The 54,356-nt window shown below is 66.9% G+C and carries 60 protein-coding genes (2 of these 60 running past the window's edge); 32 read left to right on the forward strand and 28 right to left on the reverse strand.

Annotated features, from left to right (window positions below):
* From IL252_RS12900 to IL252_RS12910, 3 genes are all read left to right on the forward strand, one after another.
* Positions 1-254 carry the 3' portion of a DUF5812 family protein gene (locus IL252_RS12900; protein ID WP_170093459.1) on the forward strand. Its footprint begins 202 nt before the window's first position, so 254 of the gene's 456 nt are visible here — the last part of the coding sequence; its start codon lies beyond the left edge, outside the window; it ends in the stop codon at positions 252-254.
* A 136-nt stretch (positions 255-390) separates the two neighbouring features.
* On the forward strand, positions 391-1,299 hold the full coding sequence (gene secF / locus IL252_RS12905) for a protein translocase subunit SecF (protein ID WP_208628313.1): 909 nt from the start codon (positions 391-393) through the stop codon (positions 1,297-1,299).
* Positions 1,296-2,936, forward strand: coding sequence for a preprotein translocase subunit SecD (locus IL252_RS12910; protein ID WP_208628314.1), 1,641 nt, complete (start codon positions 1,296-1,298; stop codon positions 2,934-2,936). Before secF ends, IL252_RS12910 begins: the two co-directional genes overlap by 4 nt.
* 67 nt (positions 2,937-3,003) lie before the next feature.
* Here IL252_RS12910 and rnhB read toward each other — a convergent pair whose 3' ends face one another.
* Together rnhB and IL252_RS12920 are read right to left on the reverse strand one after the other, a co-directional pair.
* Positions 3,004-3,636: a ribonuclease HII gene (gene rnhB, locus IL252_RS12915; RefSeq protein ID WP_208628315.1), complete on the reverse strand. Its 633-nt coding sequence runs from the start codon at positions 3,634-3,636 to the stop codon at positions 3,004-3,006.
* A 42-nt stretch (positions 3,637-3,678) separates the two neighbouring features.
* Complete coding sequence (locus tag IL252_RS12920; protein ID WP_015762291.1) at positions 3,679-4,290, reverse strand: translation initiation factor IF-2 subunit beta; 612 nt, start codon at positions 4,288-4,290, stop codon at positions 3,679-3,681.
* A 239-nt stretch (positions 4,291-4,529) separates the two neighbouring features.
* On the opposite strand from IL252_RS12920, the gene IL252_RS12925 reads away from it, so the two are divergent.
* Positions 4,530-5,453, forward strand: a complete 924-nt coding sequence (locus IL252_RS12925; RefSeq protein ID WP_208628316.1) for a DUF4397 domain-containing protein — start codon at positions 4,530-4,532, stop codon at positions 5,451-5,453.
* A gap of 192 nt (positions 5,454-5,645) precedes the next feature.
* On the opposite strand, the gene IL252_RS12930 is transcribed toward IL252_RS12925, so the two are convergent.
* The 3 genes from IL252_RS12930 to IL252_RS12940 form a co-directional block, all read right to left on the reverse strand.
* Positions 5,646-5,840, reverse strand: a complete 195-nt coding sequence (locus tag IL252_RS12930; protein ID WP_015762293.1) for a cold-shock protein — start codon at positions 5,838-5,840, stop codon at positions 5,646-5,648.
* 204 nt (positions 5,841-6,044) lie between these two features.
* Positions 6,045-7,115: an SDR family oxidoreductase gene (locus tag IL252_RS12935; protein ID WP_208628317.1), complete on the reverse strand. Its 1,071-nt coding sequence runs from the start codon at positions 7,113-7,115 to the stop codon at positions 6,045-6,047.
* The gene (locus IL252_RS12940) at positions 7,115-8,695 is read right to left on the reverse strand and encodes a succinic semialdehyde dehydrogenase (protein WP_208628318.1); all 1,581 of its coding nucleotides are present in this window, start codon (positions 8,693-8,695) and stop codon (positions 7,115-7,117) included. The genes IL252_RS12935 and IL252_RS12940 overlap by 1 nt, the downstream gene beginning before the upstream one ends.
* A gap of 511 nt (positions 8,696-9,206) precedes the next feature.
* Here IL252_RS12940 and IL252_RS12945 point away from each other — a divergent pair.
* The 4 genes from IL252_RS12945 to udk all read left to right on the forward strand — a co-directional run bounded on the left by IL252_RS12945 (position 9,207) and on the right by udk (position 12,075).
* A complete protein-coding gene (locus IL252_RS12945) occupies positions 9,207-9,686 on the forward strand; it encodes a hypothetical protein (RefSeq protein ID WP_208628319.1) in 480 nt (159 codons plus the stop codon).
* Positions 9,687-9,871: 185 nt separating this feature from the next.
* Positions 9,872-10,879, forward strand: a complete 1,008-nt coding sequence (locus IL252_RS12950; protein ID WP_208628320.1) for a deoxyhypusine synthase — start codon at positions 9,872-9,874, stop codon at positions 10,877-10,879.
* Between the two features lie 50 nt (positions 10,880-10,929).
* The gene (locus tag IL252_RS12955; RefSeq protein WP_208628321.1) at positions 10,930-11,280 is read left to right on the forward strand and encodes a hypothetical protein; all 351 of its coding nucleotides are present in this window, start codon (positions 10,930-10,932) and stop codon (positions 11,278-11,280) included.
* A gap of 156 nt (positions 11,281-11,436) precedes the next feature.
* Positions 11,437-12,075, forward strand: coding sequence for a uridine kinase (gene udk / locus IL252_RS12960; RefSeq protein WP_208628322.1), 639 nt, complete (start codon positions 11,437-11,439; stop codon positions 12,073-12,075).
* A gap of 3 nt (positions 12,076-12,078) precedes the next feature.
* On the opposite strand, the gene IL252_RS12965 is transcribed toward udk, so the two are convergent.
* Positions 12,079-13,611, reverse strand: a complete 1,533-nt coding sequence (locus IL252_RS12965; protein WP_208628323.1) for a hypothetical protein — start codon at positions 13,609-13,611, stop codon at positions 12,079-12,081.
* A gap of 185 nt (positions 13,612-13,796) precedes the next feature.
* On the opposite strand from IL252_RS12965, the gene IL252_RS12970 reads away from it, so the two are divergent.
* Both IL252_RS12970 and IL252_RS12975 read left to right on the forward strand, forming a co-directional pair.
* Positions 13,797-14,294, forward strand: coding sequence for a GNAT family N-acetyltransferase (locus IL252_RS12970; RefSeq protein WP_208628324.1), 498 nt, complete (start codon positions 13,797-13,799; stop codon positions 14,292-14,294).
* A 109-nt stretch (positions 14,295-14,403) separates the two neighbouring features.
* Positions 14,404-15,591: a redox-regulated ATPase YchF gene (locus IL252_RS12975; RefSeq protein WP_208628325.1), complete on the forward strand. Its 1,188-nt coding sequence runs from the start codon at positions 14,404-14,406 to the stop codon at positions 15,589-15,591.
* Positions 15,592-15,619: 28 nt separating this feature from the next.
* Here the strand turns inward: IL252_RS12975 and IL252_RS12980 are convergent, their stop codons facing one another.
* From IL252_RS12980 to cysK, 3 genes are all read right to left on the reverse strand, one after another.
* Positions 15,620-15,868, reverse strand: a complete 249-nt coding sequence (locus IL252_RS12980; RefSeq protein WP_244257135.1) for a HalOD1 output domain-containing protein — start codon at positions 15,866-15,868, stop codon at positions 15,620-15,622.
* 106 nt (positions 15,869-15,974) lie between these two features.
* A complete protein-coding gene (locus IL252_RS12985) occupies positions 15,975-16,691 on the reverse strand; it encodes a bacterio-opsin activator domain-containing protein (RefSeq protein ID WP_208628327.1) in 717 nt (238 codons plus the stop codon).
* Positions 16,692-16,774: 83 nt separating this feature from the next.
* Positions 16,775-17,707 carry a cysteine synthase A gene (gene cysK / locus IL252_RS12990; protein ID WP_153552473.1) on the reverse strand — a complete coding sequence of 311 codons (933 nt, stop codon included), beginning with the start codon at positions 17,705-17,707 and terminating at the stop codon, positions 16,775-16,777.
* A gap of 136 nt (positions 17,708-17,843) precedes the next feature.
* Here cysK and IL252_RS12995 point away from each other — a divergent pair, with 136 nt between their 5' ends.
* Positions 17,844-17,972: a hypothetical protein gene (locus IL252_RS12995; RefSeq protein WP_018257158.1), complete on the forward strand. Its 129-nt coding sequence runs from the start codon at positions 17,844-17,846 to the stop codon at positions 17,970-17,972.
* 109 nt (positions 17,973-18,081) lie between these two features.
* Here the strand turns inward: IL252_RS12995 and IL252_RS13000 are convergent, their stop codons facing one another.
* On the reverse strand, positions 18,082-18,786 hold the full coding sequence (locus IL252_RS13000) for an SOS response-associated peptidase (protein ID WP_208628328.1): 705 nt from the start codon (positions 18,784-18,786) through the stop codon (positions 18,082-18,084).
* Between the two features lie 136 nt (positions 18,787-18,922).
* Positions 18,923-19,195: a hypothetical protein gene (locus tag IL252_RS13005; protein WP_208628329.1), complete on the reverse strand. Its 273-nt coding sequence runs from the start codon at positions 19,193-19,195 to the stop codon at positions 18,923-18,925.
* A 136-nt stretch (positions 19,196-19,331) separates the two neighbouring features.
* Between IL252_RS13005 and IL252_RS13010 the strand changes: the two genes are divergently transcribed.
* A complete protein-coding gene (locus IL252_RS13010; protein ID WP_170093475.1) occupies positions 19,332-19,736 on the forward strand; it encodes a hypothetical protein in 405 nt (134 codons plus the stop codon).
* 37 nt (positions 19,737-19,773) lie between these two features.
* Positions 19,774-21,000, forward strand: a complete 1,227-nt coding sequence (locus IL252_RS13015; RefSeq protein ID WP_208628330.1) for a TIGR00300 family protein — start codon at positions 19,774-19,776, stop codon at positions 20,998-21,000.
* A gap of 105 nt (positions 21,001-21,105) precedes the next feature.
* Here IL252_RS13015 and IL252_RS13020 read toward each other — a convergent pair whose 3' ends face one another.
* The 3 genes from IL252_RS13020 to IL252_RS13030 all read right to left on the reverse strand — a co-directional run bounded on the left by IL252_RS13020 (position 21,106) and on the right by IL252_RS13030 (position 22,767).
* Positions 21,106-21,525, reverse strand: a complete 420-nt coding sequence (locus IL252_RS13020) for a universal stress protein (protein ID WP_170093477.1) — start codon at positions 21,523-21,525, stop codon at positions 21,106-21,108.
* Positions 21,526-21,642: 117 nt separating this feature from the next.
* Positions 21,643-22,428, reverse strand: coding sequence for a hypothetical protein (locus tag IL252_RS13025; protein ID WP_208628331.1), 786 nt, complete (start codon positions 22,426-22,428; stop codon positions 21,643-21,645).
* 66 nt (positions 22,429-22,494) lie between these two features.
* On the reverse strand, positions 22,495-22,767 hold the full coding sequence (locus tag IL252_RS13030; protein ID WP_208628332.1) for a hypothetical protein: 273 nt from the start codon (positions 22,765-22,767) through the stop codon (positions 22,495-22,497).
* Between the two features lie 94 nt (positions 22,768-22,861).
* Here IL252_RS13030 and IL252_RS13035 point away from each other — a divergent pair, with 94 nt between their 5' ends.
* Positions 22,862-23,275 carry a VOC family protein gene (locus IL252_RS13035; RefSeq protein ID WP_208628333.1) on the forward strand — a complete coding sequence of 138 codons (414 nt, stop codon included), beginning with the start codon at positions 22,862-22,864 and terminating at the stop codon, positions 23,273-23,275.
* On the opposite strand, the gene IL252_RS13040 is transcribed toward IL252_RS13035, so the two are convergent.
* Together IL252_RS13040 and ilvD are read right to left on the reverse strand one after the other, a co-directional pair.
* Positions 23,272-23,934, reverse strand: a complete 663-nt coding sequence (locus IL252_RS13040; protein WP_170093481.1) for a hypothetical protein — start codon at positions 23,932-23,934, stop codon at positions 23,272-23,274. The two genes, IL252_RS13035 and IL252_RS13040, sit on opposite strands and share 4 nt — an antisense overlap.
* Positions 23,935-24,270: 336 nt before the next feature.
* On the reverse strand, positions 24,271-26,004 hold the full coding sequence (gene ilvD, locus IL252_RS13045) for a dihydroxy-acid dehydratase (RefSeq protein ID WP_208628334.1): 1,734 nt from the start codon (positions 26,002-26,004) through the stop codon (positions 24,271-24,273).
* A 117-nt stretch (positions 26,005-26,121) separates the two neighbouring features.
* Here ilvD and IL252_RS13050 point away from each other — a divergent pair, with 117 nt between their 5' ends.
* The 4 genes from IL252_RS13050 to IL252_RS13065 all read left to right on the forward strand — a co-directional run bounded on the left by IL252_RS13050 (position 26,122) and on the right by IL252_RS13065 (position 29,650).
* Positions 26,122-27,102, forward strand: a complete 981-nt coding sequence (locus tag IL252_RS13050) for a beta-ribofuranosylaminobenzene 5'-phosphate synthase family protein (protein WP_208628335.1) — start codon at positions 26,122-26,124, stop codon at positions 27,100-27,102.
* Positions 27,103-27,171: 69 nt separating this feature from the next.
* Complete coding sequence (locus IL252_RS13055) at positions 27,172-28,011, forward strand: HTR-like protein (protein WP_208628336.1); 840 nt, start codon at positions 27,172-27,174, stop codon at positions 28,009-28,011.
* An 89-nt stretch (positions 28,012-28,100) separates the two neighbouring features.
* Positions 28,101-29,099, forward strand: coding sequence for a ribbon-helix-helix protein, CopG family (locus IL252_RS13060; protein WP_208628337.1), 999 nt, complete (start codon positions 28,101-28,103; stop codon positions 29,097-29,099).
* Positions 29,096-29,650 (forward strand): hypothetical protein, encoded by a 555-nt coding sequence (locus IL252_RS13065; RefSeq protein WP_208628338.1) that lies wholly within the window; start codon positions 29,096-29,098, stop codon positions 29,648-29,650. The genes IL252_RS13060 and IL252_RS13065 overlap by 4 nt, the downstream gene beginning before the upstream one ends.
* Positions 29,651-29,714: 64 nt before the next feature.
* Here IL252_RS13065 and IL252_RS13070 read toward each other — a convergent pair whose 3' ends face one another.
* Positions 29,715-30,635: a thiamine-phosphate synthase family protein gene (locus IL252_RS13070; RefSeq protein WP_208628339.1), complete on the reverse strand. Its 921-nt coding sequence runs from the start codon at positions 30,633-30,635 to the stop codon at positions 29,715-29,717.
* A 101-nt stretch (positions 30,636-30,736) separates the two neighbouring features.
* Between IL252_RS13070 and tenA the strand changes: the two genes are divergently transcribed.
* From tenA to IL252_RS13095, 6 genes are all read left to right on the forward strand, one after another.
* Complete coding sequence (tenA, locus tag IL252_RS13075) at positions 30,737-31,402, forward strand: thiaminase II (protein ID WP_208628340.1); 666 nt, start codon at positions 30,737-30,739, stop codon at positions 31,400-31,402.
* A complete protein-coding gene (locus IL252_RS13080) occupies positions 31,399-32,139 on the forward strand; it encodes a TenA family protein (protein WP_208628341.1) in 741 nt (246 codons plus the stop codon). Before tenA ends, IL252_RS13080 begins: the two co-directional genes overlap by 4 nt.
* Complete coding sequence (locus tag IL252_RS13085; RefSeq protein WP_208628342.1) at positions 32,133-33,665, forward strand: sodium:proline symporter; 1,533 nt, start codon at positions 32,133-32,135, stop codon at positions 33,663-33,665. The genes IL252_RS13080 and IL252_RS13085 overlap by 7 nt, the downstream gene beginning before the upstream one ends.
* The gene (locus IL252_RS17750; RefSeq protein ID WP_279634287.1) at positions 33,665-33,790 is read left to right on the forward strand and encodes a hypothetical protein; all 126 of its coding nucleotides are present in this window, start codon (positions 33,665-33,667) and stop codon (positions 33,788-33,790) included. The genes IL252_RS13085 and IL252_RS17750 overlap by 1 nt, the downstream gene beginning before the upstream one ends.
* Before the next feature lie 176 nt (positions 33,791-33,966).
* A complete protein-coding gene (locus IL252_RS13090; protein WP_208628343.1) occupies positions 33,967-35,289 on the forward strand; it encodes an NRAMP family divalent metal transporter in 1,323 nt (440 codons plus the stop codon).
* Complete coding sequence (locus IL252_RS13095; protein WP_208628344.1) at positions 35,289-35,840, forward strand: hypothetical protein; 552 nt, start codon at positions 35,289-35,291, stop codon at positions 35,838-35,840. The genes IL252_RS13090 and IL252_RS13095 overlap by 1 nt, the downstream gene beginning before the upstream one ends.
* 42 nt (positions 35,841-35,882) lie before the next feature.
* Here the strand turns inward: IL252_RS13095 and IL252_RS13100 are convergent, their stop codons facing one another.
* Complete coding sequence (locus tag IL252_RS13100; protein ID WP_208628345.1) at positions 35,883-36,611, reverse strand: hypothetical protein; 729 nt, start codon at positions 36,609-36,611, stop codon at positions 35,883-35,885.
* Between the two features lie 92 nt (positions 36,612-36,703).
* Between IL252_RS13100 and IL252_RS13105 the strand changes: the two genes are divergently transcribed.
* From IL252_RS13105 to IL252_RS13115, 3 genes are all read left to right on the forward strand, one after another.
* Positions 36,704-37,027, forward strand: coding sequence for a transcription factor S (locus IL252_RS13105; RefSeq protein ID WP_170093494.1), 324 nt, complete (start codon positions 36,704-36,706; stop codon positions 37,025-37,027).
* A gap of 149 nt (positions 37,028-37,176) precedes the next feature.
* On the forward strand, positions 37,177-38,829 hold the full coding sequence (locus IL252_RS13110) for a histidine kinase N-terminal 7TM domain-containing protein (protein ID WP_208628346.1): 1,653 nt from the start codon (positions 37,177-37,179) through the stop codon (positions 38,827-38,829).
* Positions 38,830-38,868: 39 nt separating this feature from the next.
* Complete coding sequence (locus IL252_RS13115; RefSeq protein ID WP_208628347.1) at positions 38,869-39,402, forward strand: YkgJ family cysteine cluster protein; 534 nt, start codon at positions 38,869-38,871, stop codon at positions 39,400-39,402.
* 69 nt (positions 39,403-39,471) lie between these two features.
* Here the strand turns inward: IL252_RS13115 and IL252_RS13120 are convergent, their stop codons facing one another.
* The gene (locus IL252_RS13120) at positions 39,472-40,056 is read right to left on the reverse strand and encodes a hypothetical protein (protein ID WP_208628348.1); all 585 of its coding nucleotides are present in this window, start codon (positions 40,054-40,056) and stop codon (positions 39,472-39,474) included.
* Between the two features lie 245 nt (positions 40,057-40,301).
* Here IL252_RS13120 and IL252_RS13125 point away from each other — a divergent pair, with 245 nt between their 5' ends.
* Complete coding sequence (locus IL252_RS13125) at positions 40,302-41,012, forward strand: SdpI family protein (RefSeq protein ID WP_208628349.1); 711 nt, start codon at positions 40,302-40,304, stop codon at positions 41,010-41,012.
* Between the two features lie 143 nt (positions 41,013-41,155).
* Here IL252_RS13125 and IL252_RS13130 read toward each other — a convergent pair whose 3' ends face one another.
* Positions 41,156-41,296, reverse strand: coding sequence for a hypothetical protein (locus IL252_RS13130; protein WP_208628350.1), 141 nt, complete (start codon positions 41,294-41,296; stop codon positions 41,156-41,158).
* 184 nt (positions 41,297-41,480) lie between these two features.
* On the reverse strand, positions 41,481-42,350 hold the full coding sequence (locus tag IL252_RS13135; protein WP_208628351.1) for a ZIP family metal transporter: 870 nt from the start codon (positions 42,348-42,350) through the stop codon (positions 41,481-41,483).
* Between the two features lie 129 nt (positions 42,351-42,479).
* Here IL252_RS13135 and IL252_RS13140 point away from each other — a divergent pair, with 129 nt between their 5' ends.
* Genes IL252_RS13140 through IL252_RS13155 form a run of 4 tightly spaced genes read left to right on the forward strand, consistent with a single transcriptional unit; the run spans position 42,480 to position 46,098 of the window.
* Positions 42,480-43,982 carry an NAD(P)/FAD-dependent oxidoreductase gene (locus tag IL252_RS13140; RefSeq protein WP_208628352.1) on the forward strand — a complete coding sequence of 501 codons (1,503 nt, stop codon included), beginning with the start codon at positions 42,480-42,482 and terminating at the stop codon, positions 43,980-43,982.
* A 25-nt stretch (positions 43,983-44,007) separates the two neighbouring features.
* Complete coding sequence (locus tag IL252_RS13145; RefSeq protein ID WP_153552496.1) at positions 44,008-44,898, forward strand: prenyltransferase; 891 nt, start codon at positions 44,008-44,010, stop codon at positions 44,896-44,898.
* On the forward strand, positions 44,891-45,742 hold the full coding sequence (gene cruF / locus IL252_RS13150; protein WP_170093502.1) for a bisanhydrobacterioruberin hydratase: 852 nt from the start codon (positions 44,891-44,893) through the stop codon (positions 45,740-45,742). The genes IL252_RS13145 and cruF overlap by 8 nt, the downstream gene beginning before the upstream one ends.
* On the forward strand, positions 45,739-46,098 hold the full coding sequence (locus tag IL252_RS13155) for a hypothetical protein (RefSeq protein ID WP_208628353.1): 360 nt from the start codon (positions 45,739-45,741) through the stop codon (positions 46,096-46,098). The genes cruF and IL252_RS13155 overlap by 4 nt, the downstream gene beginning before the upstream one ends.
* A 130-nt stretch (positions 46,099-46,228) precedes the next feature.
* Here IL252_RS13155 and IL252_RS13160 read toward each other — a convergent pair whose 3' ends face one another.
* The 7 genes from IL252_RS13160 to IL252_RS17755 form a co-directional block, all read right to left on the reverse strand.
* Positions 46,229-47,095: a DUF58 domain-containing protein gene (locus IL252_RS13160; RefSeq protein WP_208628354.1), complete on the reverse strand. Its 867-nt coding sequence runs from the start codon at positions 47,093-47,095 to the stop codon at positions 46,229-46,231.
* A 56-nt stretch (positions 47,096-47,151) separates the two neighbouring features.
* Positions 47,152-48,093, reverse strand: a complete 942-nt coding sequence (locus tag IL252_RS13165; protein WP_208628355.1) for a MoxR family ATPase — start codon at positions 48,091-48,093, stop codon at positions 47,152-47,154.
* Positions 48,090-49,031 carry a hypothetical protein gene (locus IL252_RS13170; protein WP_208628356.1) on the reverse strand — a complete coding sequence of 314 codons (942 nt, stop codon included), beginning with the start codon at positions 49,029-49,031 and terminating at the stop codon, positions 48,090-48,092. The genes IL252_RS13165 and IL252_RS13170 overlap by 4 nt, the downstream gene beginning before the upstream one ends.
* Complete coding sequence (locus tag IL252_RS13175; RefSeq protein ID WP_208628357.1) at positions 49,031-49,693, reverse strand: chromosome partitioning protein; 663 nt, start codon at positions 49,691-49,693, stop codon at positions 49,031-49,033. Before IL252_RS13175 ends, IL252_RS13170 begins: the two co-directional genes overlap by 1 nt.
* Positions 49,690-52,056 carry a vWA domain-containing protein gene (locus IL252_RS13180; RefSeq protein ID WP_208628358.1) on the reverse strand — a complete coding sequence of 789 codons (2,367 nt, stop codon included), beginning with the start codon at positions 52,054-52,056 and terminating at the stop codon, positions 49,690-49,692. The genes IL252_RS13175 and IL252_RS13180 overlap by 4 nt, the downstream gene beginning before the upstream one ends.
* Positions 52,056-53,849, reverse strand: a complete 1,794-nt coding sequence (locus IL252_RS13185) for a BatA and WFA domain-containing protein (protein ID WP_208628359.1) — start codon at positions 53,847-53,849, stop codon at positions 52,056-52,058. Before IL252_RS13185 ends, IL252_RS13180 begins: the two co-directional genes overlap by 1 nt.
* A 384-nt stretch (positions 53,850-54,233) precedes the next feature.
* Positions 54,234-54,356: the 3' end of a lytic polysaccharide monooxygenase gene (locus IL252_RS17755; protein WP_208628360.1), read on the reverse strand. Its footprint extends 1,041 nt past the window's final position; only the last 123 of its 1,164 coding nucleotides appear in the window; its start codon lies beyond the right edge, outside the window; its stop codon occupies positions 54,234-54,236.

Genomic DNA, 54,356 nt, shown 5'->3' on the forward strand with positions numbered 1-54,356 from the left:
TCGAGCGGAGTCCGGAATCGCCGACGACCCTCGCCCGCGACATCGCCGCCGAGCAGGCCGACGGCGAGATCACCAAACGCGAACGCGCCGGGGAGGGCGAGGTCCACGTCCTGACGGTTCCAGACGCCGAGGCAGCCGCCGACGACGTGCTCGACGACGAGGCGACCAGGGAACGGGCCGCCCGACTCGGCGTCGATCGGGTCAGCGTACGCGTCGGCGACGGCGTCGTCTCGGTCCGGTACCTGCCGAACTGATCGGAGCCGTCGATCGCTCCGACCGGGACACTGGACCGCCGGGACTGCGCCGCGTCTCGGCTGCGGCGACGCTGTCGTCGTGTCCGTGTGTCGCGAGATAAGAAGGCTTATTCGGGGGGCTCGCACACCCACGCCCATGAACGCGTTCGAGGTACCGGAGGTCGACTACGACCAGTACACGAACCGCCAGCTGGCGGCCGTGCCGCTGGCGGTACTCGCCCTCGCGATACTGATTTTGGTCGGGTGGTCCCTGTTCGTGTCCGGATCGGTCGCGTCGCCCGGTGCGCCCGTCTCACCGGGGATCGACTTCACGGGTGGTTCCGAGCTGACAGTCGTCACGTCGATGTCCAAGGCAGAGATCGACGACGAGTTCGACACCGAACCGATCTCGGTCCAGCAGGCCGCCGAGAACGCGGAGGCCGAGACCGTCGGACCGAACGAGAATCAGTACATCGTCCGGTTCCAGTCGTTCGACACGCAGTCGCTGCGGGACCAGGCCCAGAGTGCCGACATGCAGCTCCTGTCGAGTTCCTCGACTTCTGCGACCTTCGGTGGTGACAACCAGACGACGGCGGTCGTCGGCGTGTTGATCGCCTTCGCCGGGATGAGTGCGATCGTCTTCGCGCTCTTTCGCTCGTTCGTCCCGAGCATCGCGGTCGTCGTCTCGGCGTTCTCCGACATCGTGATCCCGCTGGCGGCGATGAACGTCCTCGGGATCGAGCTGTCGCTGGGGACCGTCGCCGCGCTCCTCATGCTGATCGGTTACAGCGTCGACTCGGACATCCTGCTGAACAACCACATCCTGCGTCGCTCGGGGTCGTTCTACGAGAGCGTCCACCGCGCGATGGAGACCGGTGTGACGATGACGATCACGTCGCTGTCGGCGATGGCAGTGATGGCAGTGGTCGCCTCCTTCTTCAACATCCAGCTGATGGCCTCGATCGGGACTGTGCTGGTGATCGGGCTGGCGGCCGACCTGATGAACACCTACATGTTGAACCTCTCCTTGCTTCGCTGGTACAAGTTCGAGGGGGTGAACCGATGAGCGGGCTCCGCGACAACTGGCGGATCATCCTGCTGGTCGTGCTCGCCCTCGGGAGTACCGTGACGCTACTGGTGCCCGGCGCGACGGTCGCTACCGGCGACAACGCGACGGCCCAGCCCGACGGCGCGAACGCCTCCGCGGCTGGCATCACGAACCTCCAGTACGGGATCCAACTCGACGGCGGTTCGCGCATCCGGGCACCGATCGTCGGGACGACCGCCGAGAACGTCGGCATCCAGCCCGTCGGCGCGGGTGACGAGACCAACGAGACGATCGCCATCGAGGACGAACTCGTCTCGCAACTCGGCGTCGATCCCGTCGACGTGAACGCGCGAGCACCCAACGAGCCAAACGCCGACGGCACCGTCGAGGTGTACTCCGAGAACGTCACGCAGGCCGAACTCGCCGCCGCCCTGCAAGAACAGGGCTACGACGTGTCAGAGAGCGACGTTCGCGACGGCGTGACCCGAGCGACCCGCGACGAGATGGTCGAAGTCATCGACGAGAAGCTCTCCCAGTCCGCGCTCAGCGGCGGGAGCGTCCAGTCGGCCCAGTCGGCGACCGGACAGAACTTCGTCGTCATCGAGGCTCCGGGCCGTGACATCGACGAACTCCGCTCGATCGTCGCAAACCGCGGGATCGTCCGCGTGTACGGTGGCTACGCCGCCGACAACGGAACGTTCGTCCGCCAGCAGATCGTCAGTCGAGAGGACATCGACGGCATCGGAAACGCCCGCAAGGTCGACGGACAACAGGGGTACCAGGTCAGCGTCACGATTCGGGACGACGCGGTCGACCAGTTCCTCGAAGGGGTTCGGGCGACCGGACTCGACGAGCCAAACACCGCACGCGGGGCGATCAGATGCGGGTACAACGCCGAGAACCCGAACCAGAGCTCGGGCAAGTGTCTGATCGCGTCGCTGAACAACGAGGTCGTCACCGCCAAGGGCATCTCGCCGGGGCTGGTCGGGCTCTTTGCCGACGGGAGCTTTGCGAACGATCCGACCTTTGTCATCGAGACCAACACCCGCGAGGAAGCGCGCAACATCGAGCTCAGCCTGAAGGCGGGCCAGCCACTGCCCGCGCCGCTTGACTTCCAGAACGCACAGACCACCTCGCTGGAGCCGGCACTGGCAGACCAGTTCAAGACGAACTCGCTGATCACGGGTATCATCGCCGTCCTCGCGGTGTCGATCGCCGTCTACCTGCGCTACGGCGATCCCCGCGTTGCGGTCCCGATGATCGTCACTGCACTCTCTGAGGTGTTACTCCTGCTCGGGTTCGTTTCGGTCATCCAGTTCCCGCTGGACCTGTCACACATCGCCGGGTTCATCGCGGTGATCGGGACGGGGGTGGACGACCTGATCATCATCGCCGACGAGATCCTCCAGCGCGAGGGCGTCGCGACGGGACGGGTGTTCCAGAACCGCTTCCGCAAGGCCTTCTGGGTGATCGGAGCCGCCGCCGCGACGACGATCATCGCCATGAGCCCGCTGACGGTGCTGGGCCTCGGTGACCTCACCGGGTTCGCCATCATCACCATCGTCGGCGTCCTCATCGGCGTCCTGATCACGCGGCCGGCCTACGGTGACATCCTCCGCCGGCTGGTGCTTGACGAGGAAGAGCGAAGCGAGTAACACGACCACGCTTTTCGGCTCGAAGTCCCTCGCTGGAAGGCCGCGCGAATTGTTGGTGGCTGCGCGTTCAGAACGACGCCAGCGACGACTGTTCCGCGGCGGCCAGCACGTCGTCGCAGGTCGACCACGACGCCCGCGCGCAGTCGGGTAGATCGCCGTGCTCGTCGACGTAGCACTTCAGAAACTCGCGTGTCGTCGGATCACTCGGGTAGCCGCTCCCGACGGGGCCGTACTCCTCGGCCAGCGCCGCGACGTGGGCCTCGCGGGCGGACTTGGCGACGATACTGGCCGCCCCGACGAGCGGGTCGGTCTCGTCGGCCCCGTGTGCGGCCCCCAGGTCGATTTCGGCGTCGACCCGGTCGGCCACCCGCCGGCCGAACCGCTCGGCGTCCGTGTCGCCGGCGTCGACCAGCCCCGAGAGATCGTCCGTCGCGACTGCCGAGAGCGCCTCGGCGTGGGCGGCGACGGTCAGCGTGTTCATGTCCGTCTCGGGATCGTCGATTCGCGCCGGTGGAATCTCGGCGAGCCCGACCGTCGCGACAGACCGGATCGCCTCGGCCAGTCGCTCCCGTCGCTCGTCGGGGATTCCCTTCGAGTCACCGACGCCGTCGGGGAGGTCGCCGGGATCACAGCGGACCGCCGCGGCGAACATCGATCCCAGCACCGGTCCCTTTCCGGCCTCGTCGACGCCGAATCGCATCGCTCGTGGTGATGGTGTAGGTGATGAAAGTCGTTGCGGTGCTTATGCGAGCCGCGAGAAGGCCAGCGTCCCGCTGATGTTCTCGATGTAGATCTCCACTTCGTCGCCTTCCTGCGCGCCGGGGACGAAGATCGTGTACTTGCCCTTCTCGGCGACGCCGTCGCCCTCGCGGCCGGTGCCGGTGATCTTGACCTCGTAAGTCTCGCCCTCTTCGAGGGTCGGCCGGTCGGTCTGGGTGTTCTTGGTCGACTCCTTGGTGACCGGGCGGAAGGCACCGCAGGCCTCACAGCGGAGCATGTCGACGCCGTCCTCGGTGGTGAGTCGGGTGTCGGGCAGGCCACACTCCGAGCAGGTGACGTACTCGGCGACGTAGGCGTCGATAGCGGCCTCGAAGTCGCTGACGGCGAAGTCACCGTTGTAGCGGGCTTCGTTGCCGTCGAACTGGCCGTTGGTCCCGAACTCGCGCTGGATCGTCCGGTGGACGTGCTTTGCCTCTCGCGAGAGCGCGTCCGCGATGGCCTGGAGGTTCGTCAGTCGTGTGAACGCGCCGTCGGTCTGTCCTTCGGGGTCCGGAACCGACAGGCGTTCACCCGCGTCCCGCGGCTGGTCGGGGAGCGCGTCGAACGCCCGGTCGAGAGCTGCATCGTAGTTCATACCTAGGTCTCGCGACTGGGACGTATATGGGTTCCGTCGTCGCCCCGAGCGGCCGTCGTCGGGCGGATAACCCCTGCTTTCAGCGGCCGGCGGCTGGACGACGTGCCGGGATACGGTCGCGTTATTCTCGGATGCCAGTGGACAACGTGGGATTACCGCTCCCCGGGGCCGACGCCGACCCGCGGCCCTGCAAGATGGCGATTTATAACAAAACGGTGCTGGATCGACGACGCGAGTGTATGTCACGAAACGCACGGACGATCGGTGCGCTGATCGCGTCGCTACTGGTGGCCGGCAGTCTCCTGACGGCCGGCGGTGTCGTCGCGACACAGCTGGCCGACGACGACGCCGAGCCGGCGACACAGGACACGTCGTATCTCCGCGTCGCCCACGCTGCTCCCGACGCGCCGGCCGTCGATGTCACTGTCGACGACCAGACCGTCGTACAGAATCTCTCCTTCGGCGAGGTCGGTGACTACCTGACGCTGTCGGCGGGGACGTACAACGTCACGATCGCTACCAACGACACGGGAACCGTCGTCTTCGACGACACGGTGGCGCTCGACCCCCGGTCGGTCACGACCGTCGCCGCGGCCGGCGAGGTGAGCGGCGACGCGAGCGTTCCCTTCTCGCCGATCCGCTACGACGACAACGCCTACGAGCCGGCAGCCGGTGAGTCGGCGGTCAGCGTCCTCCACCTCTCGCCCGACGCGCCGGCCGTCGACGTGACCGTCGGCACGGGCAACGAGACGACGGTTCTCGCGGAGAACGTCTTCTACGGCGAGGCGTCGGACTACGTCACTGTCCCGGCCGGGAACTACACCGTCGACGTTCGCGAGGCGACCGCGGACAACGACGGACCGATCGTGGCGACGACCGAGATCGCACTGGACAACGGGAGCGCGCACTCCGCGCTAGCGATCGGGACCGTCGACGGTGAGAGCGAACCGTTCCAGGTGGTCCGCACGGAGGACGCGACCGTCGACGTGGATCTGCCGGACACCGAGACGCCGACGGCGACGATCACGCCACCGCCGGTCGACAACGCGACCGAGACGACCGGCGAGACCGCGACCGAGACTGAATCGGGAGAGCCCACGATGACGGAAGCGCCGTCGCCGACCGAGACTGCCGAGCCCGTCGAGACCGAAGCGGGTGCTTGAACGGGCAGTTGTCTATTTCGGCGACGACAGTGGCGTCGCTCTGGTCGGTGAGATCGGTGAAAACGTTGTCCGTCGCGCCGCGATGGCGGTCTGGAAGAGAAGCGCCGTCGCCGGCCGGCGGGAGACCCGCGACCGGTCTGGCCTCATACGCCGCGAAGCGGCGCGGTCAGCACCGACGGCAGCTCCGAAACGTTAGTTGCGGACGACGTTCGTCGCGCGGGGGCCTTTGTCGGCCTGTTCGATGTCGAAATCGACGTCTGTGCCTTCTTCGAGGTCCGGGCCGCCCACGTCTTCCATGTGGAAGAAAACGTCGTCGTCCGCATCCTCTGTCTCGATGAAACCGTAACCGCCTGTGTCGTTGAAGAAATCGACAGTACCGTTTGCCATTGCAATTAACGAAATGCCAGTCACAGGGATAAAGGCTTGCATTTCGTTTTCTTTGCTCCGATTCTGCTGGACGTTTGCTTTCCATACGTCGCCTTTCGCGCACATCGGCGACGGGTCGTCCACGATCGCGCCCAGTTTCTGTGGGTTCCACTCGCCTGTGGGCGAAAGCCGACGAAACAGCAGTTCTCGGACGACGACAGTCGTTCACACCATCGCACTGTCGTCGATCCCCGGGTGTTCGCGGGCGTAGGCGACCAGCCTGTCGGCGTAGCTCTCGAACAGCGGGCAGGCCACGCCCGTCCCCGACAGCGCTCGACGGGCGTTCGTGTCGGTGTAGGTCGTCGGGTGCGTGAGATACGGCATCGCTGCCGGTTCGAGGCCGTATCGCTCGGCGACCGCGGGGAGTCGCTCCAGCAACGCCGTCGAGAGTCCCGCGGTCCCGCGCAGCGGGACGACGGTCTGTCCGGTCGCTCGCCCGAACGCGCGCAGGATGCCGGCGACCGTCGGCGGGTGGGGGTTGCACAGCTGGTACACCTCGCCGACGGTGTCGGCCCGCGCGGACAGTGCCGCGATGGCGTCGACGACGAAGTCCCGTGGCACGACGTTCATGGTCGTCGGTGCCGCGGGTGCGGGCGCGACGGCGAGACGTGGCTGGCGACGGAGCACCGCGAGGAGGTAGTAGGGGCCGTCGTACTTCTGGGTCGCGCCGGTCTGGCTGTCGCCGACGGCGATCGCGGGTCGGTAGATCGTCGCCGGGAGGCCCGCGGCCATGCGCTCCTGGACGGCGACCTCGGCGGCGAACTTCGTCGCCTCGTAGTGGTTGTTGAACGACTGGCCCACGTCGAGGTCCTCGTGGGTGAACGTGCCGTCGTGGCGGCCGCTGACGTAGCAGGTGCTGACGTAGTGCAAGCGGTCGACGCCGGCCCGTTCGGCGAAGTCGAGCACGTGCTCGGTCCCGTCGACGTTGACCCGCTCGGCCAGCGCCCGCTCGACGCCGAGGTCGTACACCGCAGCCAGGTGATACACCGTCCGCGTCGCCGCTCGCAGCGACGCTGGGTCGTCGAGCCCGAGGTCGGGTTCGGTGATGTCGCCCTCGACGAGTCGGAGTCGTCCGGCCTCGACTCCGGCGGCCTCGGTCAGCGATCGCCGCCGTCGCCGGGCCTCCTCCCGGTATGCCGGCTGGACCAGACAGGTGATCTGTTCGTCGCCACGCTGTAGCAGCCGCTCGACCAGCGCCGACCCCAGGAAGCCGGGGAAGCCGGTGAGAAACTGCACTACGGTCCTCCTGGCCGGTGGCGACGCCACCAGCGCAGGGCCTCGACACCGGCCTGTGCCGCTCGCCCGATCCAGCGCTTGGGGACGCCGTCGACGGGAGCCAGCGGCGGCCCGCGCTGGGTCGTGACCGTCTGTGTCTCGGTGTACTTCTCGATCCCCTGGCGGCCGTGACGGCGACCGATCCCGGAGTCGCCGACGCCGCCCATCGGCGCGTCCGTCGAGGCCCACATTCCGAGGTAGCCGTCGTTGATCGAGACCGAACCGGCCTCGATCTGGCGGGCGACTCCTCGCCCGCGCTCGGTGTCGTCGGTCCAGACGCTGGCGTGGAGTCCGTAGTCGGTGTCGTTGGCGCGCGCGATCGCCTCCTCCCTGCCGGCGACCGGCGTCACCGACAGTACCGGCCCGAAGGTCTCCTCACGGGCGGCGTCGGCGTCTGCGGGCAGCCCCGTCAGCACCGTCGGCTCGTAACACAGCGGCCCCACGTCCTCGCGGCGCTGGCCGCCCGTCTCGACGGTCGCACCGCGCTCGCGGGCGTCGGCGACGTGAGCCTGGACGGTCTCCAGCTGGTGCTGTGCGATCAGTGACCCCACGTCCGGCTCGAAGTCGAAGCTCGCACCAACGTCGAGCCGTGCAGTCGCCCGGACCAGCGCGTCGCGGAAGTCGTCGTAGATCCGGTGGTCGACGAAGACGCGCTCGAAGGAGATACACAGCTGGCCGGCGTTCGCGAAGGCTCCGCGCGCGATCCCACGCGCGGCGTCGGCGATGTCCGCGTCCTCTAACACGACCGCCGGGTTCTTGCCGCCCAGCTCCAGGGACGCGTCGACGAGCTGTTGGCCGGCCAGCCCGGCGACGATCCGTCCGGTCGCCGTCGAGCCGGTGAACGTGAGGTGGTCGATCCCCTCGACGAGCGGCTCGCCCAGCGTCTCGCCGCGCCCGGTCACGACCTGGACGAGATCAGTCGGGACGCCGGCCCGATCCAGCAGTTCGACGGCCCGCAGCGCGGTAAACGGCGTCGCCTCGGCGGGCTTCAGCACGACGCCGTTGCCCGCGAGCAACGCCGGGAGCATGTCCGAGATGGCGAGTGTCAGGGGATAGTTCCAGGGCTCGATCAGCCCCACCACGCCGACCGGATCGTGATACTCCGTCGCCGTCGTCACCAGCGGGAGTCCGCCCGTTCGCTCGTCTGCGGCCAGATAGCCCGGCCCCTTTCGCGCGTAGTAGTCGGCGTTGAGGACCACGTCGAGCAGTTCTTCGAGGGCGTCGAAGCGGGCTTTCCCGGTCTCCAGCTGGACGGTGTCGAGCAGGCCGGCCCGGTCGTCGAGCATCTCGTCGGCGACGGACTGGACGATTGCCGCCCGCTGTTCGACCGGCCGCTCGGCCCACGCCGCTCCGGCCGCTCGGGCGCGCTCGATGGCAGTCTGCACGTCCTCGGCCGTACACAGCGGCACCGCCCCAACCCGCTCGCCGGTGTAGGGCGCAGTCACTTCGAGGTCGTCCCGTTCGCCCGTCCGGGTCACGCGGTTTCTGAGCCGTTCGCGCGTCCGTTCGGGCAGCCGTCGTGGCACGTCGACTGTGTTCACGGTCGTGATTGGGACTCGGGGCTGATGGGCTTTCGCCGGGGATCGGGTGCTGTGTTTAGACAAGAGATCGGGAGCGACAGTTCTGAAGCGCCGAGAGCGCTCGTGCAGTTGCAGTCCCGCAGCCCATGCGAACGGCGCAGTCGCTCGCGGATGCCGTCGGGGTTCCCGGAACGGGGCGCTCAGTTCCACCGATTGCTGATACGGACGGTTGTAGACGTTTACCCAGTCGACCGCACGACGGCGTGCGGTCGATCTGGTAAAGATCTACAACTTTCCGTATGAGGCGTGCCGAGCGCTTGCCGTGGTTGAATCTTGCCACACAGCTTGGAGTGGCACAGAATGGTTGGCACGCCTCTCTCATGCTGTCTCGAATCGGCTGGTATATGATTTGTAGTCCTCGGAGGGGGTTTGTCCTGATATTCCTAGATATTAAAATAATTCCGAGTGAGCCGAGCAATCGTTATCCATGATCGAGATTGATCTGACCATCGAATCGGAGCCAGAACCGACAATGCCCCTTCTCGTTCGCGGTGGTCTCCGAATCACCGTCGATGGACAACGAATCAACACCTACGAAGGGGAAACCGATCGTGAGTGGCTCTTCGACTGGTATCCCGAGTTTGTCGGTGAGATCCCACTCATCACACTCAGGGAACTCTGTCAGACTGTCGCGAGTATACTCTCCGACGAGATCCAGTTGTACGAGCCACAGCGTATCCATCTTCCGGAGACCAGCGACGCATTCGTCTGTGAACGGATCGGCGACGAGCACCTCCGTGTGGCGTTTCAGACTCCTGGTCGAGAAGCCAACCAGGCAACTCCGGCGTCAGCCTGTGGAGTCGCTGTTCGAGCAGACGAGTTTGGGACCGAACTGCGACGCTGTGGTGACGACTTCGAAGCGTCGCTGGATCGGTTCGGATTCAACGGGGCCGACGTGGAGTCGTTTCGAAACAGCCTCGAAGAGTTTCGGGTCACACTCGGTTCTCAGTGAAATGGGCCCACTTTCGGCGCGACCCATCTCTGGAATTTCCGCACTCCCTACGCACATCTACTTTGCAGAACACTGATACGAAATAACTGCTCGGTGAAACGTTCTCCGACATCCCCACACACAGCTGCTTATTTGAGGACCGTAGAACCGCGACGTTGAAAGCGCGGGGCCGTCGAGTACCGACAATGAGCGACGACGAGCGCGAGACCTTCAGCCACGATCCGATCGACCACGCGGACGTTCGCGGCGGGATGACCGTCGGCGAACTGGTCGAACAGTACGGCGCGGCGGGGATCGGCGCGGCGGACCTCCACGAGGCCGTCGACATCTTCGCGGCGATGTGTGACGACGACGTGACGACGTTCGTCGGGCTCGCGGGTGCGATGGTGCCCACCGGGATGCGGCAGGTCGTCGCCGACCTGATCCGGGACGGCCACGTCGACGCGCTGGTGACCACCGGCGCGAACCTCACCCACGACACGATCGAGGCTATCGGCGGCAAACACCACCACGGTGCGGTCCACGAGGAAGGCAAGACCGAGCGCGAGCACGACGAGAGCCTCCGCGACGAGGGCGTCGATCGCATCTACAACGTCTACCTCCCGCAGGAACACTTCGCGCTGTTCGAATCACACCTCCGCGACGAGGTCTTCCCGGTCCTCGCCGAGGAGTGTGACGACGGCGGCGTCTCCATCCAGCGCCTCACCGAGGAGCTGGGCCGGGCCAACGCCGCGGTCAACGAGTCCGAGGACATCGACGAGGGGGCCGGCATCGCCGCGGCGGCCTACGAGCACGACGTGCCGATCCACTGTCCGGCCGTTCAGGACTCCGTGCTGGGGCTCCAGTCGTGGATGTACTCACAGACCTCGCCGTTCACCCTGGACGCGCTTGGCGACATGACCGCGATCACCGATCTGGCCTACGAGGCCGACGAGGCCGGCGCGCTGGTCGTCGGCGGCGGCGTCCCGAAGAACTACGTCCTCCAGACGATGCTGGTCTCGCCCGACGCCTACGACTACGCGGTCCAGCTGACGATGGACCAGCCAAACACCGGCGGCCTCTCCGGCGCGACGCTGGACGAAGCCCGCTCCTGGGGGAAACTGGAGAAGGCCGCCCGCAACGCCTCGGTGTACGCCGACGCGACGATCACGCTGCCGCTGCTGGTCGCCGGAGCCCGCGAGCGGATCGAGTAGCTGTCGCCGGCTTCATCCTTATCACTCTGGATCGAGTATCGACACCGTGTATGGGCTCCGACGACCCGTCCCCCTGGCGTCTCGTCGTCCTCGCCGGCCTCGTCCTCGGCGGGGCCGCCCTGCTCGCGTGGCTGCCGGCGCTGTCCGTCCGCGGTGTCCGCGTTCCGACGGGCGTCGCCCTCGGTCTCGTCGCCGGGCTCGCACTCGTCCCGTCGATCGTCTCTCACCACCGGTCGGGTGAGACGAGAGAAGCTGTCCAGTGGGGACTGTTCGCGGTCGGCGTGCCGCTCTCGCTCACACAGCAGGGGCTCCTCACGTGGGTCGGCGTGGCCGCCGTGATCTTCAGTGTCGGTGTCGGACAAGAGGTCGATCGACGGCTCACCGGGGGGATGGTCTCCTGATACTACCGGCTGTCCATCTGTGAACGATTTCGCCGCCCCGGGGTGGCGAAGCTCTTCACGAAGTTACAGCCGGCAGTATGAGACGGAGTCCTGGCGCTCTCCCGATCGACCGAGATAGGAAATCTTTCGTACCGATACGACAGAGATGCCGTCTGGATGGCTGATGCATTCGTGCTCGGTATCGCCGGGGGGTCCGGCGCGGGCAAGTCGACGATCGCGAGGGATCTCTCGGCGGCGGTCGATCCGGAGATAACGATCATCTCGCTGGACGACTACTACGAGGACCTCTCCGAGCTTCCGCTCGCGGAACGCGAGGACCGCAACTTCGACCACCCGGACGCCATCGACTGGGACCGCCTCGTCGCGGACGTCGAGGCCCTCGCGCGCGGCGAGACGGTGACGGTGCCCCAGTACGATTTCGAGAGACACGCTCGCGCGCCGACCGCCAGGACGGTCGATCCGGGGCCGATCGTCGTGCTGGAGGGGATCTTCGCGCTGTACCACGACCGGATCGTCGCACAGCTCGATCTCGCGCTCTACGTCCAGACCGACGCCGACGTTCGCGTGCTCCGTCGCCTCCAGCGGGACGTGACCGAGCGCGGCCGCACCGTCGACGGCGTCGTCGAGCAGTACCTGTCGACGGTCAAGCCGATGCACGAGCAGTTCGTCGAGCCGACCAAGGAGAACGCGGACCTCATCGTCCCCGAGGGAACGAACCCGGCGGTCATCGACGTTCTCCGCGAGAAAGTCGTCAGTGAGATGGCCGCCCACAGAGAGGCCGCGACCGAGCTCTGACCGTTACTCGTCTGTCGCTGCGGACGCTTCGTCTGTCTCTCCGGTCGCCGTCGTCTCCTCGGCCTCGGCCGGCTCCGAGCTCTCGGACTCCGTCTGGGCCATCGCCTCGGCGTCGGCGGCCGCGGCCGCCTCGGCTGCCGTGCGCTCCTCGCCTCCGCCGATCACGTCGTACCTGAGCAGGAGCCACGCCGCCACGACGACGCCACCGGCGAGTGCGAACGCCAGTGAGACGGTGCCGACGCGACCGAACAGCTGGCCGACGATCCCCAGGAACAGCTCGATCATCGGCGCTGCCGACGCGTCGCCGCCCGCGATCTGCTGTGTGACGCTCCGTTCGACGAACGACTGCAGCGGCCCCAGCGCGAGGTAGATCGGGAGCCCGGCGGCCACGAGCGAGACGCCGAGCGAACCCGCGACGGTCTGGACCGAGCGGGTCGCGTAGTACAGCAGGCCCACGAGTGCCAGCCCGACCAGCGGGAGGACGAACACCAGCCGATCAAGCCAGGTGACTGCGGTCTGGGCGTCTTCGAGGCTCTGTCGCGTCGCGGGATCCATGTCCTCGGTCAGATCCAGCGTGTCGGGCAGTTGCTCGTCGAGCTGGGCTTCCGTCCGGTCACCGACAGCGGCCGCCGCCGCGGCCTTGTGGTCGTCGATCTCGGACTGGAACGTCTGGTAGCTCATGTCCGTCGTCAGCGCCTCCGCGAACGTCGCACGCATGTCGGTCGTCACCGCGTCGATCCCGTCGCTGTCGGCGTCGCTCGGTGCGACCGATTCGTTGATCGCGGTGAGTTGCGTGTCGACCTCTTGGTCGATCTCGTCGCCGCGCTCGTTCTCGACGCGCTCTCGCAGCGCCGCTCTGATCTCTGTCTCGTTGTCAGCGACGAGTTGCTCTTTCTCTTCTTCGGTGTACTCTCGCGGGTCGTAGTCGGGGATCACCAGCGCCAGCTTCTCGTCGTTGCTGGTGTTTTGCCAGGCCCGCTCGACGGCCTCGTCGAGGACCCGCTGGCGGATGTCGTCGCGGAAGTCGGCCTTCGCGGCCGCGTATCCGCTCTCGTTTGCGGTCATCTGCTCGACGGTGGACTCGTCGACGGGGCCGTCAAGCTCCGTCTCGGACTGTGCGAGCAGTTCCGGGACGGTCGCGTTGCGCACCTGTTCCTCGACCGCCGTCGACAGTTCGCTCTTGAGCGGTGCCGTGTCGACGGTGAGGTTCAGCGTCTCGCTGTTGCCGTGGAGATACGCGTACGTCGCCGCGACGTTGCGCTCGGTCTGGTTGGCCAGATACGACCGATCGATGCTCTCACGAAGCAGCGCCTCGGTGTCGACTCCCTCGGCGACGCCGGCAGAGACCTGACTGCTCGCCGTCGCTATCGTCGCGTTCTCGACGAGCTGATAGCCGCCTTCCTCCTCGATGGCCGTCTGGGTGAACCCCGGATCGAGGACGGTCAGGTGGGCCGCCGCCAGCAGATTGCCCGTGACGAGTGTCGAGGCCAGCAACAGTGTCACGACGACGACGGTGAACTTGCGAACGAGACTCATCGGGACCGCCTCCCTGTGCGTGCCTGCATCGCCGGGAACGTGTGCTGTCGACTGTGAACCATACGTCGGATACCCCCAATCTGTGAGCCCTCGACTTAGCCCTACCGGCGGGAGTATCACCTTTGACACTGATCGGTGGCGACGGCGGGGGTAACGCTATGGGGATCTCGCTCGTACCGTTACCCATGCCACCGAATGTCACGGTCCGGCCGGCGACAGAAGACGACGTGGCGGCGATTCGGCGGGTCGCACACGCCGCCTGGCACGCGACCTACCGGGACGTGTTCGACGAGGCGCGCATCGACGAGATGGTCGACGAGGGGTACGCACGGGACGTGCTCACGGAGCTGATCGCCCTCGACGAGGTCGGGCTGTTCGTGGCGACGGTCGAGGACGCGGTCGTCGGCTACGCCAGCTGTGGCATGACCGAGGCGATCGGTGTCGGCGATCTCGACATCTACGTCCACCCGGATTACTGGGGAGACGGCGTCGGAACGGCGCTTCTCGAACGGGGCCGCCAGCACCTCGCCGACATCGAGACGACGACGATCCGCGACGAGGTGCTGGTGGCCAACGAGGTCGGCAACGCCTTCTACGAGAAGCACTTCGAGCGCGTGGGTCAGCGGACCGTCGAGTTCGACGGCATCGAGCGGACGGTCAACGTCTACGAGGCGAGGGTGTAGCTCACCGAGCGACGATGAACGACGTGCTTGCGAGGGGGTCCCATGTGACCTGCACCCACTCCCGTTCGCTTTGACAGGGCTTAAACGGCCGATTGGCGTGACTGTGTGCATGAGCTTCGACGTCGGACTCGTCGGCAAACCCTCTGTCGGCAAGTCCACCTTCTTCAACGCGGCGACGATGAACGACGTGCCCGAAGGGGCCTATCCCTTCACGACGATCGACCCCAGCGTCGGCGAGGCCTACGTTCGCGTCGAGTGTGCCGCCCCCGAGTTCGACCACACCTGCACGCCGAATCTCGGCTACTGCGAGGACGGCACCCGGTTCGTCCCGGTGCGTCTCGTCGACGTGGCCGGTCTCGTCCCCGGTGCCCACGAGGGGCGGGGACTGGGCAACCAGTTCCTCTCGGACCTCAACGAGGCCGACGTGTTGCTCCACGTCGTCGACTTCTCTGGGACGACCGACATCGAGGGCGAGCCCACCGAGGACCACGACCCTCGCGAGGACATCGACTTCCTCGAAGACGAACTGGACATGTGGTACCTCGACGTACTGGAGAAGGGCATCGAGCGCTATCGCTCGGGGTACCACGGCGAGGAGGCGGCCATCGAGGAGGACCTGGCGACCCAGATGGACGCGTTTCGAACCAACAAAGACGAGATCAAGCAGGTGATCCTCTCGCTGGATCTCGAACTGGACCCCGACACCTGGGACGACGCGGACCGCGAGGCGCTGGCCAGCGAGATCCGCAAGCGCACCAAGCCGATGGTGATCGCGGCCAACAAGATGGACACGCCCGCGGCCCAGGCGAACTTCGAGGAAATCACGGCAGATCCCGACTACGACCACCTGACGATCGTCCCGACCAGCGCCCACGCCGAGAAGGCGCTCAAGAACGGCGACGAACAGGGCGTTCTCGACTACCTGCCCGGCGACAGCGAGTTCGAGATCGTCGAGGACGTGCCCGGGGAGAAAGCGACCGCACTGGAGCAGATCAGCGAGTTCGTCGGGGAGTACGGCGGCACGGGCGTCCAGCAGGCCATCGAGACGGCGCTGTTCGACGAGCTGGGTTCGATCGCGATCTTCCCTGGCGCGCGCAAGCCCCAGGAGGACGGCACCTTCCTGCAAGACTGCTTCGTGCTGGAAGACGGCGCGACCGCCGAGGACTTCGCGTACTTCCTGCACACCGACATCGGCGACGGCTTCCTGCACGCCCACGACGTTCGCAGCGGCCGCCAGATCGGTGCAGACACGGTGCTCGATCACCGGGACGTGGTCGAAATCACGACGACGAACTAGGTCGTCGCGCGGACGGCGAGAATGAGTGTTAGATCTCTTCGATCGTGACGGTTTCGTCCTCGACGGTGACGGTGTATCCCTCGTAGTCAAACGATATCCGTACCGTGGTTTCGGTGTGTGTCACCATCGCATCGAGTGCCTCTGGATCCACGACGTGATACAGTGGCGTCAGGTCCGTCGCGGCGACCCCTTCTCGCTCCGCGACGGCCCGGACGATGTCTTCGGTCGTGGCTGGTGGGTTACGTGCTGTACTGTGGTTCGGAACCTCTGATGTCATACTGAGCATAGCTGATCGGTGTCGTGCCCTTCCCATCGGCACGGATAGTGCTGCCATTTTGGTGGATGGGATTGCTCGGAGTGAAACTATTGCCTATACTGAATGGCTAGTGGCTCGCGGGCACGCTGTCGTGCTCGTCGTCTGGCACCTCGAACAGCTCCAGCAACAGCACTTCCAGCCCGCGATAGAGGTGCTGGCTGAAGGTCGGCTGTGAGATGCCCAGCGCGGCCGCACAGTCGCTCGCGGAGCTTCGGCGCGGCCAGGCCAGATAGCCACTCTGGACGGCCGCACGGACGGCGTCTCGCTGTTTCGTGGTCAGCGACGAGAGGTATCGTTCCGCTCCGACCGCTCCCGTCACGGCGACGAGGTCGGCGTCGTCACGGTGCCACTTGGACAGCAGCGTCGCCCCCGCGTGGTGTCGGACGACCGCGTCCACGACGGTGCTCGGGTCGGCGTCGTGGGGTACCTCGACGACGACCATCCCCGTCCCGGCGTCGGCGACAGTTCGCTTGACGACAGCGTGGACCGTCGCCAGCGTGCAGTGGATGCAGTCCTCGCTGTCGGCGACGACCTCCAGCAGACAGGTTTCGCCGTCCGAGCGGACGATCCGGGTCGATCTGACGCCCGGAAACGACTGCGCGAAGCATTTCGTCTCGGACGGCGTCGCTGCGACGGTGTAGTATCGTAACACGTCGCCGTCGTCTCGGTGTATCACGTCCTCGTTGACGACGCGACAGTCGAGTTCGTCCGACATCGCGACGAGGAAGTGCTCCGGATCGCGCAGCTCGAACTTCAACTCGACCGTGGCCCGCTCCGTGTCCATATCTCAGCATCCACGGTCGGCTACTAATTCATAATTGCAGTACCTAGGCATTAACGGGAGTAAGGAGGGATTAACGGAGCGGTTTACTCGAATAGGTCGGTCGACAGATACCGCTCGCCGGTGTCTGGGAGGACGACGACGACGGTCTCGTCGGGGTGCTCGCGCGCGTACTCGACGGCGACGCCGAGGGCCGCACCGGCGGAGATGCCGACGAGGACGCCCTCCTCGTGGCCGAGTCGCCGGCTCCACTCGCGGGCGTCGTCCGACGTGATCGTCCGGACCTCGTCGAGCAGATCCCGTCGCAACACGTCGGGGACGAAGCCGGGGCCGATCCCCTGAATGTCGTGGCTGTCCGGGTCGTCGGCCGAGAGGAGCCGCGAGGCGTCGGGTTCGACGGCCACCGAGGTCACGGCGGTCTTGCCCCGATCCTCTTTGAGATGTTCGGAGACGCCGGTGATCGTCCCGCCGGTGCCGACCCCGGCGACGACGGCGTCGACGCCGCCGTCAGTGGCGTCCCAGATCTCGGGACCGGTCGTCTCGCGGTGTGCGCTGGGGTTGGCCTCGTTCTCGAACTGGCGGGCTCGGACGGCGTCGTCGGCCTCGGCCAGCTCGTCGGCACGTTCGATCGCGCCGCCCATGCCGTCCTCGGCAGGGGTCAGTTCGAGGTCGGCACCGAGGGCTCGCAACAGCCGACGACGCTCCTCGCTCATCGACGCCGGCATCGTCAGCACGCAGTCGTAGCCGTTGGCCGCACAGACCGCTGCCAGCCCGATCCCGGTGTTCCCGCTGGTCGCCTCGACGACGGTGCCGTCCGCCGACAGCGCACCGCACTCGCGTGCGGCCTCGACCATCGCCAGCGCGATGCGGTCTTTGACCGAGTAGGGGTTCGACGATTCGAGTTTGCCGTACAGGTTCGACGCAAACGAGTCGAGCCACAACAGCGGCGTCTCACCGACGAGATCGGTGACGCGCTCTGCCGCGGCTACTCGTTCGACGGTGTCTCCAGCAGCGGTCATGCACCCGTAGTTGGACGGCGGCGACGCTGAGTGGTCTCCCTCTGTACTGTGGTAGTTGAAGTCACGCTTCGTGTGTCGGTTAACTCGGTTCCGAGTCCAGGCACATTTATGTCCAATGAACAATTATGAAGAACTGATGCCACAGATCACGGTCTCAGACCAGCTGTACCGCAAGCTCGAAGAAGCCACGGAGGACCGGGACACAGAGGACGCGATGTGGGAGATGGTGTACCGCTTCGATCGCGGAAACAACCCCTCCGAGTGAGACTGTCGGCAGTCACTGTTTCGAGTTCTCCACGACTCCAGAGCACGAGACGCTTCGGGACGCACAGCCGACACACGAGACGACTGGTCGTCTCTGCCCTCGATTGACCCTACACGCCGGGTGCGTCGAGGACCGCGGGTGAGTCGTTGCTGGGATCGTTGACCGCCGTCGAGACCGGACGAGCCGCGAGTTCGCCGTCGTAGGGCTCCAGCAGGGCGCGGCGCTCGTCGTCGTCGCCGTGGAGCCAGATCTTCTCTTCGCCCGGATCGAGGATCACGGACATCCGGTGGTGTAGCTCGCGGACGAACTCGTTTGGCTCGGTCGTCAAGATTGTGAACGTCTCGACGGCCGTCGTCTCGCCGTGCGCGCCGTCCGTCTGGGTCCCGAACTCACCGAGTCCGGCCTGTCGCTGTGGCGGCCGCCACCGTTCCCACAGCCCTGCCATCGCGAAGGGGCGCTGGTCGTCTCTGGTGACCCGATACGGCTGCTTCTCGCTTCCCTCCTCTCGCCACTCGTAGAAGCCGTCCGCGGGCACCAGACACCGGCGTCGCTCGTAAGCCTCGGCGAAGCTTCGCTTCTCGGTGACCGTCTCGGCGCGGGCGTTGATGAACTCGAACTCGCTTCGGTCGTCGGCCCACGACGGGATCAGCTCCCACTCCATCCGCTGGATCGTCTCGGGCTCGTCGGCGGTGATCACCGGGAGAGACTGACGGGGCGCGGCGTTGTACCGCGGCTCGTACGCTTCGGCGAAGGTCGCGCCGAAGCGCGCTTCGATGTCCTCGCGTGGCGCGAACAGACTGTAGCGACCGCACATACCGAGACGTGGGGTCGCCAGCGTCTAATACTGTCGGCTGCCCGCCACACGTCACCACACCGGGATCGCAAATCGCTGCACGACGATCTGGCTGACCGTATCGCCCACATCGAGCCAGCCGGGGGTCGCCGACCGATCACTCGGCGTCCAGCGCCGCGGCGATCCCCTCCAGCTCTGCCTTCCGGAAGGCCCGGTCGGTTCGCTCTACGGTCTCCGTCTCGCCGATCTCGCGGCGAATGCCGCCGCGCATCTCTCCTTTCGGTGGGAGCCGGTCCGTGTCGATCTCGTAGCCCACTGCCTCACAGATCGCGGCCAGGGCCTCCTTCGTGAAGGCCGTGGATTCGACGCGCTCGTAGCGGTCGACGGCGACCCGAATCTCGTTGCGTAGCTCGTCGACGGTCGGTGCCATAGCTCCCACCGGGCGTGGCTCCGGCCTATCCGTTTCGGTTCGCACGCGACCGGTCACGATCTGTGACGAGACGGCCGGGGGCAGCACCCGGTAACGGGCGCGATTTTAAGCCCGATCGGGCCTTAGGTGGCGGTAGATGACGGGCGAGCCCTCGTTTACGATTCCGGCGCGGCCGCGGCGGCGCTACCCCTCCAGCGGCGGGGTCGAGTACGAGGGCCAGACGATGTTTCGGCTCGAACCGGCGACCGAGCTGTCACAGACCGCACTCGGCCGGCTGGTCGAGCGTGTCCTCACGGACGGCCCCTACCGTTCGGGGGCGTTCGTCGAACTCCCGATGCCGCTGTGGCTGGTCCGGGACGAGGGCAGCGCCGACGTGTTCCGCGTCTCGATCCGGGACGGCTGTGTCCGTCTCCACGTCCTGCCAGCGACGGGATCGGAGGGGCTGCGACGCTTCTACGACCGACTCGTCGCGGCCGGCGACTGCGCGTGGGCCGTCGACTGTCGGTCCGACATCGCCGGTCCCGGTCACGAGGGCGGGTAACACAACTGTCTTGGCGACCAGGGCCGTCGGTCCGTGCATGACTGTCTCTCGCGAGGTGGAACTGGAGGGCCACATCATCGACTCCGGGATGATGCAGACGTGCTTTGGCATCATCATGGATCTGGGTGGCTCGTTCACCGTCGAGACGTTCGACATCGGCCGGCACAAGACCGACGAGTCCTACGCTCGCCTGCTGGTCGAGGCCGACGACGAGGCGACGCTGCAGTCGATCGTCCACGAGCTCCACCAGAACGGCGCGAACCCGGCAGATCCGAAAGACGTGACGCTGGAGCCCGCGCCCGCCGACCAGGTGGTGCCCCACGGTTTCTACTCGACGACGAACCACCCGACGTTCGTCCGCTACGACGACGCGTGGCTCACCGTCGAGAACGTCGAGATGGACTGTGCCGTCGTCGTCGACACCGACGAGCCACGGGCCTACACGAAGGTGCTCAACGCCGTCGAGGCCGGCGACCAGATCGTCACCGGTGAGACCGGAATCAGGATCGCCCCGCCGGAGCGCCCGCGAGGCCAGCAAGGAGCCTTCGGGTTCATGCAGGGCGGCGTCTCGTCGGAACGGCCCTCCGAGTCGACGATCCGCCAGATCGCCGAGGCCATCGAGGAGACCCAAGCCGACGGCGGGCAGGTCCTCGCCGTCTGTGGCCCCGCGCTGATCCACTCGGGCGCACGCGAGGACCTCGCCCGCCTCGTCCGCGAGGGGTACGTCGACATGCTCTCTGCGGGCAACGGCTTCGCCGTCCACGACATCGAGCGCGACCTCTATGGCACCTCGCTCGGACTGGACACCGAGAGCCTCGATCACGCCCGCAAGGGCCACAAACACCACATCTACACCATCTCGGAGATCATCCGCGAAGGCGGCATCGAGGCCGCCGTCGAGTCGGGGACGATCGATTCGGGCGTGATGTACGAGTGTGTCACCAACGACCGGCCCTTCGTACTGGCCGGCTCGATCCGCGACGACGGCCCGCTGCCGGACACGATCACCGACGCCGTCGAGGCCCAGAACGCCATCCGCGAGCAGGCCCACGAGGCCGACATGGTGCTGATGCTCTCGACGCTGCTACACTCCGTCGCCGTCGGGAACTGCCTGCCCTCGACGACGCGGGTCGTCTGTGTCGACATCAACCCCGCGACCGTCACGCAACTCCTGGACCGCGGGTCGGCGCAGGCAGTCGGGATGGTCACCGACATCGGCACCTTCGTGCCGCTCCTGGCCGAGCAGTTGGTCGGCGAAGAGTAGGGTCCGCGCGCACAGCGTTGCAGGTCGTCGCAGTCCTCGGCCCACCACCGCGAGATGGGCGGTCGTTTGACTCTGGACACTCTCGGTTGGCCCCCTCGGAGTCACTCACCGAGCGACAATTACTGGAACAGGCGAGTTGCGGAACACTTTCTGGGCGACGTTCCCGATGACCAGTCGGTCAACCATCGAGCCGCCGTGACTTCCGATTACGACCGCATCGAAATCGCTGGCCTCGTTTAGAATCGCCCGTGCCGGATGCCCCAGTTGCACCTCGGTAGTAACCTCGACATCGTACTCAGCGGCGAAATCCCGGGCGTCATCGAATACCTCCTGTGCGCGCTCCTGGGCAGCCGCTTCGATATCGTCTTCAAGAGCGAGTGCGGTGGCTTTCCCTCCCATCGCTGACGGTTCTCCCACGACATGCAAGACGGTGATTTCTGCGTTCGGGTGGTTCTCGAGCGCATACTCAAGGGCTCGATGCGCCATCTCCGAATCGTCCATCGGGACCAGGACTCGTGAGAGCATGTGATGGCTACGATCAGGAAGTGAATAAAACGGCGGGTCGTTCGTTTCGAATCAGAGAATCCGACCGGGGACGATCTGCGGAACGCAGCGACCGGTTTCGTCGTCGGCCTTCTTCGCTCACACCTGGTGAGCAGACGATCCGTCGTCGCCGTGGAGGCCGTCGACGACCCGTTCGAGCGACTCTCTCGCGGTCGAAAAGTCCGTCTCGGTCTCGAAGTGCAGTGTTTTCGGACGGGTTGGGCCAATCGCAGACGCGATGGCGCCCACCGACCGAGCGATCATATCGACGAGCCAATTGGACTCGTGTAACTCCCAGCGCAGGTGGATCGTTCGTGTCTCGGGAGCGGCCGTAACGTCGGCTAACTTACCCAGCCCATAGCAGCTGGCTGTCGAGAGCCCAGTCCGCTCGCGTTCGATGCACAGTGACGTTCCGACGCTAAAGGAGACGCCCTGGTACGTCCACTCCGCGAGCGGTGTTTCCGGCAGGAGAACCGCTGGTTTGTCCGAGATCGTCTCTGAAACACTCGTCCCGATACCGGACGCGACGGCATCGGAAACAGTGAATTGCGCGTGCTCTGGGACGTACTGCAGACAACGTTCGCCGTCGACTGTCAGACACACTTCGCGGACGCCAGTCGCACTAGCCCCCGTGAGGTTGAGCAACGGCTGTGTGACTTCGGTCGCGTGCTGGAGGTCTGTCGAGCGGTAGACCGTGGCTCCGTTGTCCGACGAGCTGTCGAACTCCGAGCGAAGGTGGTCGACGACCCCTGGAGCGTCCCGACAAATGGTCTCGTCTTCGACGCGAAACCGCGCCTCGGTCGCGTGCGTCGTGGCAGCTTCGAACGCAGTCGCGATAGTTCTCTCGTAGGCGGGCGTTCCGCGCAGTGCCCACCGAACGAGCAAACTATGCGTGGGACGATACGCTGCCATCAGCGGTTTCTCCGTGCGAACTGCGGTCGGACTCGCCGATCAGACGCCCTCGACGCCCGAGCGATACTCCTTGACGTGTTCGTGGGCCTCGACGATCGCGTCCGTCGCGTCCCCGTCGGTGCTGTCTTCGAGGTCGTGCAGCGCGTTCTGGATGCGGGCCAGTCGGCCGTGGTCCGGCCCTTCGTCGGCCGTCGAGAGCCGGTCGAGCTGGTCGGCCAGCTCCGACAGGCGTTGGCCGTCGTCGTCACTGTCTGCGGACTGTGCTGCCGAGGTGAGGAGATCGCTCGCCGTCGCGAGTGCGTCGCGCGTCATATTTGACGGTACAGAGATGTCCCAAATAACCCTTCGGGTATCGTCGCCGACCGACTCCGAAGCGGTTTTTCGCGGCGGTCCCACAGGGTCGGCTATGCCAGCGACCCACCACGTCGGTATCACCGTCGCCGATCTGGACCGCGCCGTCGAGTTCTACAGCGACACCTTCGACTTCGAGGTGTCGAGCCGATTTTCGGTCTCGGGCGCGGCGTTCGAGACGGGCGTCGGCGTCCCCGACGCGGCCGCGCAGTTCGCCCACCTCGACGCCGGTGACTGCCGGCTGGAACTGGTCAGCTACGAGCCCACGGGCGAGGACGCGGCCGCCGAGGCAGTCAACGACACCGGCGCGAAACACGTCGGGTTCGAGGTCGACGACATCGAAGCCTTCTACGCCGACCTCGACGACGGCGTCGAGACGGTCAGCGAGCCCCAGACCACGGCGAGTGGGACGACCATCCTCTTCGTCGAGGACCCCGAGGGGAACCTGATCGAACTACTCGAACCCTAGTCGCTCGTCCACTCCGCGATGTGGTCGGCCACGTAGTCCTGGCTCCCCAGTCCGACGCCGATACCGACCGCCAGCGCGATGCCGAGGCCGAGACCGACCGCGACCGCCTGGGCCATCGTGTTGAGGATGACGGTGTTGTAGCCGATGGCGTCCAGCCCCAGCGTCACCGAGACGAAGTAGACGACGCCACGAGCCACCAGCGCGACCAGCGGCGTGACCGAGCGGCCGGCGAGCACGTCGTTGTCCTTGAGCGCGCGCGAGACGTAGCCGGCGACGACGAAGCCTGCCAGCAGGATCAGGACGCTGCCCAGGAGCGACGCCAGATACCGGGCACCGATCTGTGCCCAGCTCGCGATCTGGCCGGCGTTGACGAGACTCAGCGAGATCACGAGTGCGATCAGCGTGAGCAGGTACGTCGTCAGGCCAGCCAGCGTGTCAGCGATGGCCTCGTCCTCGCCGAAGAACGCACCCAGCGGCGTCTCCAGAACAGCCTCGTCGAGGTCGACGCGCGCCGCGACGGCTGCGATCCTGTCGCCGACTTTCGGCCCGACGGTCGCGTAGGCGACGATCGGCAGCACGATCGCCACGATCCAATCGACCACTCCGGGTGCAGTGTCGATTATCCGCCCGACCTGGAGGAGTTGCAGCGGCGTGCTCATACGCGACTCTCCCGTCTGTCGACCACCGTTTCACGTCCGTGCGCCTCTATCGCTGTCCGGTCGATGCACATGTCCACCTGGGTGAATCTCTGGCGATTATTTAAGTCTTTAGATAAACTATCGTCCCAGATGAGAGTAATTTACCGCTACAGCGGATCGCGTGGCAATCTCGCAGAACGTGGACCTCGGCCCATAATTGTTGTGTAGCAATCACTTGTGCGCACGAATCGATCTCGGCCGCATCGACGGGACCACTTATACTACCGGCTGTCACTGTTTCGAGATATTCGCGACCCCGTGGTCGCGACATTCTTCACAGACTTACAACCGTCCGTCTCAGTCCCACTTCGCGCCGGGATTCGTCACCGCACCGTTGGCCGCCGATCCGAAGTCAGAGTGGTACTTCGCCAGCACGCCGCTGTCGTAGTTGGGTTCGGGGTCGTGGTCTTCGAGGCGGGCCTCGATCTCCTCGTCGGTCAGGTCGACCGAGAGTTCGGTGTTGTCGATGTCGATGGTGACGGTGTCGCCGTCCTCCAGTGCGGCGATGGGGCCGCCGACGAACGCCTCGGGAGCGACGTGGCCGATCGAGAAGCCACGGGTCGCACCCGAGAAGCGGCCGTCGGTAAAGAGCGCCACGTCCTCGGCGTGGCCCTGGCCGGCGACGGCGCTCGTGACGCCAAGCATCTCGCGCATGCCGGGGCCGCCCTGTGGCCCCTCGTTGCGGATACAGATCACGTCCCCGGACTCGACGTGACCCTCCTGGACGTACTTCATCGCTCCCTCTTCGGCCTCGAAGACCCGGACCGGCCCCTCGTGGGTGAGGTGGTCCTCGCCGGTGATCTTGATGACAGCGCCGTCGGGCGCGAGATTGCCCGTGAGAATCCGGATCGCACCGCGCTCGTGGATCGGATCGTCGACGGTTTCGAGGAAGTCGACGTCGAGGTCCGCGATCGCGGGCGGGTCGATCTGCGCCAGTTCCTCGGCGATCGTGTTGCCGGTGACCGTCTGTGCGTCGCCGTGGAGCAGGCCGGCGTCGAGTAGTTCGCCGAGGACCACGGGGACGCCCCCGACCTCGTGGAGGTCGTTCATCACGCGCTCGCCGCCGGGCTGGAGGTCGGCGATCTTGGGCGTGCGGGCGCTGATCTCGTTGAACGTCTCGATGTCTAAGTCGATGCCCGCTTCGGCCGCGAGTGCGAGCACGTGAAGCACGGCGTTGGTCGAGCCGCCGACGGCGACCTGGAGGGCGATCGCGTTCTCGAAGGACTCGCGGGTGAGGAACTCGGAGGGACGGCGACGTTCCTGGACGGCCTCGACGGCGAGTTCGCCGGCCCGACGGGCCTCCTCGTAGCGAGACTCGTGTTCGGCCGGCGGCGAGGCCGAGCCAAGCGGCGCGAACCCGAGCGTCTCGGAGATCGACGCCATCGTGTTGGCTGTGAACATCCCACCACAGGAGCCCGCGCCGGGGCAGGCCTGCCGTTCCATCTCGTCGAGTTCGTCCTCGCTCATGTCGCCGTCGGCGACGGCACCGACGCCCTCGAAGACGTTCTGGATGGTGATCTCGCGGCCGTCGTGTTCGCCGGGCATGATCGAGCCGCCGTAGAGAAAGACGCTGGGCAGGTCCGTCCGGATCGAGGCCATCATCATGCCGGGCATGTTCTTGTCACAGCCCCCGATGGTGACCAGACCGTCCATGCGCTCGCCGAAGGAGACGAGTTCGACGGAGTCGGCGATCACTTCCCGGGAGATCAGCGACGCCTTCATCCCCTCGGTCCCCATCGAGATGGCGTCCGAAATCGTGATCGTGCCGAACTCGATGGGCATCCCCTCGGTCTCGTCGATGCCCTCGTAGGCGGCCTCGGCGACGTCGTCCAGGTGGACGTTACAGGGCGTGATGTCGGCCGCCGGGTTGGCGACGCCGATCATCGGCGAGGACAGGTCTTCGTCGTCGTACCCCATCGCGCGGAACATCGCGCGGTGCGGGGCTCGTTCGGTCCCCTCTGTGACCTCCGAACTCCGGAGGTCCGGATCCTTCCCTTCGTCTGCGTCGGGCGTTCGCTCCTGCTTGCTCATGCTGTCGAGTCGTCGTCGGGGGACCTTAAGCGCACGGACTACCGTGTTCGTTCTTCTCACGCGCTTGCACTCGCTCCGGAGCCCCACCTTCATTTCGGGGGAGCCAAAAGAGGTGGTATGGTGACGGTGACGACGGCGGCGCGACTCCACTTTGGCTTCCAGAACCTCGCGCTGGCCAACGAACGGTTGTACGGCGGGGTGGGGGTCGCACTCGACGCGCCCCAGCTCGTCCTCGACGCCCAGCCCGCAGACGAGATCGACTGCGACGACGGCGAGGCCGAATCGTACGTCCGGCGAGCGGTCGCGACGCTTGGCCTCGAAGGGGCTCGCGTCTCGGTCCGCGAGCGGTTGCCACGCCACGTCGGCTTCGGCAGCGGGACACAGCTCGCGCTGGCGGCGGCCGTCGCCGTCGCGCGGGCCTACGACCGCGAGGTCGAACCGCGAACGCTCGCGCCGGAGCTCGGCCGCGGCGGTCGCAGCGGCGTCGGCGTCGCGGCCTTCGAGTCCGGCGGCTTCGTCGTCGACGGCGGCCACCCGACGGAGCGGTTTACCTCCGAGCCGCCCGCCAACGGCGACTGGACGGTCCCGCCGGTGATCGCGCGCCACGAGCTCCCCGACGACTGGCGGTTCGTCCTGGTCGTGCCCGACGCGGAACCGGGTGCCAGCGGGGCCGAGGAGGACCGCCACATGCGCCAGGCCGTCGAGCGGGCCGATCCCGGCATCGCCGACGACGTGGCCGCGACGCTGACCCGGACGCTCCTGCCGGCCGCCGCGGAGGGTGACCACCGGCGGTTCGGGACCGCCGCAGCCCGGGTCGGACGGCTCAACGGAGCCTGGTACGCCGACGAACAGGGCGGGGTCTACCGCCCGCCGGCCGGCCGGATCGTCGAGCGACTGGCCCAGCAGCCGACCATCGCCGGTGCCGGCCAGTCCTCGTGGGGACCGGCGGTGTGGGGGCTGACGACGCGTGGCGACGTGGAGGCAGCCAGGACGGGCGTCGAGATGGCCCTGAGCGACCTCTCGGTCGACGCCGACGTACTGGTCGCCAGCCCACGCAACGAGGGCGCGACGGTCGAGGACGGGCCGACGCTGGGCTGACGCCCTCGGATAATCGTTCGCGATAACTGCGGCCGAAGCGTTAAGCGACGCCACGGGTCACTGGGCGGTATGGACCGCATCCCGTTCGGCGTTCGCCAGCTCGACACCACCATCAAGGGGGGTGCACCGACGGGCAGCGTCGTCCTGGTCTCGGGCGAGTCCGGTGCCGGATCGCGGGAGTTCATGTACACGAGCGCGCTCATCAACGGGCTCGCGGCCGGCGACAGCGACGAGCTGTACGACCTCTACTACGGGTCGCCCACGGCCGACGCCGTCGATCCCGACGGCGTCCACTACATCTCGTTTACCGCCTCGAAGGAGGATCTGGTCGACGAGATGCGCCTGGCGATGGACGACGAGATCGTCGAGAACGGCGCAGATGCCATCCAGTTTCACGAGCTGACAGAGCGGTACTTCCACGTCAGTCCGGTGCCCCGCGACTGGTACGCCGACGCCACCGAGAGCATCACCGATCTGCGCAAGCGTCACGAGCGCCAGGGGCTGCTAGAGGCACTGGGGAGCAAGCTCAGCGAGATCGCGCCGAACAACCTCGTCGTCATCGACTCGCTGTCCGATCTCGTCGGGGCGATCGGCGACGACATGGAGTGGTCGGACATCAGCTACCTCGTCCAGGGGCTCACCAAGGCCGCGAACCACTGGAACGGACTCATTCTGGTCCACCTGAACCACGAGACGGTGTCCTCGACGCGGTACGCCCAGCTGACCGACGCGACGACCGGTGCGATGCGCTTCGAGTGGGAGTCCGGCGGCTCGACGCGGGCCCGGACCCTCGTCGTCTCGCAGTTCCGTGGCGTCCTCTCGCAGATCGAAGACGAGAACATCGTCCGTTTCGAGACCGAGATCGGCGACAGCGGCTTCGACATCAGTGACGTGCGCAAGATCCGGTAGCGACGGCGGCCAGCGGGTGTCGTATCCGCCTATCAGCGCCTGAAATCGGCGGCAAACGCTTAACTGTCTGGTTCCGAAACCGATCCACAATGGCGAGTGAGTCGCGTGAAGAGCAATCCGTCTCGGTCGATCTCTCCGACGAGCTCGACGAGTGGCTCGACCAGCAAGCCGAGCGCACCGACACGGAGCGGTCGGCGATCGTCAGACAGCTCCTGGAGACATATCACGCGACAGAGACGCTCGACGAGACGGCCATCGAGGAGATTCAGGCCACCGTCGAGGAGGCCGTCACCGCCGAGGCGACGAAGGCGACGCGGGCGATGGTCGCCGACCGACTGGAGTCCGAGCTTCCGGCTCAGATCGAGGCGGAACTCGACGAGCGCGTCGAGCGAGCGGTCGAGTCGACCCTCGACGATCGACTGGCAGCGGCCGTCGAGCGGGCGATCGGGGACGAACTGCCCACCATCGCCGACGCCGTCGAGAGCCGACTCGACGAACAGCGCTCGACGACGATCGACGAGGTCGGGGCACGGATCCAGCAACTCGACGCGGAGTTTCAGGAGAAACTCGACGACGTTCGCCAGCGGGTCGTCCAGGTGAAAAAAGAGACCGACGCCAAGGCACCGGTAGAGCACACCCACGAGGCCTTCGAGCGGTTCGAGGAACTCGACGGCGAGATCGAGGCACTGGGAACTAATCTGGGGGCCGTTCGGGACGACCTCGACGACCTCGACGGGCGCGTCGACGACACCGACGAGCGCCTCGACGACGTGGTCGAACGTCTCGACGACGCCGAAGACAAACTCAATCGGGTGGCGTGGGTCGTCAGTGACCTGCGAGACGAGACCCAGGGCAAAGACAGCTACGAGCGGGCCGTCGCCCGGATCAAACGCGCCGCCGCACAGGAGGGACTCACGACGGCACGCTGTGAGAACTGCAGCGAGTCGGTCGAGATCGCACTGCTGACCGACCCGGAGTGTCCCCACTGTCACGCTGCGGTCTCGGACGTGCGCCCCGAGGGCGGGATCTTCAGGACGAAAGCGCGGCTCGTGACGGCGTCGGAGCTGGAGGCCGGTGAGGAGACGTGAGCGACGACGATCCCTTCGAACGGCTCGACGATATCGAGCGGGAGGGCGATCCCTTCGAGCGGTTGGACGACGAAGCCACGACCGGCGAGCCAGCTGACTCCGGCGACGAGTCCGGCAATTCCGCTGGCGCGCGCGAGGGCGATGACGAATCCACGCCGGCAGACGATCCCTTCGCCGCGTTCGACCGCGACGACGCGGCGACGGCCGACCGGGAGGACCCGGCGGTCGATCCGTTCGCAGACGTGCCCGACCGCGACGGCGACCCCTTCGGCGACGGCGAGAGCGCCTTCGAGCAGGTCGACGTGGGCGAGATCGACGCCGACGCCGTCTGGGAGTCGATCGACGACGAGGATGGAGCGCCCGAGGTGCCCGAAGCGAGCCGATACGCCGAGGTGTCGAAACACGCCTACTGCGAGCAGTGTCCGTTCTTCTCCGAACCGCCGGAGGCCCACTGTACCCACGAGACCGCCGAGATCATCGAGTACCTCGACATGGACCGGGTCCGGCTGCTCGACTGTCCGGTCGTCGCCGAGCGCGAAGACCTGGAGTGACGCTGGACCCCCGCAGCGATCGCCGGTGTCGGTGGTGGTTCACAGAGGGGCGGCCACGGCCTATCTACGCGGCGTCGGTGACCAGCTCGACGGCCAGCTGTGCCGCCGACTCTGCGGTCTCGCCGAGCACGTACGTGATCGGCTCGATCCCGAACGCCCCCTCGTGGTAGACGACCCGTGGCACGTCGCCCTCTCGCTCGAACTGTTCGCGGAGCCGCTCGGCGCGGTCGTCGTAGTCGGCGTCGAACTGTAACGGCTCGATGCCGCGTTCGCGAGCGGCCGCAAGCAGCGCGTCGTCGGTCGCGAGGTTGAGTGCCCCACCGATCGACGGATCGACGGCCCGGGCCGCGAGGATCACCGTCGACACGTTGCTGGAGGCCCCGAACTCCGGTTCAGAGGGGACCTCGACCCGGCCCCGCATCGCGTGGATGCGTCCCGGAATCGCCGCCACGTCGGTCAGGTCAGTCGCCTCGGGGAGCGCCGTCCCGACGTTCGTGCCGACGTTGGGGACCGCCGCCGCCATCCCGTCGGCCGTCGACAGGAGCCGGGCGGCTCGCCGGACGGTCGCCAGCGTCTCGCGTTCGGTCGCCAGCGCGGGATCGTCGCCGCGGACACAGAGGTCACAGCCCAGTCCCTGCAGGGCCGGCATCGCGTCCTCGTGGAGCGTACAGATCGGGCCGCGATCCTCGAACGCGGCGATCAGGTCCAGCAACTCGGCCAGTGCGTCGTAGCCGTCCATCGATCCACTCGCCAGCCCGGCGGCGATCTCCTCGACGGTCGCCTGTGTCCGGGGATCGCCCGCGACTGGTCCCGTTCGGTCGAGGTCGCCGTCCAGATACGCGCTCACCGCGGCCTGGGTCACGCCGAGGTGGTCGGCGACGGCCTGCTGTGTCAATCCCTCGTCGGCGAGTTCGCGTGCGAGCATCGCACGGACCTGCGGGAGGACCTCCTCGACGACGATCTCGCTCGGCAAGACCAGCGACATACCCGGGGTTCGATCCACCCCGACAAAAGTCGTGTGGGGTCGCCCGGAATAACTGGCTAATATCGGTAGATTATAAGACCGCGAACCGAGGAGACATACGCATGACTGGGACCGACGAACTGGCGACGATCGGCGAGCCGATCTGGGAGGCGATCCTCGACCACCCGATGGTGCGGCGACTCGGTGCGGGCACGCTCGACGAGGAACCGTTTCGCTACTGGGTCCGGCAGGACTATCGCTACCTGATCGACTACGCCCGGGTGTTCGCCCACGGGGCGGCGACGGCACCGACCCTCGACCGGATGGGCACCTTCGCGGAACTGCTCGACGAGACGATCAACACCGAGATGGATCTCCACCGGGCGTACGCCGCCGAGTTCGGTATCAGCGAGGCGGAACTCGAAGCGACTGAACCGTCGCCGACGACCCGGGCCTACACCGACTTTCTCGTTCGGACGGCCGCGACGGGCACCTTCGGGGACCTCGTCGCCGCACTGCTACCCTGTATGTGGGGGTTCAACGTCACCGGCAAACGACTGGCCCAGCGGGGGCGGCCCGACGACGAGCGCTACGCCGAGTGGATCGACACCTACGCGGGCGAGGAGTTCACCGAACTGACAGAGTGGTGCAAAGAGTGCATGGACGACGTGTGGGCACGGACCGGCGAGCGCGAGCGCGACCGCTACCGCGACCTGTTCCGAACGTCGGCCCGGTTCGAGTACCGCTTCTGGGACGCCGCCTGGCGACAGGAGGAGTGGGACGTATGAGCGACACCGTCCCCGGGGATTTCGCCGCCTACGCCGACGAGCAGGACACGGCTCGCTTCACCGACTGGTGCCGCCAGCGAGCCGAGCCCGACTGGACCGCCGCCGTCGAGCACCCCTTCACGGTGGGGTTCCGCGACGGGACCATCGAGGACGCGGCCGTCCGGCGCTATCTCGTCCAGGACTACGCCTTCCTCGATTCGCTGGTGGGGGCGATCGGGCACGCGCTGGGCGACGCGCCGTCGATGGCGGCCAAGCGTCGACTCGCCGACTTCCTCGGGACGCTGACCGACGAGGAGAACGACTACTTCGAGCGCTCGTTCGACGCACTCGACGTGTCCGAAGGCGAGCGCACCGATCCCGACCTGACCCCGACCACGCGGGCCTTCCAGGACCTGCTGGGCCGGGCGGCCCGCGAGGGCGGCTACGCGGAGACGCTGGCCGTCCTCGTCCCCGCAGAGTGGATCTATCGCGAGTGGGCCGGCCGCGAGAACGCCGCTCCGGACCGGTTCTACCTCGCCGAGTGGATCGCTCTCCACGACAATCCCGCGTTCGACGAGACTGTCGCGTGGCTGCGGCGCGAACTGGATCGAGCGGGAGCGGCGGCCCCACCGGCCCGCCAGGGGCGACTCGCCCGGCTGTTCGAGCGGACCGTCGAACTGGAGGTGGCCTTCTTCGACGCGGCGATGGCCGACGAGCGACCGGCAGCGGCCACGAACGGCGGTGATCGGCAGTGGTGACGACGCCGGTCGCGCTCGGGCTGACCGTCGCGACGCTGGTTTGCTTTACCGCCGTCGGCCTGTGGTTCTCCCGCGGGTCGGTCGGGAGCGTCGAGGACCTGCTGACAGCCCGCGGCACAGCCGGCCGCGGCCGCATGACGGCGACGCTGGTCGCCTCCGTAATGGGCGTCTGGATCCTGCTGTCGGCACCGGAAGCGGGCGCGAGCTTCGGGATCGCCGCCGTCGTCGGGTACGCCATCGGCGAGGCCGTCCCGATGCTGGCCTACGCGAAGATCGGGCCGCGGCTCCGAGCGCTCGTCCCCGACGGCCACTCGCTGACCGAGTACGCCCACGCCCGTTACGGCTCGGCGATGTACGCGTTCGTCCTGCTGGTGAGCGGACTCTACATGTTCGTGTTCGTGGCGGCCGAACTCACCGGCATCGCCAGCGCACTCTCGCTGGTGGCCGGCGTCCCGCAGTGGCAGACCGCAGTGCTGGTCGGCGGGTTCGTCCTGCTGTACACGAGCTACGGCGGACTCCGGGCCTCGATCCTGACCGACACCGTGCAGGCCCTGCTGGTGCTCCCGCTGCTGGTGCTCGCGCTGGGCGGTGCGGTGTGGGCGCTGGGTGGAGCGGGGACGATCCACGCCAACGTCGTCGCGACGAACCCGTCGCTGCTCGATCCGGGCTACGTGCCCGGCCTCACCTTCGGACTCGCGCTGTCGTTCGCTATCTTCGGGGCGGAACTTATCAATCAGACCTGGTGGCAGCGGATCTACGCGGCCGAAGACGACGCCACCGTCGGGCACAGCTTCAAGATCGCCAGTCTCACAAACGGTGCGATCATCTTCCTCGCGGCCCTGTTCGGTCTGGTCGCGGCCGGCAACGCTGACGTGGTGACGGACGTGACCAGCGCCGGGTACAACGCCGACGTGGCCTTCTTCGTCCTCTTGGAGTCGGCCTTCCCCGAGTGGCTCGTGCTCGCGGTCGTCCTGCTCGCGCTGTTGCTCGTGATGAGTTCGGTCGACTCGCTGTTCAACGCGCTGGCGAGCGTAGTCACCGCGGACCTGCCTCGCCTGCTCGACGATCCGGACGACCGGACGCTGCGGCTGGGTGCCCGCCTGCTCACCGTCGGCGTGGCCGTCGGGGCCGTCTACGTCAGCCTGCGAGCCCGGAGCGTCCTCCGACTGTTCTTCCTCGCCGACCTGCTGGGTGCCGCCGTCGCGGTGCCGCTGGTCTATGGCCTGTTCTCCGAGCGACTCACGGGGTTCGGCGCGCTGGCCAGTAGCCTCGGCGGTCTCGCGGTCGGGCTGACCTTCTTCCCCGACTTCAGCGGGCTCGTCCGTTCGATCCCGGTCGTGGGCGGGCTCCTGCCGGCCCCCGACCCGCTGTACCTGCTGGCCTTCGGCGGCGCGGCCGTCGTCTCGTCGCTCCTGACCGTCGTCGCGGCCCGGCTGTCGGCCCCGACCTTCGACCACGACCAGCTGGGCGAGGAGATCAGATCGCTCGACGACGCCGCGGGGGAACGCCCGGAGGTGAGCGACTGATGGCCGTCATCGGTGCGACGGCCTTCGCCGTCATCCTGTGGGGGGCGCTGTTCGCCGTCGCTGCCGTGTTCTGCTACGAGTGTTACACCGTCGCGGCCGAGGTCGGACTGCTCGCCCGGGACTGATACTGCCGGCTGTCACTGTTGCAAGCGATTCGCGACCACGGGGTCGCGAAATCATTCACAGATTTACAGCCGGCGGTACGTGACGGCGTATCGTCGTCTGTCCGGCCGACCGTACACCATCTGGTGGTACAACTGGGTTCAGCAGACTTTTACGTCGGTACGTGTAGGTGGTGGCAATGAGCAACGAGACGACCGAACTGTCGGGATTCGGGCGTGGGACAGTCCGTTCGTACATCGACGAGATGGGTCCGGCCTGGGTCGCCGGTGCGATCGCCGCCGGCCCGGCGACGATGGGGAGCCTGCTGTCGGCGGGGGCCGGCTTCGGCTACACGCTGCTGTGGGTCGTGATCGTCTCTGCGGGGGCGGGCGCGCTCTCGCAGTTCCTGGCGATGCGGCTGGGCCTGCTGACCGAGCGTGGCATCGTCGCCGTCGTCGAGGACGCGCTCGGTGAGAGCTGGGCGTGGCTGCTCGTGGCCGACGCGGTACTGGCCTCCGGTGTCGCACAGCTGGTGATCATGAAGACCGTCGCCGGGGTTTCGGCGACGATGACCGGGATCGACGCCGGCATCTGGGGCGTGATCTGGGGGCTCGTCCTCGCCGTCGGACTGGCCGGGCGGGGCTATCGCTTCCTCGAACTCGCTGCGAAGGTGCTGGTGTCGCTGGTGGTCCTGGCCTTCGTCGCCTCGCTGTTCGTCGTCCCGATCGACGCCGGTGCGGCCGCGGCCGGACTCGTTCCGTCCCTGCCCGCCGGAAGCGCGGTGATGGCGGCCGGCATCGTCGGCGGGGCCGTCCACATCACGCTCATCACGATGCATTCCTACACGATGCGGGCCCGCGGGTGGACCGAGCGAGACGGCGACCTGGCGACGTTCGACATCGGCGCGTCGATGCTGCTCGTCTTCGGGCTGTACAGCCTGGCGATCTTCCTGGTCGCCGCGAGCGTCCTCACGTCGACGGATCTGACGACGATCGGCGCGGCACAGGCGCTCGGTCCGATCGCGGGGGACAGCGCCCAGTGGCTCTTCCTCGTCGGCCTGGCCGGCGCGGCCGTCTCGACGCTCGGCGCGAACACCATCGTCCCGCCCTTCCTGATCGCCGACAAGTTCGACTGGGACACCGACGTGAGCGACGCCCGCTACCGGGCGCTGCTGGTCGCTGTCGCGCTGCTGTCGATCCCCGGCGCTTTCATCCCCGGCAACGTGCTCGGACAGCTGGTGTTGATCCTGGCGGTCGGCACGCTCGGGACGCCCTTCGCGATCGCGATCGTCCTCTACCTGCTCAACACCGACACGGTCTCGCGGCAGAACTCGACGGCGACCAACCTCGGCGGCGTCGCGCTGCTTGCCGTCACCGGCGTGCTCGCGGCGAACTTCGTCCGCGAACAGGTGGCTGCCGGCGTCGGCCCGCTCTCCGGGTTCGTCGTGACTTTCGGCGCGGCGATCGCGCTGGCGACGCTCGTCCTCGGGGGCAAGTACGTCCGCGAGGAACTGCTGGCCTGATGGCAGTCGAGACCGGGCGGACCCTGATCGTCGGACCCGCCAACGTCGGCAAGACGACGGCGACCGGGGAGCTGCTGGAGCAGTGGCTCACAGCGCACGGCACCGACGGCGTCGTCGCACTCGATTTCGCCCCCGAGGTCGAACGCGACGGCCGGATTCTGGGCGGTCGCCTCGACCGCGTGACGGCGCTTCCGGCGGCGGTCGACTACCGCGCTCTCGACGCTCACGCACCGCGCTCGGAGGGGGCCGACGACGAGGCGGCGCTGGCGCTGGCCCGCGACAACGCCGACCGCGCCAGAGCGCTGCTCGCGGACGCTCCCGCCGATCCGACGGCGGTGTTCGTCAACGACGCCACCATCCCGTTCCAGGCCGACGGCGACATCGGACCACTGTGTGAGTACTGCGAGACGGCCCAACTGGTCGTCGCCAACGCCTTCGCGAGCGACGAACTCGGCACCGACGATCCCGTGTCGAGACACGAACGGACCGCGCTGGCAGCACTGCGCGAGTGGGCCGATCGGATCGTGACACTGGACGAACCACGCGGGTGAGAGCCTCATCGGGACGGCGCTCTCCCGTCCAGCTGCGCCCGGTCAGTCCTCTTCGCCGGGCGTTTCGAGGACGAACTCCCACTCGTCGCCGATGTTCGGGTAGTGGGCTGCGAACTCGACGACCTTTTCGCGCCCCTCGCCGACGAACACCGTCTTCTCGTCGAACGTCGTCCGTTCCGCTGCTCTCGACTGGAGACGTACGGTGACTTCTCCCGGGGACCCGTCGTTCCGTATCCGGACGGTTCGGGTCGCGATGTCGGCCGTGAAGTAGTAGCCGTCGGCGTCGCTGGGTGGCTCGCCGGTCACTTCGACCGTCCGCCGTTCGTCGGCGTCGAAGAACACGGTCTTCTGTCGGTGTTCGCGGAAGCCGGCGGCGATACGCCCGAGTCGCGAATCTGGGATCTCGTCTTCGTCGGCCGACGTTCCCTCCGGGAGCCACCACATCGTCACCCGGATGTCCCCCGCGACGCCGGTGTTCTGTAGCGTGAGCTCGAAGGTGTCGCCACCAGACGCGTCCGGGACGTGGTCAGACGAGACGATGCGGGGTTCGGTGTGGTCGACGGCGACGATCTCCATCGACGCGTCCCTCTCATCGGAGACCGTCCCGAGGTCGTCCATGTCGATCCCCTCGACGGGCGTCTCGGTCGCCGTCTCCGTCTGTGCGGCTTCTGCGGCGTCGTCGCCCACCTTCGCACCCGTCTTTGCCAGCTTCGAACAGCCAGCCAAGGCGGAGAGACCGAGCGTCGCGACGAGCGACCGTCTGGTTACCATGTGCGCTCCTCATTTTCGATCGCAAAAAGCACCGGGGTCACGGCACCGAATACGAGTCTATATCCGTTCGAAGCGAGAACTGAGGCGGTACAATGCAGTTCTGCGACGACTGCGGTTCGATGATGCACGCGGACGGCGACGAGATGGTCTGCAAGTCCTGTGGCAGTCGCGTCCAGAAGGACGCCGAGCGGGCCGCCGAGTTCGTGAGCACCGCCGCACAGAGCGACGACGACGTGATCGAGACCGAGGAGGGCGCGAACTTCGAGGGCAAGCCGACTGCCGAGGACGTGACCTGCGCGGACTGTGGCCACGGCAAGGCCTGGTACACGATCAAACAGACCGGCTCGGCCGACGAGCCGCCGACGCGCTTTTTCAAGTGCCAGGACTGTGGGAACCGCTGGCGCGAGTACAACTGATCTGTCGGCTGTCGCTGTTTCGCGGTGCTCCCGACGCGACGGATCGCGGCGACACACGTCCCAGACGACCACCTCGGCCGGCAGTTATTAGTTCCTGATATTGGGACCGCGGCTATTTATCCGCAAGCAGACTAGCACCGAACGACCGAATGTCAGCACTACTGGGGTTCTCGATGCAGGCTGTCTATGGCGTTTTCTTCCTGGTTGCTGCACTCGCCTGTCTCGGGAGTATCGCCAGAGCCCGGGCCGTCGACGATCGAGACACCCGGCACGGACTGATCGGACTGTTGCTCACCTCGGGACTGTGGGCGCTGACGTATCTGGGCATCATCTACAGTCCCACGACGACGCTCAAGGAGGCGTGGTACACCGTCGGGCTCGTCGTCGGCTTCGGGACGGTCTTCGCCTGGCTGTACTTCTGCTCGGCCTACACCGACCGGACCTACCACGAGACCCGCTTGACGCAACTCGTCGGGCTTGGGCTGTACGCCTTCGTCGTGGGGATCAAACTCACCAATCCCATCCACGGAGAGTATTTCACGGCCCGAATCGTGCAGGAGCCGTTCACGCACCTCGCGATCCAGCACGGGACGGTCCACTGGCTGGCGACCGGGCTGGCGTACGTCCTCGCGGCCGTCGGCCTGTTCATGTTGTTCGAGGCCTTCGCCAACGCGGGGTACGACACGCGGTCGCTGGGCGGGCTGACCGCGCTGACGGCGCTGCCGATCGCGCTGGATCTGGTGGCCTTCGAGTCGACGGCGCTGATCGACATCATCTACGCGCCCCTGGGGGTCGCCGCCTTCGCCGTCGGCGTGCTGTTCGTCGCTCGCGACCGGTTCCTCGCGGTCCAGCTGACCGGCAACATCCCGGAGCCGGTCGTCTTCCTCGACGAGGACGACCGGATCAGGGAGTACAACGATGCCGCGGCCCGGCTCTTTCCGATGCTGTCGGGAACGCGCGGTCAGTCGGTCACGGCGGCACTCCCGATGGACCAGGACCTCTCGGGCCAGGAGATCGTCGCCGTCGAGGGCGAGGAGACGCAGTACTTTCTGGTCAACGCGAGTCCGCTGACCAGCGTCCAGTCGAACATCTGCCGGATGCTCGTGTTCGTCGACGTGACCAGGCTGGAGCGCCAGCGCCAGGAACTCGAACGCCACAACGAACAGCTGGAGGACTTCTCTGCGGGGATCAGACACGAACTGCTCAACTCGCTGCAGGTCGTCGGCGGCCAGGTCTCGGCGGCGGGTACGGCACTGGAAGCGGGCAACGTCGGACAGGCTCGCGAGACGCTGTCGACGGTCTCGCGGCGCGCCCGCGAGATGGAGACCGTCGTCGACGGACTGTCGACGCTGGCTCGCCACGGCCAGACTGTCGACGAACTGGAACCGATCCGTCTGGACGACGTCGTCGCCGACGCTCGCGACGCGGCCCGGCCGGACGGGGTCGCTGTCGACGTTCCGCCAGCGACGACTATCGAGGCCGATCGCACGCGGCTCCACGAACTGTTCGTCAGCATCTTCCAGTTCCTCTCGCACAACGGCGGCACGGACGCACGCGTCGCGATCCGACCAGACGGGTTCGTCGTCGAGACCGACTGGGTCCCACCAGAGGAACTGGCCGACGACGAGCTGTTCGAGTACTCCGGAGGGTTGACCGACACGAAGACTGGGCTCACGCTGCCGAAAGTGCGAACGCTGGTGCGAGTCCAGGGCTGGGAGGTGGCCCTGGAGCGGATGGACGAGGGCTCGCGGATCGTCGTGTCCGGCGCGCGCGTCCACGAGGACGCGCGCCCGTCGTCCTGAGCCGTCGCCCTTTTGCTCGCCGGCCGCCAAGAGCTGGCAGTGTCGACCCAGCCCACGACAGTCGAGGTCTACCCCGGCAAGGAGGCCGTGATCGACTTCGACCCCGCGCTGACCTTCGAGTGCGTCGAGGAGTGTACGTGGTGCTGTCACCACGGCGTCCTCCTGTACGAGAAGGACCTCATGGAGCTGGCCGCCCGCGAGAACCTCAACGAGTCGACGACCCAGTTCCGCGGGCAGGACTTCGTCCGTCAGGAGCACAAAGACCGCGAGGACCACGTCGACGAACAGGGCCAGGCCTGCTTTTTCCTGCGCGAGGACGGCCTCTGTGCGCTGCACGACGAACACGACTGGAAGCCCGCCCGCTGTTCGGTGTTCCCGCTCCACGTCACCGTCGAGGAGGGTGACGCGACCGCCCGCGAGGGCGGGGACATGCACGTCTCGATCCGCGACACCGCCCACGAGCACTGCGAGGGGCTGAACGTCTCCGAGCGCCTCGTGATCGAGCACCTCGACGGATTCTTACCCGAGCTGCTCTGGGAGCTGGACGACCCCGAGACCTACCGGGAGCTGTGAACGTGCGGTTCTCATACTGCCGGCTGTCACTTCGTGACGAGCTTCGCCACCCCGGGGTGGCGAAATCGGTCACAGATGTACAGCCGGCAGTATCAAGATACTCTCCAGGCCCCAGAACACATCTGCGTGGCCTGTCGTGTATCGATCGGTCGTTCCCTCGTGGACGATGTGCCGGTGATCTTTTAACACGGTCACTGCTGCTCGTCTCCCCGACTCCACAGACTTCCGTGAGTGGTGTTCCGAACGCTGTCGAACGCTTGTCGAGATTTCTGTGGTCGGTCGGTGTCGGAGTCTCCGAAGCCGCTTCGACGCCGCCCACCGAGTACTGGATTTCCCCGTAGTGTAGCCAGAGGAACAGGGGATGAGCGAGCAAGCCGACGCCGAGCACGACGAGGACCGTTGCGAGCACGACAGTCGGAGGTCGTTCCAGCCCTCGTCGGTCAGCAGGCGCGTCGCGACGTTGGCGACGGCGGGCGAGAACATATACAGCGTCGGCAGGAGCATGGTCGCGAGGGTGACTCCCGGGAGGAGCTCAGGACTCGATTCGAGGCCGCCGGTCGCGTAGAGGACGCCGCCCACGAGTCCGGAGAGGGCCAACGCGATGACCGTGAACGTTCCGATGTGGCGACGATCAGGGTCAGATATCCGCGCCATACACGAACCGTCGTAGAGACGCGTGACATAATCAGTGGCGCACCCGGGATCCCCTGCGAGCGAGGTCCAGACGTGACGGAGTGGATCCCGGTGTCCGGTCATGACGGAGGCGTCCGACCTCGGCACGCTTCTCTGTCGGGAGAGACGAGGCAACTCGCTGGACTACCTGGACGATTCGAAAGAATTCGACTTCAATAAGACATCTAAATCCCTGATTTATATTCCTGGACAAATATTCACAACGTATGACTGGATCCGAGACGACGAACCAGAACCGAAAGACGTGGCACCGTCGACCAGTCGGTCTGGACGCTGGTACCCTCCGCCGGTCCGGGGTCGTAGTCGCTCTGACAGTCGCTCTGGCCGCGGTCGCCGTCGCGACGCGTACATCGTCGATCGTGGTTCTGTGGGACCCGAGCGGCCACTCCTCGTTGACGCTGTCGACTCCAGTGGCCGTGGCTTCGATTCTGGCCTTGCAGATTGCCCTCCTCGGCGGATTCGCCATCGCACCGCGATTACAACTCGTCGAAGAGCGAGTCGCACCGTTTCGTGAGGCCTACCAGTGGACCGCACTGGCACTGACGACTCTCGTCTTCGTCGTCTTCGCAGCGATCGTCGCGTGGAACAGTGGTCTGGAGTTCGGCGGTGGACAGCCGTTCGTGACGCGGATCGCCGCGCTCCTCGTTGCGGTCCTCCTCTACGGCAGTGCGAAGGCGCTGCCGGCGCTTCCCCAGAACCAGTTCGTCGGCATCCGATCGCCCTGGACGCTCTCCGACGAGCGGGTCTGGTCCCAGACCCATGAGCGCGCCGTCCCGCTGTTCAAAACCACCGCGCTGGTCGCGGCCCTGGCAGTCGCCGCTCCGTCGCCGACGATCGCTCTCCTCGTGATCGTCGTCCCGTTCCTGTCGGTGCTGGGGTACCTGTTCTACTACTCGTACCGAGTGTACGAGGGGTGAGTCGCGGTTCTTCGATGGGCTCGCGAGCGGGAGAGTCTGGACGCTATGCCGGCGGACTGCGGTGAGAGGTGTCTCCACAACCGGACTCACCGTCGTGTCTCCGTCGACGGTCGGTGTCGCGCCCTGTTCGAGAGACAGGCTCTTCAATAGGTAAAATCCACTAGTATCGAGAGCAGCAACGCCTTCGGCGTCACCAGTGCGAGTGGGACCAGCAGTTCGAAGCCGATCACCCCCCACGCGAGCGACCGACTCACCCACGGCCGGCCGTCGGTAGCGGTGAACATCCACTCGACGCTCCACGTATTCGAGGAAAACACGCCGTACAGAGCAGTACCCCGCCGCCACGCTGGCGAGGAGAGCTTCAGAGCGCCCGGTACAAAGCATGCCAGCACCGCCTCGACGCCGGTCCCGCTCTCAGACGGTGACGGTCCGGGGAGTGATCTCGTCGGGAGGATCGGCTGGCGACGGTTAGACCAGTCCCCACGCGGCCACGACCGCGACGACGCCGACGATCGTCGAGGCGACGGCGTGGGTCCGGAGTTCGTCCAGCAGGTGGTGTGCGCCTTCCTGTAGCTGGACGACCTCGTCGATCTCGCTGCCGGCCTCGCACTTCGGGAGGAAGTCCATCGCGATGTGGAGGAAGATCCCGGCGGCGAAGCCGAAGACGATCGCCTTGACTGCCGGTGCGTCGGGAACGGACAGCAGTGCCATGGGGATCGCGGTCAGTCCGACGCCCGCCGCGGGGAGCAACAGCGCCGTCGTCGACTTGTCGGCGCGGGCGAGTCGCCGGGCGGCGGCGTAGCCGGCGGGGCCTTTGTGCGAGACGATCGCGAGCCCGAGCAGGTAACCGGGGTCGGGCATCGAGGCGTAGACGAGGCCGATGATCAGGCCGGCCGACAGCGCGTGAGCCGTGATCTCCAGGGTGGTCACGTCGAAGGAGGTCTCGACGTGGGTCAGCCGGTGACTGATCGTGTGCGAGCTGTAGCCGACGGCGATGCCGGCCGCGACGCCGATCCCGCCCAGCCGTGCGGAGCCGGCCCCCTGTCCCAGCCCCATCGCCTGGGGGAGCAGGAACATCGCCGCGCTCGTGACCATCGCACCGCTGGCCAGTCCGTACCCCCAGACGAGGCGGTAGGCGTTGGTGGTCTCGCTTCGACCGCCGAACCACGCGCCGACGGCCATCGCCACGAACGCGACCCACGCGATGACCAGGACCTTCTCCGCGTCCAGCGCGACAGCCAGGGGCGAGAGCACCACCAGCGCGACGACGCCCGCGATGCCGGGAAGCGAGAATCGATCCCCGATCGTTGTGAATGCTGACGCTTCGTTTGCAGCCATATTAATAACACAAACACCTTCGTTAATAACTCCGTCGGTCACCGGTCGACCGGTGGTCCCGGCTCGCCGACCCAAGCCCCTACAGGTTTGGGCCGCAATTTAACACCGACGCCGTCTTTCGTTCGTGTAATGAGTGATCTGTCTGGTGACGAGATCGTCGTGGTCGGTGGCGGCGTCGGCGGGCTCTCTGCCGCCTGTTTCCTCGCCGACGCCGGTGCCGACGTGACCCTGCTCGAAAAGAACGAACAGCTGGGCGGGCGTGCCAGCCGACTGGAGGCCGAGGGGTTCCGGTTCGACATGGGGCCGTCGTGGTACCTGATGCCCGACGTGTTCGAGCGCTTCTTCGCCCACTTCGACCGCGAGCCCGGCGACTACTACGATCTCGAACGGCTCGATCCACACTACCGCATCTTCTTCAAGGACGGCGACCAGCTCGACGTCAACGGCGACCTCGAGGCCATGCGGTCGAAGTTCGAGGCGTACGAACCCGGCGCGGCCGAGGCCTTCGACGACTACCTCGACACGAGCGAGGAGCACTACGAGACGGCGATGGAGGACTTCGTCTACACGGATCGGCCGCGCCTGCGAGACTGGGTCGACCCGAGCGTCATGCGGGCTGCCCCGATCGGGCTCTCCCTGATCGGGTCGATGCATGGCCACGTCTCGGACTACTTCGAGCACCCCAAACTCAAGCAGATCGTCCAGTACACGCTGGTCTTCCTCGGTGGCTCGCCGGAGAACACCCCGGCGCTGTACAACATCATGAGCCACGTCGACTTCAACCTCGGCGTCTACTACCCCGTGAACGACGACGGCGAGGGCGGGATCGGCGTCGTGATCGACGCCTTCGTCGAGCTGGGCCGCGAACTCGGCGTCGAGTACGTCACCGACAGCGAGGTCGACGAGATCACGAAGCGACGCGACAGCTTCCACGTCGAGACGGTCGACGGCGACGTGTACCGGCCCGACGAGACCGTCGTCAACGCCGACTACGGCCACGCCGAGCGCGAACTCCTGCCCGACCACGAGAGCCAGTACGAGGACGACTACTGGGACGACCGGACGCTGGCTCCGTCTGCCTACCTCATGTATCTGGGCGTCGAGGGCGACGTGGAACCGCTCGAACACCACACGCTCGTGTTCCCGACGGACTGGTCGGACCACTTCGACGCGATCTTCGACCGCCCGCGCTGGCCCGACGATCCCGCCTACTACCTGTGTGTCCCCTCGAAGACCGACGACACCGTCGCGCCCGAGGGCCACTCGAACCTCTTCGTGCTGGTGCCGATCGCCCCGGACCTCCACGACGGCGACGAGATCCGGGCCGAGTACCGCGAGCAGATCCTCGCCGACATCGCCGAGAACACCGGCGTCGACCTCCGGGACCGGATCGTCTTCGAGGAGGGCTTTGCCGTCTCCGATTTCGCCGACCGGTACAACGCGACCGAGGGGACGGCACTCGGACTCGCACACACGCTGCGCCAGACCTCGCTGTTGCGCCCGCCGATCCGTTCGTCGGCCGTCGACGGGCTGTACTTCACCGGCTCTTTCACTCGACCCGGCGTCGGCGTCCCGATGTGTCTGATCAGCGGCGAACACGCGGCCAACGAACTGATCGAGGACCAGCGCTAAGAGGACTCGCCGATTGAGTGCCACCATGAGCGCCGCTCTCAGCGACCGGCTGGCGACCCTGCTCCCCTCCGAGGAGTCGCGCCTGGGATATCTCCTCTGGCTCTCGCGGCCGCGCTTCTGGCTCTACCTCGCGGGGCCGGTCATCATCGGCGTGACCTACGCCGCCGACTCCTCTGCCCAGTTGTTCGCACCGATCGCCGTCGCGCTGTTCGCGTACTTTCTGGTCCCCGCGAACGTCTTCCTCTACGGCGTCAACGACGCCTTCGACGCCGACGTCGACGAGTACAACCCGAAGAAAGACGACGAGGAGGGCAAAGAGGTGCGCTTCCAGCGCGATCCGGTCGTCCTCGCGGCCATCGCGCTGTCGGGTCTGGCCGCGCTGGCGTTCGTCCCCTTCCTGCCGACCGTCGCGCTGGTCGTCTTCGCCGCGTGGGCCGTCCTCTCGGTCGAGTACAGCGCCCCGCCGGCACGCTTCAAGACGACGCCGCTGCTCGACTCGCTGTCGAACGGGCTGTACATCCTGCCGGCGGTGATCGCCTACACCACGATCGAGGGCGCGCTGCCGCCGACGCTCGCGGTCGTCGGCGCGTGGCTCTGGTCGATGGGGATGCACACCTTCTCTGCGATCCCCGACATCGAACCCGACCGGGAGGCCGGGATCCGGACGACCGCGACGTGGCTCGGCGAGCGCCGCACCTACTACTACTGTGGTGCCTGCTGGGTCGCCGCGGCGGCCACGTTCGGTCTCGTCCACCCGGTCTTCGGTGTGTTGCTCGGGCTCTACCCCGTCTTGATCTTCGGGATCACGCTGGCCGGCGTGGACGTACACCGAGCCTACTGGTGGTACCCCGCGATCAACACGCTGGTGGGCATGTCGTTCACGCTCGTCGGTCTGTGGGTGATGTTGCATGGATGACCTGCTGGCGACGCCGACCCGCGAGCGGGCGCTGGACCGCCTCGACGAGCTGGTGCTGGAGAATCGCTTCACCATCGCCGTCGTCTTCCCGGTCACCGGGGCGATCCTGCTGACCGCCAGCGCGCTCCGGCCGCCGTGGCTGCCCGACGTGCTCGTCTTTCATCCCCTGTTGATCCTGCTGGGGACGCTGGTCATGCGGCTCCCACTGGGGGCCGGACTCGCGCCCCTCGTCGACCGCAGGGCGGGACTCGCGCTCGTGTCGCTGACGGCCTACGCCTACGCGATCGAGTTCGTCGGTATCGCGACCGGCTGGCCCTACGGCGAGTTCGCCTACGGCGTCTCGCTGGGTCCCATGCTGGCCGGCGAGGTGCCCCTGGGACTGCCGATCTTCTTCGTCCCGCTGGTGGTCAACAGCTACCTGCTGTGTACGCTGTTGCTCGGACAGCGAGCGACGAACCCGTGGCTCCGCCTGCCGGCCGTGATCGCGACCGTGCTGGCGATCGATCTGGTGCTCGACCCCGGCGCGGTCGCGCTCGGCTTCTGGGAGTACGGCGGCGGGAGCTACTACGGCGTGCCCCGCTCGAACTACGAGGGGTGGATCCTCTCGGCGACGGTGGCGGTCCTGCTGCTCGACTGGGGGTTCGACTGGCAGACGCTGGGCGAGCGACTGCGCTCCTGCGTGTTCATGCTCGACGACATGGTGAGCTTCGTCATCCTCTGGGGGGCCATCAACGCCGTCTTCGGCAACTGGCTCCCGGTGGGGATCGCCGCCGTGCTGGGGCTGGGACTGGTCGTGACCGACCGCTTCGACGTGCCGACTCGACCGAGGTGGCTGGGATCGTGAGCGACGCCTTCCCAGCACCCGAGGCACTGACCGTCCTCGGCGTCGCCGCCGTCGTCGTCGGGGCGCTCCTCCCCTGGGAGGTCACCGCCGCTGGGACGACGGTCGGCCTCGGAGCCAACGGCTTCGTCGCGGTGCTCGCGGCCTTCGCCGTTCTGGCGACGGTCGCCGTTATGCGCGGTTCGGCGACCGCCGGCCGGGTGGCACTCGCGGGTGGACTGGTCGCGACGCTGGTCGCGGGCCACTGGATCGCTCTCGTGGCCGGACTCGACGGGGCCGGACTCGGGGTCGTCGTGTCGCTCCTCGGCGGCGTCGTGATCGCCGTCGGTGGCGGACTCCGCCTCGTCCGTGGCGACTGACACCGTCGGCACGCGTCCACACACGTGATACTGCCGGCTGTCAGTTCGTGACGAGCTTCGCCACCCCGGGGTGGCGAAATCGGTCACAGATGTACAGCCGGTCGTATGCGTCGACGCGACCGCTCTCTGGCTACTGTAGCCACACGCTCGCGAACGAGTCGAAGTACTCCTCGCCGGTCTCGACCAGCACGTGGTCCCCACCCAGTGCCGTGACGCGGTTCGATACCGAGTCGACGTGGGCGTCGAGGCGCGACCGGTAGGTCTCGGCCAGCGAGCCGCTGAAGTACGACCGACGCGTCTCGTCGCTCTCGGGGTCGGCAAACAGCACGTCACCGACGACGCCCGGGTCCCGTTCTTCCGGGGCGACGACGCGGACCAGTAGCACGTCGGCGTCGTTGCGTGCGAGTGCGGCGATACCGGCTTCCAGCTCCTCGGGCTCGGTCAGACAGTCGCTGAACACGACGACGAGCGACCGCGAGCGGATGCGCTCGGCGTAGGCCGCGAGCGCGGATTCGAAATCGGCCGTCCCGTCGGGCGTCATCTCGTTCAACTGGTCGATGAGAGAGAGGAGCTCCCCCCGGTTCGACTGGCCTGTGTCGATACGGTCCACCCGGTCACGGAACGTACAGAACCGGAAGTCGTTGTTCTCCGTCGCCGTCAGGTAGGCGAACCCGAGCGCGAGCTTGGCGGCGGACTCGAACTTGTGGCTCGACGCTTCCCCGTAGTCCATCGACGCGCTCGTGTCGACGAGCAGGTGGACGGTCAGGCTCCGCTCTTCCTCGTACTGTTTGATGAAGTACTCCTCGGTCCGGGCGAACAGCTTCCAGTCGATCCGTCGCGTGTCGTCCCCCGGCGAGTAGCGGCGGTAATCGCTGAACGTGAGGCCGTCTCCGACCCGCGGCGACCGCTGGTCGCCCTGCCGAATCGAGGTCGTCTGGCGGTTCAGCGCGGCGGTAAACTGCCCGAGTTCGTCCAGAAAGTCCGGTTCGATCGTCACAGTTCGTCCTCCCGAAGTAGCTGGCCCGTCCGCGGAACTGCGATTACGGAGGGGACTCATTCCAGTAGCGACGCGACGAGGTCGTCCGCCGTCCGCCCCTCCCGCTCGGCCCGGAAGTCCACGACGATCCGGTGACGGAGTACGGGGGCGGCCAGCGCCTCGATATCCTCGCCCGTGACGTGCGAGCGGCCGTGGAGGAACGCCCGCGCTTTCGCCGTCTGTACGAGCGCCATGCTCGCTCGCGGGCTGGCCCCGAACTCGATGTCGTCGGCCTCGCGGGTCCGGCGGACGAGCTGGACCGCTCGATCGCGCAGGTCGTCGGCGATGGGCATCTCGCGGACCAGCTGCTGGACCGCTCGAATCTCCGTGCGGGTCAGCGAGCGCTCGACGGGCACCTGCTCTGCCCCGGCGGTGTTCATGTCGACGATCGTCCGCTCCTCGTCGTAGTCGGGGTAGTCGACCAGCAGCTTCAGCATGAATCGGTCGGTCTGGGCTTCCGGGAGCGCGTAGGTTCCAGACTGGTCGATGGGGTTCTGGGTCGCGAGGATGAAAAACGGGCGCGGCAGTTCGTGGGTCTCGCCCGCAGCTGTCACCTGCTTCTCCTGCATCGCTTCCAGCAGGGCGGCCTGTGTCTTCGGCGTCGCCCGGTTGATCTCGTCGGCCAGCACGACGTTGGCGAACACCGGCCCCTTCTCGAAGACGAACTCGCGTCCGCTGTCGGTCTCGCGGATGATCTCGGTCCCGGTGATGTCGGACGGCATCAGGTCGGGAGTGTTCTGAATCCGGGAGAACTCGAGGTCGGTCACCGCCGCGACCGTCCGGACCATCGTCGTCTTCCCCAGTCCGGGGTTCGATTCGAGCAGGGCGTTGCCGTCGGCCAGGATACAGACGAGCAGTTGCTCCAGTACCTCCTCCTGGCCGACGATTCGCGTGCCGATCTGTTCACGTGCGTCCGCGATCTTCCGCTGTAGCGCGTCGATGTCTTGCTCTGAGCTCATTTGTCGGTGTCTCCGTCGTCAGCGTCTCCTCTGATTCTGAGATTGTACTCGCGGATGAGGGCTGCATCCTCGACGTCGTCCTGGCCGGCGAACCCGGCCTGCTGGCTGTCGACCGTATCGGTTGCGCTCCCCGGTCCGCCGGTGTCCGAGGACGGGAAAGACTGGCTTCGATCCACTTCCTGGTCGCCGCCCGTCGAGTCGATCTCGGCGGTGAGATTCTCTTCGCCGGCCTGGACGTCTTCGCCGTCGCCGAGTATGGCGTCGCCGTCTTCGAGTCCCCCGTACTCGTCGGGTCTGTCGTCCGTCGCTTCCGTCTCGACCGGGTCGCGATCGAGCAGACTGATGTCGACGACGGCCACCTGTACCGTCGCCAGGCTCAGCAGGATCACGACGACGAGCGTCCCGAGCAGCCGCCGGCTATCGACCAGTGCAGTGCTGGAACTCTGTTTCAGGCCCGCGAGCACGTCCTCGTAGAGCCGGGCCGCCATCCGCGTCTCGGCCCCGTCCTCGACGGTGTCTCGGGCCGTCCGGAGCGCGTCGGTGACGTTCGCGTTGGCCGCCTCGAACTGTTCGACGAGGGGCTGGCGGACCCGGTACAGGTACTCGCCGAGGAGCCAGAGCCCCCCGAGGGCGATGCCGACGACCGCGCCCGCGGGGAGTGAGAGCGCCGGTATCGAGCGGCCGACGGCGGCTCCGATCGGCTCTGTCACCGCCGCCGGGACCGACACCTGTGTCGGGAGGCCGGCCGGCGAGAGGGCAGTCAGGACGACGTTCGCCAGGAGAAAGGCCACCACCGCGTCGACGACGGCGTAGACGAACGCCGCCTTCTTGCCCTCGCGTCTGACCTCGGCGATGGCTGCGGCCATGCGCTCGCGCGGTCGTTCCCGTTCTTCTGGAGACTGTTCACCACTCCGCTTGTCGGTGTCGGGTCCGTCCATCAGGAGTCCTCACAGCTGACTTTGCCCTGGTTCTCCGGCTGGCTACAGAGCGTCTCGATGTCGTCTCGTAGCTCTCGGTTTCGGTTTTCGAGTTCTGCGACCTCGGTTTCGAGCGTCGTTATCTGCGATTCCAGACGGTCTATCTCGTCTTCCAGGTCGGACACCTGGTCTTCGAGTTCGTCACGCTCGTCGACCAGCTCCTCGTTTTCCATCTCTAGATCGTCGACCGTCGATCTGAGGTCGTCGACCTCGTTCTGGAGGGCGTCTCGCTCGTTCCGGAGAGAGCCAACTGTCCCCTCCAGCTCTTCGACGCGGTCCTCGCTCTCGCGGAGCGACCGCCTGGTCTCTGCCAGCTGGCTTTCCGTGGCGTTCAACTGTGACTCGGTCCGGTTCAGGTTGGTCGCGACCTGATCGACGTCTTTCGATCGCGTCTCCAGTCGCTCTTCGAGTTCGTCGACGCGAGTCTGGGCGGATTCGACCTCACTTCTGGTGTCGTCCAGGTTCTCACGGAGCTCGGCGTTTTCCTGTCTGAGTTCCTGGTTCTGCGATCGCAGTTCGCTCGCGGAGTCCTGGTACAGCACCGTCGTCGCGCCGGTGCCGACCATCGAGAGGACGACGAACGCCACGAGCCCGAGGTTGATACGGCGGCCGATTGCGCTCACGGGAGACCACTCTCCAGAGTGGTGCGACCGCGGTACACTTGAACACGACGGGCGACCACCTCGGTAGTGAACACCAGGAGCGCGCCGAGCAGGGCGACCCACTCCCAGGTCTCTCTGACGGTGCGGACGCGGGTGGACTGCTGGCGGGCCTGTCTGGCTATCTGTTCGCCCTCGTCCGGGCTGAACGTCTGGCCTCCCGTCCGTTCGACGAGCGCGTCGAGGCTGTCGCTCGGGCCGAAGGACGCGTACTCCACGGGGTAGTTGGCCGCGTACTCGGTGTCGAGCACCGTCTGATACCCCGCCTCCCGGGGCGTGAACTCGCCGCGATACCGCCCCTCGCCTACCTGGCGGACGGACACGTTCGCGGCCTTCGGGCGACTGTCGCCCTGGTAGGTCAGTGTCGTCGGCCGCCCCACGCGGGCGTCGTCGACCGACGTGACGCCGGTCTGCGTACGCGTGGGATCGCCCACGGCGTAGTTGACCGACTTCGTGACGACCAGCGAGTCCGGCCGGTCGAGCAGACCGCCCATCGTGTTGTCCGAGTCGTAGGCGGTGATAGAGACCACGCGGCCGAGACCGAACCGCCAGGAGGCGATCGCCGGCTTCCCGTCGGCGGTGGCGACCTGGTAGTCGGCCCCGGGCTTGACGCGGACGTTGTTGGCTCGACCGGGATTGGCCGTCAGCTCGACGCCGGCAGTGATGAACGTGTCCTCGGTGACGACGGTGAGGTTCTCTCCCCGGTAGCGCCGCGAGGAGCCGCCAAAGAGGAGTCGCAGCCGCTCGGTCTCGTCGGCGGCGAAGTACGAGCCGCCGGACTCGTCGGCGATCTGGCGCATCGTCGGGACGCCGACGCGCTTGCCGACGCCGACCGAGACGACGCGGGTCCCCTCGCGGCCCAGCTGGTTCGCGACGGCCGCTGGCGGCCCCAGACGGTCCTGGCCGTCACTGAGGAGGATGATCGTCCCTTCGCGGTCGCCCAGCAACTCGTCGGCCCCCTGGAGGCCGACGGCGATGTCCGTCGCGCCGCGGCTCTCCAGTTGCCGTATCTTCTCGGCGGTCGCCGCACGGTTCTGGCCGAGCGTTCGCAGTTCCGAGACGCGGTACGCGTTCTGGTTGAAAGCGACGACGCCGACCCGGTTCTCGTCGCCGAGCTGGTCGAGCACGTCCAGTGCGACGGCCTTCTGTACCGAGAGCCCGCTCTCGGCGCTACTGGAGACGTCGACGAGGAGGACGATGTTCGACTCGCCGCCGGTCGCGTTCCCGACCTGGACCGGGAGCATCGAGCCCATCGGCGACGTCTCGTAGCCGCCGTTCTCGTAGGCGTTGTCACCGCCCGCGACGACCAGCCCGCCGCCGTTGACGACGAAGTCCTGGAGCGCGGTGGCGTTCCCCACGTCGCTCGCCGACGTGTCCTGCACGACGACGGCGGCGTAGTCGTCGAGCGCCGCCGGGACCGACGCGGCCGTCGTGACGTTGTACAGCGAGTCGAGGTAGTTCTGGAGGGGGTACTCGCCCTGTGCGACGTACAGTACGTCGGGCTGTTCGACGACGCGGACGCTCTCGTAGAACACGTCGTTTCGGGCGTATTCGTCCTCGCCCGACAGCGTCGCGGTCACGCGGTGTGCCCCCAGTTCCTCGAACGTGTGATCGACAGTGAGCGTCCCGTCCGGTCGAAGTTCCTCCTCAGTGACCGTCTCGCCGTCGATCGTCACCGTCACCGGCACGGGCTCGGAGACGCTCACGCCCCGCATCGAGACGGTGTACCGGGACTGGACGCCGCGGCTCACCGTCGACGGTCCCGCTATCGCCACGGCTCGCTCGGTGCGTGGCGACTGGGGCGTGACGCCGTGGACGGTCGCGTCGAGCGCGTCGGCGTCGGCGGCGGCTGTCGACAGGCTCCGTCCCGCCGTGACGCGACCGTCGGAAACGACGGCGATCGTGCCGTTTTCCCGGAGGTTCGCCGCCACGGCGTCACCGATCCGCGACGCAGAGTCGCTGCCGACCGTCACCCGCGTCACCGGGACGCCCTCGTCTTCGATGTCCCGTACCAGTTCGTCGGTCGTGTTCGGATAGATCCCCATGCTCGCGGATTCGTCTGTCAGCAGTGTCACGCCCGGCTCGCCCGGCGTCTCGCGGGTCTGGGCGGTGTACGGTCCCATCGCGCCGAGGACGAGCAGGCAGACGACGAGTACGCGACTGGCGAGCAGGAGCCGACGGCTCCGGTTCGATGCCGACCGCGGCCCGCCGCTGCCACGCCGGATCAGCGACGCGAGGACGCCGACCGCGATCGGCAGGACGAGCAGCGGCCAGAGGTGTTCGACGCCGACGGTGAGCCCCTCCGCGACGGTGGCGGACACTCGCATCAGAGATCACCCCGTCGGCGGAGGTAGCCGATCTCGGCCAGGACGAGCACCAGTCCGCCCAGCGCGACGTACTCGGTCAACGGCTGTGGCACCGACCGCCGTTCGGTCCGAGTGAGATTTCCCGCTGTCCCGGAGCGCCGATCGAGCGCTTCGACGGCGGTGTTCGACTCGCTCTCGTCCAGCAGCGACGCGCTCACCTGCCGGCTCTCGCTCCGGTAGTGGCCGGCCCGCTGGAGCGTGACTGCGTTGCCGGTGACGGGGCCGTCTGGCCCCTCAACGGTGGTGTTGCCGAACCGCACCGTCTCGCCGGTCTCGTGGTTCAGGGCCGGCAACGGCTCCCTATCCGCGAGGTAGTACACCGCCCGCTTCCAGAACACGGGGTACTGGTAGTTGAACTTGAAGCTGGACCGATCCTCGATGTACCCGTAGTACATGACGCGGCCGCCGCTTCGGTCGTCGGTCGCGATCAGGGGCGTCCCGTCGCTCAGCCCCACCTGGACCGAGCCCGAGCGCAGCGAGCCCGCGACGTACTCCTCTGGGGGCTGGAAGTCGATGCCGCGGGTGAGCTGTGTCTGTGCCGTCTGGCCCACTGTCGCGCCCGTTCGGGTCTCACCGGGGTCGACGAGAAGGAGATCCCGGTACCGCTGTGGGAGGTCGTCCTGTGCCAGCACCGCCACGCCGCCACCGTCTTCGACCAGTTCGCGCCCGCTCTCGACGTTGCCGGGCAACAGCGCGCTCGGCTCGACGTTGCTGTACAGGATGACGTCGTACTCGCCCTGGATCGTCGTCGGCGGCTGCCTGACGGTCACGTTCACCCGGTCGACCACCGACAACGCGGTGGTGAGATACCGGTTCCGATCGTTGGTCACCACCAGTACGTCGACGGCCGCGTCCGGCGGCGCTGCGACGTAGACGCTGTCGTCAGCCGGGAAGCTGTCGTCCGAGTCGAGTCGGGCCTCGCTCCCCCCGGCCGGGACCGGCATCGTCACCGAGCCGACGTCGTCGGGTCCGAGCTGCAGCTCGCGCTGGGCGTCGCCGAGCCGGACGGTCCGCGTGACGGTCGCGTCGCCGTAGTTTTTCACCGACAGCGTCACCTTCGAGCCGGTGAACCGCCGGTCGACGAAGCCGACGTTCGCGTCCCCGCCGCGGTCGAACTGTCGAAGATCGACGGAGAGGCCTCGTCCCCGCGCCGTCGTGATCGCGGTCGTCCACTCCTCGCCCGCGAAGTCGCTCAGGACGACGATCCGGCCGTTCTCACCGGCGAGGGACGTGGCCTGTGAGACAGCGCCGCCGAGCGTCCCCGGTGCATCTGTCGGGCCGAGTCCCGCCAGCGTCTCCCGCGCCGTCGTCGGCGTGCCCCGCTGGAGCAGTACCTCACCCCCGTCGGTCGTGGTAACGACAGAGGTCGACCCCGTCACCTCCCCCCGGGCGGCCGCGACGGCCCGCTGGAAGCGTGTCTCGCCGTCGGCCTCGGTCTGCATGGACGCGCTCGTGTCGAGGACCACGACCGTCTCTTCGACCGTCGCCCGCTCGGAGACGGTGACGTACGGCGTCGCCAGTCCGACCGCGAGCACGAGTACGACGAGCACCTGCAACGCCAGGAGGAGACTCCGTGCGATCCGTTCGAGAAACGGCGTCGACGACTGCTGGCGTTCACCGGCGACGAGAAACCGGAACGTCGGCAGCGTGCGTTCCTGTGGGTCCGGACGAACGAGATACAACACCACGATCGGCACTGCCAGGAGGAGGGCCGCCAGTCCCAGCGGGGCGAGCAAAACGTCGGAGAGGACCATTGTCGGTGTGTCAGACGTGGGACAGCATTTATTTTATGCATTCAGTGACAGCAATCGCTGCGCGATGGCCCCTCTCGACGGTGGCCAAACACCTCACGGAGCGACGCTCCGATTCGCACGCCGGAGAACAGAGCTCATACTGCCGGCTGTCACTTCGTGACGAGCTTCGCCACCCCGGGGTGGCGAAATCATTCACAGACTTACAGCCGGTAGTATCAAACGCGGTGAACGCACCGTTCGCTCCATCGAGAGACACGTCTGGGTTATACACGTCGTGAATCACAGGGACTGGCAGTCGGTCATGGGATTTTCTGCTCGCTGCCCGACCAGCAACTGTAAAAAAGGAGCCGATTCGCTTCTTCCGGTAGAAGTGTTACCTTCTCACTACTCTACTCGTTCCCACGGCCCCCACTGGGAGCTACCGGGTTCGTCACCCTGCGTCCACCACGTGGCTTCCCACGTTTCGCCGTCGTAGCTCACCTGGTCGCCACTTGTGTAGGCCGTACT

This window comes from Halomicrobium sp. IBSBa (genome assembly GCF_017612575.1).
In the GTDB taxonomy this organism is placed as follows: Archaea; Halobacteriota; Halobacteria; order Halobacteriales; family Haloarculaceae; genus Halomicrobium.

Excerpts from the sequence above, each read along its gene's own strand:
- secF (WP_208628313.1), top strand. The coding sequence starts at position 391 with ATGAACGCGTTCGAGGTACCGGAGGTCGACTACGACCAGTACACGAAC.
- IL252_RS12910 (WP_208628314.1), top strand. The coding sequence starts at position 1,296 with ATGAGCGGGCTCCGCGACAACTGGCGGATCATCCTGCTGGTCGTGCTC.
- rnhB (WP_208628315.1), bottom strand. The coding sequence starts at position 3,636 with ATGCGATTCGGCGTCGACGAGGCCGGAAAGGGACCGGTGCTGGGATCG.
- IL252_RS12920 (WP_015762291.1), bottom strand. The coding sequence starts at position 4,290 with ATGAACTACGATGCAGCTCTCGACCGGGCGTTCGACGCGCTCCCCGAC.
- IL252_RS12925 (WP_208628316.1), top strand. The coding sequence starts at position 4,530 with ATGTCACGAAACGCACGGACGATCGGTGCGCTGATCGCGTCGCTACTG.
- IL252_RS12930 (WP_015762293.1), bottom strand. The coding sequence starts at position 5,840 with ATGGCAAACGGTACTGTCGATTTCTTCAACGACACAGGCGGTTACGGT.
- IL252_RS12945 (WP_208628319.1), top strand. The coding sequence starts at position 9,207 with ATGCCCCTTCTCGTTCGCGGTGGTCTCCGAATCACCGTCGATGGACAA.
- IL252_RS12950 (WP_208628320.1), top strand. The coding sequence starts at position 9,872 with ATGAGCGACGACGAGCGCGAGACCTTCAGCCACGATCCGATCGACCAC.
- IL252_RS12955 (WP_208628321.1), top strand. The coding sequence starts at position 10,930 with ATGGGCTCCGACGACCCGTCCCCCTGGCGTCTCGTCGTCCTCGCCGGC.
- udk (WP_208628322.1), top strand. The coding sequence starts at position 11,437 with ATGGCTGATGCATTCGTGCTCGGTATCGCCGGGGGGTCCGGCGCGGGC.
- IL252_RS12965 (WP_208628323.1), bottom strand. The coding sequence starts at position 13,611 with ATGAGTCTCGTTCGCAAGTTCACCGTCGTCGTCGTGACACTGTTGCTG.
- IL252_RS12970 (WP_208628324.1), top strand. The coding sequence starts at position 13,797 with ATGCCACCGAATGTCACGGTCCGGCCGGCGACAGAAGACGACGTGGCG.
- IL252_RS12975 (WP_208628325.1), top strand. The coding sequence starts at position 14,404 with ATGAGCTTCGACGTCGGACTCGTCGGCAAACCCTCTGTCGGCAAGTCC.
- IL252_RS12980 (WP_244257135.1), bottom strand. The coding sequence starts at position 15,868 with ATGACATCAGAGGTTCCGAACCACAGTACAGCACGTAACCCACCAGCC.
- IL252_RS12985 (WP_208628327.1), bottom strand. The coding sequence starts at position 16,691 with ATGGACACGGAGCGGGCCACGGTCGAGTTGAAGTTCGAGCTGCGCGAT.
- cysK (WP_153552473.1), bottom strand. The coding sequence starts at position 17,707 with ATGACCGCTGCTGGAGACACCGTCGAACGAGTAGCCGCGGCAGAGCGC.
- IL252_RS12995 (WP_018257158.1), top strand. The coding sequence starts at position 17,844 with ATGCCACAGATCACGGTCTCAGACCAGCTGTACCGCAAGCTCGAAGAA.
- IL252_RS13000 (WP_208628328.1), bottom strand. The coding sequence starts at position 18,786 with ATGTGCGGTCGCTACAGTCTGTTCGCGCCACGCGAGGACATCGAAGCG.
- IL252_RS13005 (WP_208628329.1), bottom strand. The coding sequence starts at position 19,195 with ATGGCACCGACCGTCGACGAGCTACGCAACGAGATTCGGGTCGCCGTC.
- IL252_RS13010 (WP_170093475.1), top strand. The coding sequence starts at position 19,332 with ATGACGGGCGAGCCCTCGTTTACGATTCCGGCGCGGCCGCGGCGGCGC.
- IL252_RS13015 (WP_208628330.1), top strand. The coding sequence starts at position 19,774 with ATGACTGTCTCTCGCGAGGTGGAACTGGAGGGCCACATCATCGACTCC.
- IL252_RS13020 (WP_170093477.1), bottom strand. The coding sequence starts at position 21,525 with ATGCTCTCACGAGTCCTGGTCCCGATGGACGATTCGGAGATGGCGCAT.
- IL252_RS13030 (WP_208628332.1), bottom strand. The coding sequence starts at position 22,767 with ATGACGCGCGACGCACTCGCGACGGCGAGCGATCTCCTCACCTCGGCA.
- IL252_RS13035 (WP_208628333.1), top strand. The coding sequence starts at position 22,862 with ATGCCAGCGACCCACCACGTCGGTATCACCGTCGCCGATCTGGACCGC.
- IL252_RS13040 (WP_170093481.1), bottom strand. The coding sequence starts at position 23,934 with ATGAGCACGCCGCTGCAACTCCTCCAGGTCGGGCGGATAATCGACACT.
- ilvD (WP_208628334.1), bottom strand. The coding sequence starts at position 26,004 with ATGAGCAAGCAGGAGCGAACGCCCGACGCAGACGAAGGGAAGGATCCG.
- IL252_RS13050 (WP_208628335.1), top strand. The coding sequence starts at position 26,122 with ATGGTGACGGTGACGACGGCGGCGCGACTCCACTTTGGCTTCCAGAAC.
- IL252_RS13055 (WP_208628336.1), top strand. The coding sequence starts at position 27,172 with ATGGACCGCATCCCGTTCGGCGTTCGCCAGCTCGACACCACCATCAAG.
- IL252_RS13060 (WP_208628337.1), top strand. The coding sequence starts at position 28,101 with ATGGCGAGTGAGTCGCGTGAAGAGCAATCCGTCTCGGTCGATCTCTCC.
- IL252_RS13070 (WP_208628339.1), bottom strand. The coding sequence starts at position 30,635 with ATGTCGCTGGTCTTGCCGAGCGAGATCGTCGTCGAGGAGGTCCTCCCG.
- tenA (WP_208628340.1), top strand. The coding sequence starts at position 30,737 with ATGACTGGGACCGACGAACTGGCGACGATCGGCGAGCCGATCTGGGAG.
- IL252_RS13080 (WP_208628341.1), top strand. The coding sequence starts at position 31,399 with ATGAGCGACACCGTCCCCGGGGATTTCGCCGCCTACGCCGACGAGCAG.
- IL252_RS17750 (WP_279634287.1), top strand. The coding sequence starts at position 33,665 with ATGGCCGTCATCGGTGCGACGGCCTTCGCCGTCATCCTGTGGGGGGCG.
- IL252_RS13090 (WP_208628343.1), top strand. The coding sequence starts at position 33,967 with ATGAGCAACGAGACGACCGAACTGTCGGGATTCGGGCGTGGGACAGTC.
- IL252_RS13095 (WP_208628344.1), top strand. The coding sequence starts at position 35,289 with ATGGCAGTCGAGACCGGGCGGACCCTGATCGTCGGACCCGCCAACGTC.
- IL252_RS13100 (WP_208628345.1), bottom strand. The coding sequence starts at position 36,611 with ATGGTAACCAGACGGTCGCTCGTCGCGACGCTCGGTCTCTCCGCCTTG.
- IL252_RS13105 (WP_170093494.1), top strand. The coding sequence starts at position 36,704 with ATGCAGTTCTGCGACGACTGCGGTTCGATGATGCACGCGGACGGCGAC.
- IL252_RS13110 (WP_208628346.1), top strand. The coding sequence starts at position 37,177 with ATGTCAGCACTACTGGGGTTCTCGATGCAGGCTGTCTATGGCGTTTTC.
- IL252_RS13120 (WP_208628348.1), bottom strand. The coding sequence starts at position 40,056 with ATGGCGCGGATATCTGACCCTGATCGTCGCCACATCGGAACGTTCACG.
- IL252_RS13125 (WP_208628349.1), top strand. The coding sequence starts at position 40,302 with ATGACTGGATCCGAGACGACGAACCAGAACCGAAAGACGTGGCACCGT.
- IL252_RS13130 (WP_208628350.1), bottom strand. The coding sequence starts at position 41,296 with ATGTTCACCGCTACCGACGGCCGGCCGTGGGTGAGTCGGTCGCTCGCG.
- IL252_RS13135 (WP_208628351.1), bottom strand. The coding sequence starts at position 42,350 with ATGGCTGCAAACGAAGCGTCAGCATTCACAACGATCGGGGATCGATTC.
- IL252_RS13140 (WP_208628352.1), top strand. The coding sequence starts at position 42,480 with ATGAGTGATCTGTCTGGTGACGAGATCGTCGTGGTCGGTGGCGGCGTC.
- IL252_RS13145 (WP_153552496.1), top strand. The coding sequence starts at position 44,008 with ATGAGCGCCGCTCTCAGCGACCGGCTGGCGACCCTGCTCCCCTCCGAG.
- cruF (WP_170093502.1), top strand. The coding sequence starts at position 44,891 with ATGGATGACCTGCTGGCGACGCCGACCCGCGAGCGGGCGCTGGACCGC.
- IL252_RS13165 (WP_208628355.1), bottom strand. The coding sequence starts at position 48,093 with ATGAGCTCAGAGCAAGACATCGACGCGCTACAGCGGAAGATCGCGGAC.
- IL252_RS13170 (WP_208628356.1), bottom strand. The coding sequence starts at position 49,031 with ATGGACGGACCCGACACCGACAAGCGGAGTGGTGAACAGTCTCCAGAA.
- IL252_RS13180 (WP_208628358.1), bottom strand. The coding sequence starts at position 52,056 with ATGCGAGTGTCCGCCACCGTCGCGGAGGGGCTCACCGTCGGCGTCGAA.
- IL252_RS13185 (WP_208628359.1), bottom strand. The coding sequence starts at position 53,849 with ATGGTCCTCTCCGACGTTTTGCTCGCCCCGCTGGGACTGGCGGCCCTC.